Source organism: Burkholderia sp. AU45388, assembly GCF_030481585.1.
In the GTDB taxonomy this organism is placed as follows: Bacteria; Pseudomonadota; Gammaproteobacteria; order Burkholderiales; family Burkholderiaceae; genus Burkholderia; species Burkholderia sola.
Genome location: NZ_JAUJPV010000006.1, coordinates 173,015 through 228,258, shown reverse-complemented (window position 1 = coordinate 228,258; position 55,244 = coordinate 173,015). Strand labels below are relative to the sequence as shown.

Annotated in this window: 55 protein-coding genes and 1 pseudogene (1 of these 56 cut by a window edge); 34 read left to right on the top strand and 22 right to left on the bottom strand. The window is 67.5% G+C overall.

Annotated elements, in window-relative coordinates; all coding sequences use genetic code 11:
• Positions 1–263, top strand: partial view of a GTP cyclohydrolase II gene (ribA, locus tag QZM72_RS14260; RefSeq protein ID WP_089470125.1) — the end only. It extends 388 nt beyond the left edge of the window; only the last 263 of its 651 coding nucleotides appear in the window; its start codon lies off the left edge, out of view; its stop codon occupies positions 261–263.
• A 282-nt stretch (positions 264–545) separates the two neighbouring features.
• On the opposite strand, the gene QZM72_RS14255 is transcribed toward ribA, so the two are convergent.
• A complete protein-coding gene (locus QZM72_RS14255) occupies positions 546–932 on the bottom strand; it encodes a VOC family protein (RefSeq protein ID WP_089470124.1) in 387 nt (128 codons plus the stop codon).
• A 301-nt stretch (positions 933–1,233) separates the two neighbouring features.
• On the opposite strand from QZM72_RS14255, the gene QZM72_RS14250 reads away from it, so the two are divergent.
• Complete coding sequence (locus tag QZM72_RS14250; protein WP_089470123.1) at positions 1,234–1,524, top strand: hypothetical protein; 291 nt, start codon at positions 1,234–1,236, stop codon at positions 1,522–1,524.
• Positions 1,525–1,728: 204 nt separating this feature from the next.
• Here QZM72_RS14250 and QZM72_RS14245 read toward each other — a convergent pair whose 3' ends face one another.
• From QZM72_RS14245 to QZM72_RS14235, 3 genes are all read right to left on the bottom strand, one after another.
• Positions 1,729–2,481: a hypothetical protein gene (locus tag QZM72_RS14245; protein ID WP_179233525.1), complete on the bottom strand. Its 753-nt coding sequence runs from the start codon at positions 2,479–2,481 to the stop codon at positions 1,729–1,731.
• Between the two features lie 51 nt (positions 2,482–2,532).
• Positions 2,533–3,141 (bottom strand): acyl-homoserine-lactone synthase, encoded by a 609-nt coding sequence (locus QZM72_RS14240; protein WP_089470121.1) that lies wholly within the window; start codon positions 3,139–3,141, stop codon positions 2,533–2,535.
• A gap of 210 nt (positions 3,142–3,351) precedes the next feature.
• Entirely contained in the window at positions 3,352–3,795 is a 444-nt protein-coding gene (locus QZM72_RS14235; protein ID WP_089470120.1) for a DUF4902 domain-containing protein, read from the bottom strand.
• 73 nt (positions 3,796–3,868) lie between these two features.
• Between QZM72_RS14235 and QZM72_RS14230 the strand changes: the two genes are divergently transcribed.
• The gene (locus QZM72_RS14230) at positions 3,869–4,588 is read left to right on the top strand and encodes an autoinducer binding domain-containing protein (protein WP_089470119.1); all 720 of its coding nucleotides are present in this window, start codon (positions 3,869–3,871) and stop codon (positions 4,586–4,588) included.
• A gap of 51 nt (positions 4,589–4,639) precedes the next feature.
• Here QZM72_RS14230 and QZM72_RS14225 read toward each other — a convergent pair whose 3' ends face one another.
• Both QZM72_RS14225 and QZM72_RS14220 read right to left on the bottom strand, forming a co-directional pair.
• Positions 4,640–5,347 carry an MgtC/SapB family protein gene (locus QZM72_RS14225; RefSeq protein WP_089470118.1) on the bottom strand — a complete coding sequence of 236 codons (708 nt, stop codon included), beginning with the start codon at positions 5,345–5,347 and terminating at the stop codon, positions 4,640–4,642.
• 303 nt (positions 5,348–5,650) lie between these two features.
• A pseudogene (locus QZM72_RS14220) lies at positions 5,651–6,211 on the bottom strand (TolC family protein); the annotation flags it as partial.
• 255 nt (positions 6,212–6,466) lie between these two features.
• On the opposite strand from QZM72_RS14220, the gene QZM72_RS14215 reads away from it, so the two are divergent.
• The 5 genes from QZM72_RS14215 (at position 6,467) to QZM72_RS14195 (ending at position 10,636) form a co-directional block, all read left to right on the top strand.
• Entirely contained in the window at positions 6,467–7,612 is a 1,146-nt protein-coding gene (locus QZM72_RS14215) for a metallophosphoesterase (RefSeq protein ID WP_089470117.1), read from the top strand.
• 168 nt (positions 7,613–7,780) lie between these two features.
• Positions 7,781–8,380 (top strand): alpha-ketoglutarate-dependent dioxygenase AlkB, encoded by a 600-nt coding sequence (locus tag QZM72_RS14210; protein WP_301738434.1) that lies wholly within the window; start codon positions 7,781–7,783, stop codon positions 8,378–8,380.
• Positions 8,381–8,682: 302 nt separating this feature from the next.
• Entirely contained in the window at positions 8,683–8,889 is a 207-nt protein-coding gene (locus tag QZM72_RS14205; protein WP_034204546.1) for a hypothetical protein, read from the top strand.
• 271 nt (positions 8,890–9,160) lie between these two features.
• Complete coding sequence (locus QZM72_RS14200; RefSeq protein ID WP_301738433.1) at positions 9,161–9,598, top strand: hypothetical protein; 438 nt, start codon at positions 9,161–9,163, stop codon at positions 9,596–9,598.
• 159 nt (positions 9,599–9,757) lie between these two features.
• Positions 9,758–10,636 (top strand): IclR family transcriptional regulator, encoded by an 879-nt coding sequence (locus QZM72_RS14195; RefSeq protein WP_301738432.1) that lies wholly within the window; start codon positions 9,758–9,760, stop codon positions 10,634–10,636.
• A 113-nt stretch (positions 10,637–10,749) separates the two neighbouring features.
• Here the strand turns inward: QZM72_RS14195 and QZM72_RS14190 are convergent, their stop codons facing one another.
• Positions 10,750–11,829, bottom strand: coding sequence for a porin (locus tag QZM72_RS14190; RefSeq protein WP_301738431.1), 1,080 nt, complete (start codon positions 11,827–11,829; stop codon positions 10,750–10,752).
• 444 nt (positions 11,830–12,273) lie between these two features.
• On the opposite strand from QZM72_RS14190, the gene QZM72_RS14185 reads away from it, so the two are divergent.
• From QZM72_RS14185 to QZM72_RS14115, 15 genes are all read left to right on the top strand, one after another.
• The gene (locus QZM72_RS14185; RefSeq protein ID WP_301738430.1) at positions 12,274–12,591 is read left to right on the top strand and encodes a non-heme iron oxygenase ferredoxin subunit; all 318 of its coding nucleotides are present in this window, start codon (positions 12,274–12,276) and stop codon (positions 12,589–12,591) included.
• Between the two features lies 1 nt (position 12,592).
• Positions 12,593–12,904 (top strand): recombinase-like helix-turn-helix domain-containing protein, encoded by a 312-nt coding sequence (locus QZM72_RS14180; protein ID WP_301738429.1) that lies wholly within the window; start codon positions 12,593–12,595, stop codon positions 12,902–12,904.
• A gap of 63 nt (positions 12,905–12,967) precedes the next feature.
• Positions 12,968–14,038, top strand: a complete 1,071-nt coding sequence (locus QZM72_RS14175; protein ID WP_301738428.1) for an aromatic ring-hydroxylating dioxygenase subunit alpha — start codon at positions 12,968–12,970, stop codon at positions 14,036–14,038.
• A complete protein-coding gene (locus QZM72_RS14170) occupies positions 14,031–14,801 on the top strand; it encodes an SDR family oxidoreductase (protein ID WP_301738427.1) in 771 nt (256 codons plus the stop codon). The genes QZM72_RS14175 and QZM72_RS14170 overlap by 8 nt, the downstream gene beginning before the upstream one ends.
• 34 nt (positions 14,802–14,835) lie before the next feature.
• A complete protein-coding gene (locus QZM72_RS14165) occupies positions 14,836–15,363 on the top strand; it encodes a cupin domain-containing protein (RefSeq protein ID WP_301738426.1) in 528 nt (175 codons plus the stop codon).
• Positions 15,364–15,381: 18 nt separating this feature from the next.
• Positions 15,382–16,284 carry an alpha/beta fold hydrolase gene (locus QZM72_RS14160; protein ID WP_301738425.1) on the top strand — a complete coding sequence of 301 codons (903 nt, stop codon included), beginning with the start codon at positions 15,382–15,384 and terminating at the stop codon, positions 16,282–16,284.
• A gap of 79 nt (positions 16,285–16,363) precedes the next feature.
• Positions 16,364–17,221 carry an IclR family transcriptional regulator gene (locus tag QZM72_RS14155; protein WP_301738424.1) on the top strand — a complete coding sequence of 286 codons (858 nt, stop codon included), beginning with the start codon at positions 16,364–16,366 and terminating at the stop codon, positions 17,219–17,221.
• Complete coding sequence (locus QZM72_RS14150; protein WP_301738423.1) at positions 17,218–18,015, top strand: SDR family oxidoreductase; 798 nt, start codon at positions 17,218–17,220, stop codon at positions 18,013–18,015. Before QZM72_RS14155 ends, QZM72_RS14150 begins: the two co-directional genes overlap by 4 nt.
• Complete coding sequence (locus QZM72_RS14145; protein ID WP_301738422.1) at positions 18,008–19,675, top strand: thiamine pyrophosphate-binding protein; 1,668 nt, start codon at positions 18,008–18,010, stop codon at positions 19,673–19,675. The genes QZM72_RS14150 and QZM72_RS14145 overlap by 8 nt, the downstream gene beginning before the upstream one ends.
• Positions 19,668–20,489, top strand: a complete 822-nt coding sequence (locus tag QZM72_RS14140; RefSeq protein WP_301738421.1) for an aspartate dehydrogenase — start codon at positions 19,668–19,670, stop codon at positions 20,487–20,489. Before QZM72_RS14145 ends, QZM72_RS14140 begins: the two co-directional genes overlap by 8 nt.
• Before the next feature lie 72 nt (positions 20,490–20,561).
• The gene (locus QZM72_RS14135) at positions 20,562–22,052 is read left to right on the top strand and encodes an aldehyde dehydrogenase (protein WP_301738420.1); all 1,491 of its coding nucleotides are present in this window, start codon (positions 20,562–20,564) and stop codon (positions 22,050–22,052) included.
• A gap of 18 nt (positions 22,053–22,070) precedes the next feature.
• On the top strand, positions 22,071–23,033 hold the full coding sequence (locus QZM72_RS14130; protein ID WP_301738419.1) for a VOC family protein: 963 nt from the start codon (positions 22,071–22,073) through the stop codon (positions 23,031–23,033).
• Positions 23,030–24,274 (top strand): NAD(P)/FAD-dependent oxidoreductase, encoded by a 1,245-nt coding sequence (locus QZM72_RS14125; protein WP_301738418.1) that lies wholly within the window; start codon positions 23,030–23,032, stop codon positions 24,272–24,274. Before QZM72_RS14130 ends, QZM72_RS14125 begins: the two co-directional genes overlap by 4 nt.
• 37 nt (positions 24,275–24,311) lie before the next feature.
• Positions 24,312–25,712, top strand: a complete 1,401-nt coding sequence (locus tag QZM72_RS14120) for an MFS transporter (RefSeq protein WP_089470103.1) — start codon at positions 24,312–24,314, stop codon at positions 25,710–25,712.
• 168 nt (positions 25,713–25,880) lie between these two features.
• Positions 25,881–26,429 carry a GNAT family N-acetyltransferase gene (locus tag QZM72_RS14115; protein WP_089470102.1) on the top strand — a complete coding sequence of 183 codons (549 nt, stop codon included), beginning with the start codon at positions 25,881–25,883 and terminating at the stop codon, positions 26,427–26,429.
• Between the two features lie 117 nt (positions 26,430–26,546).
• Here QZM72_RS14115 and QZM72_RS14110 read toward each other — a convergent pair whose 3' ends face one another.
• Positions 26,547–27,473 (bottom strand): ADP-ribosylglycohydrolase family protein, encoded by a 927-nt coding sequence (locus QZM72_RS14110; protein ID WP_089470101.1) that lies wholly within the window; start codon positions 27,471–27,473, stop codon positions 26,547–26,549.
• A gap of 218 nt (positions 27,474–27,691) precedes the next feature.
• Between QZM72_RS14110 and QZM72_RS14105 the strand changes: the two genes are divergently transcribed.
• Both QZM72_RS14105 and QZM72_RS14100 read left to right on the top strand, forming a co-directional pair.
• Positions 27,692–28,105 carry a PPC domain-containing DNA-binding protein gene (locus QZM72_RS14105; protein ID WP_089470100.1) on the top strand — a complete coding sequence of 138 codons (414 nt, stop codon included), beginning with the start codon at positions 27,692–27,694 and terminating at the stop codon, positions 28,103–28,105.
• Between the two features lie 72 nt (positions 28,106–28,177).
• On the top strand, positions 28,178–28,690 hold the full coding sequence (locus QZM72_RS14100; RefSeq protein ID WP_089470099.1) for a DUF4274 domain-containing protein: 513 nt from the start codon (positions 28,178–28,180) through the stop codon (positions 28,688–28,690).
• Between the two features lie 115 nt (positions 28,691–28,805).
• Here the strand turns inward: QZM72_RS14100 and acnB are convergent, their stop codons facing one another.
• Positions 28,806–31,391 (bottom strand): bifunctional aconitate hydratase 2/2-methylisocitrate dehydratase, encoded by a 2,586-nt coding sequence (gene acnB, locus QZM72_RS14095; protein WP_089470098.1) that lies wholly within the window; start codon positions 31,389–31,391, stop codon positions 28,806–28,808.
• Between the two features lie 405 nt (positions 31,392–31,796).
• On the opposite strand from acnB, the gene QZM72_RS14090 reads away from it, so the two are divergent.
• The gene (locus tag QZM72_RS14090) at positions 31,797–32,561 is read left to right on the top strand and encodes a BPL-N domain-containing protein (protein ID WP_089470097.1); all 765 of its coding nucleotides are present in this window, start codon (positions 31,797–31,799) and stop codon (positions 32,559–32,561) included.
• Between the two features lie 28 nt (positions 32,562–32,589).
• On the opposite strand, the gene QZM72_RS14085 is transcribed toward QZM72_RS14090, so the two are convergent.
• The 3 genes from QZM72_RS14085 to QZM72_RS14075 form a co-directional block, all read right to left on the bottom strand.
• A complete protein-coding gene (locus QZM72_RS14085; RefSeq protein ID WP_089470096.1) occupies positions 32,590–33,063 on the bottom strand; it encodes a nuclear transport factor 2 family protein in 474 nt (157 codons plus the stop codon).
• 133 nt (positions 33,064–33,196) lie between these two features.
• Positions 33,197–33,445, bottom strand: a complete 249-nt coding sequence (locus tag QZM72_RS14080; RefSeq protein ID WP_059584900.1) for a hypothetical protein — start codon at positions 33,443–33,445, stop codon at positions 33,197–33,199.
• A 476-nt stretch (positions 33,446–33,921) separates the two neighbouring features.
• Positions 33,922–34,356, bottom strand: a complete 435-nt coding sequence (locus QZM72_RS14075) for a universal stress protein (RefSeq protein ID WP_301738446.1) — start codon at positions 34,354–34,356, stop codon at positions 33,922–33,924.
• A 332-nt stretch (positions 34,357–34,688) separates the two neighbouring features.
• On the opposite strand from QZM72_RS14075, the gene QZM72_RS14070 reads away from it, so the two are divergent.
• From QZM72_RS14070 to QZM72_RS14045, 6 genes are all read left to right on the top strand, one after another.
• Positions 34,689–36,173 carry an amidase gene (locus QZM72_RS14070; RefSeq protein WP_089470094.1) on the top strand — a complete coding sequence of 495 codons (1,485 nt, stop codon included), beginning with the start codon at positions 34,689–34,691 and terminating at the stop codon, positions 36,171–36,173.
• A gap of 346 nt (positions 36,174–36,519) precedes the next feature.
• A complete protein-coding gene (locus QZM72_RS14065; RefSeq protein ID WP_089470093.1) occupies positions 36,520–37,206 on the top strand; it encodes a hypothetical protein in 687 nt (228 codons plus the stop codon).
• A 126-nt stretch (positions 37,207–37,332) separates the two neighbouring features.
• Positions 37,333–38,205 carry an arylamine N-acetyltransferase gene (locus QZM72_RS14060; protein ID WP_301738417.1) on the top strand — a complete coding sequence of 291 codons (873 nt, stop codon included), beginning with the start codon at positions 37,333–37,335 and terminating at the stop codon, positions 38,203–38,205.
• A gap of 65 nt (positions 38,206–38,270) precedes the next feature.
• Positions 38,271–38,447: a ribbon-helix-helix protein, CopG family gene (locus QZM72_RS14055; RefSeq protein WP_089470091.1), complete on the top strand. Its 177-nt coding sequence runs from the start codon at positions 38,271–38,273 to the stop codon at positions 38,445–38,447.
• 1 nt (position 38,448) lies between these two features.
• Complete coding sequence (locus QZM72_RS14050; protein ID WP_301738416.1) at positions 38,449–38,799, top strand: glyoxalase/bleomycin resistance/extradiol dioxygenase family protein; 351 nt, start codon at positions 38,449–38,451, stop codon at positions 38,797–38,799.
• A gap of 7 nt (positions 38,800–38,806) precedes the next feature.
• A complete protein-coding gene (locus QZM72_RS14045) occupies positions 38,807–39,670 on the top strand; it encodes a class I SAM-dependent methyltransferase (RefSeq protein ID WP_301738414.1) in 864 nt (287 codons plus the stop codon).
• A 31-nt stretch (positions 39,671–39,701) separates the two neighbouring features.
• Here QZM72_RS14045 and QZM72_RS14040 read toward each other — a convergent pair whose 3' ends face one another.
• The 4 genes from QZM72_RS14040 to QZM72_RS14025 form a co-directional block, all read right to left on the bottom strand.
• Complete coding sequence (locus tag QZM72_RS14040) at positions 39,702–44,543, bottom strand: NAD-glutamate dehydrogenase (RefSeq protein WP_301738413.1); 4,842 nt, start codon at positions 44,541–44,543, stop codon at positions 39,702–39,704.
• Between the two features lie 189 nt (positions 44,544–44,732).
• Positions 44,733–44,921 (bottom strand): 4-oxalocrotonate tautomerase, encoded by a 189-nt coding sequence (locus tag QZM72_RS14035; protein ID WP_059500251.1) that lies wholly within the window; start codon positions 44,919–44,921, stop codon positions 44,733–44,735.
• 65 nt (positions 44,922–44,986) lie between these two features.
• Positions 44,987–45,760 carry a class II aldolase/adducin family protein gene (locus QZM72_RS14030; RefSeq protein WP_301738412.1) on the bottom strand — a complete coding sequence of 258 codons (774 nt, stop codon included), beginning with the start codon at positions 45,758–45,760 and terminating at the stop codon, positions 44,987–44,989.
• Complete coding sequence (locus QZM72_RS14025) at positions 45,738–46,628, bottom strand: urea transporter (RefSeq protein WP_089470085.1); 891 nt, start codon at positions 46,626–46,628, stop codon at positions 45,738–45,740. The genes QZM72_RS14030 and QZM72_RS14025 overlap by 23 nt, the downstream gene beginning before the upstream one ends.
• 273 nt (positions 46,629–46,901) lie before the next feature.
• On the opposite strand from QZM72_RS14025, the gene QZM72_RS14020 reads away from it, so the two are divergent.
• The gene (locus QZM72_RS14020) at positions 46,902–47,456 is read left to right on the top strand and encodes a putative glycolipid-binding domain-containing protein (protein ID WP_089470084.1); all 555 of its coding nucleotides are present in this window, start codon (positions 46,902–46,904) and stop codon (positions 47,454–47,456) included.
• Here the strand turns inward: QZM72_RS14020 and QZM72_RS14015 are convergent.
• The 5 genes from QZM72_RS14015 to QZM72_RS13995 all read right to left on the bottom strand — a co-directional run bounded on the left by QZM72_RS14015 (position 47,417) and on the right by QZM72_RS13995 (position 52,705).
• Entirely contained in the window at positions 47,417–48,355 is a 939-nt protein-coding gene (locus QZM72_RS14015; protein WP_089470083.1) for an alpha/beta fold hydrolase, read from the bottom strand. The genes QZM72_RS14020 and QZM72_RS14015 overlap by 40 nt on opposite strands.
• A 4-nt stretch (positions 48,356–48,359) precedes the next feature.
• Positions 48,360–49,265 carry a metal-dependent hydrolase gene (locus tag QZM72_RS14010; protein ID WP_089470082.1) on the bottom strand — a complete coding sequence of 302 codons (906 nt, stop codon included), beginning with the start codon at positions 49,263–49,265 and terminating at the stop codon, positions 48,360–48,362.
• Positions 49,262–50,185 carry an SDR family oxidoreductase gene (locus tag QZM72_RS14005; protein ID WP_301738411.1) on the bottom strand — a complete coding sequence of 308 codons (924 nt, stop codon included), beginning with the start codon at positions 50,183–50,185 and terminating at the stop codon, positions 49,262–49,264. Before QZM72_RS14005 ends, QZM72_RS14010 begins: the two co-directional genes overlap by 4 nt.
• A 21-nt stretch (positions 50,186–50,206) precedes the next feature.
• Positions 50,207–51,787, bottom strand: a complete 1,581-nt coding sequence (locus QZM72_RS14000; protein ID WP_301738410.1) for an NAD(P)/FAD-dependent oxidoreductase — start codon at positions 51,785–51,787, stop codon at positions 50,207–50,209.
• Between the two features lie 246 nt (positions 51,788–52,033).
• Positions 52,034–52,705, bottom strand: a complete 672-nt coding sequence (locus QZM72_RS13995) for a lysoplasmalogenase (protein ID WP_301738409.1) — start codon at positions 52,703–52,705, stop codon at positions 52,034–52,036.
• 354 nt (positions 52,706–53,059) lie between these two features.
• On the opposite strand from QZM72_RS13995, the gene speB reads away from it, so the two are divergent.
• Positions 53,060–54,028, top strand: a complete 969-nt coding sequence (speB, locus tag QZM72_RS13990; protein ID WP_301738408.1) for an agmatinase — start codon at positions 53,060–53,062, stop codon at positions 54,026–54,028.
• Positions 54,029–54,107: 79 nt separating this feature from the next.
• Here the strand turns inward: speB and QZM72_RS13985 are convergent, their stop codons facing one another.
• Complete coding sequence (locus QZM72_RS13985) at positions 54,108–55,088, bottom strand: sulfonate ABC transporter substrate-binding protein (protein WP_301738407.1); 981 nt, start codon at positions 55,086–55,088, stop codon at positions 54,108–54,110.
• Positions 55,089–55,244 lie beyond the last annotated feature (156 nt).

Here is a 55,244-nt window from a genome sequence, read left to right as displayed (position 1 = left end):
GCGACACCGTCGAGGCGAACCTCGATCTCGGCTTGCCCGACGACGCTCGTGAATACGACTCGGCCGCTGCGATCCTCCGCATCCTCGGTGTGACGTCGGTGCGGCTGATGAGCAACAATCCGAAGAAGTTCGATACGCTCGTGAAGCACGGCATTCCCGTTTGCGAACGCGTGGCGCTCGCGGTGCCCGTGCGCGAGGAAAACGAACGGTATATCCGCACGAAGCAGACGAAGTTCGGGCATTACTTCGAGGAAAACGAGTAACCGGAGCGGGCGCGCGAGCGCCCCGTTTCTCGTCATCTGTTCTTCCGATCGTTGCCGGGACACGCAACGATCGCGATCGCCTTCCCCTCATGTGTTCCAGTGCCGGGCTTGTGATGTCGGCTGTGTTGTGCGCGGCGTCCGCCCACTCCGTACTCGCGGAACGATCACGCCGTCGAATCGAAACCGTATGCCCGACGCTGCCTCGCTCGCAATCGACCGATGCAGGGGCGCGACCGCCACGACGGCCATGCCCGCGCGTAACGGCTCACGCGAACCTGCTCGTCAGCGCCACGTGCCGTTCTGCAACACGATCCGGTAGCCGTCGGCATCCTCGAAGGTCTGGCCTGATATTTCCCAGTATGGATTGAACGACGTCACGGGAATGAAGTCGTGTGCGGTCGCGCGCTCGCAGGCGGATTCCCATTCCGGACGATCGGGCAGGTAGAACACGATCAGATCCTCGGGTGTCGGCGACGGCGCGATCGGATGGTCGGGACAGTGCGTGAACTCGAAGTGATAGTCGAGGCCTTCGCGTCCGAGCATCACGCCGGAAAAGCCGTCGTGATCTTCGAAGCGCGCCAGTACTGACAGCTCGAGGGCGTCGCGATACATGCGCTCGGTGCGGGCAAGGTTGCTGACCGGGCGGGCAATGCGCAGATGGGCGTGCAAGATGGCCTCGGCGGGAAGTGGCGGGCCGCTCAATGATAAGCCGGCCGATCCCGATGCGCGAGGCGAGTGGGCCGCCCTTCGGGGGATACTTGCGGTATCGAACGATATCGATTCGGCCCGGCCCAACGGATCGAATTGTGTCGAGCTTCATCTTGCGAAAGAAAAAACATGACGCTTCTCGATCCAATGTGGGCATGCCGCGTCGCAGCAGCCACTCGTCGGCAAGACATTCGAATTCGTGCGTTGGGCAGCGCCCGTCGCACGACGTGCGCATACGTGCATGCCGGGCCGGAGATGATGCATGGGTAAGCCCGATCTTCGTCGGCCGGTTGCCGGACCTTATCGTCAGTGGCGATGGGTGGCTGGACTGGAGGCCGGTTTCGGGTGGGTGGCAAAGGGGACGTTGGTGCTGGCGGGCCTGGCGATGGTCGCGTTGGCGGCGCTGACGGGCGACGTCGGTGCCCTGACGGACCTGCCGGCGACCAGGAAGGGTTGGTTGTACCTGCTGTTGGCGCTTGTGGCCGCGGTCGCGCTGACATTTGCGGTGTACTACTACTGGCTGCGACCGACTGATATACGTCCAGCGGCCTAGCCAGACGGGGAAGGCGATGCGGCCCCACAAACCGTTCGGGCAATAAAAAAGCCCGCTGCTTGAGCGGGCTGAATCCATGTTTGGAGACATGGAGGAGACAGACGTAAATTTAAGGGAAAACCCGGACCTTTGCAAGCCCTCGTTGCATCCGCACAACGTGCCGCCGCGCAGACCGCTGTGTGGCGGCGCGCGGCACGGCCTCATTCACATGCCGCCGGCCCGCGCATGCGCCGCCAACCCGCCGAACCGCTCTTGCGCGACCGGCAGCGCGTATTTGCTGCGCATTTCCGTCTCGATCCATGCACACGCCTCGCGCGCGCAGTCGGTCAATGCGTGCCGCGTCGCATGTCCGTCGATGTCGTAGACGAAACGCACGCCGACCTCGTCATCGTCAACCTGTCGTTCGAGCTGATTGAGCTGCAGTCGCGGCCCGTGCTGTTGCGACAGCGCGCGCAATTCGTCGAAGTGATATTCGAGCCAGTCCGCGAAGAACAGCGCGTCGCTGTGGCTGGGCAGCCGGAAAGCCGCGCTGCGCGACGGGCGCGCCGCGAATTCGCCAGCCGCCGCATGCGGTTCGCGGTCCGAGGCGACCGGCGCGAGCGGGTGCCGAATCTGCCGGTACGGCTCGCGATCGCGCAAGGCGTGCCACAGCAATTCGTCGCCGGCAGCGCCGGACGGCTGCATCGTCAGGTCGTGCCGGCCATCGCCGGTCGCGGCGATCTCGCGGATCACGAGGCGCAGCGAGCATAGCGGCTCGTCCGCGACCAGCAGGGTTGCCGGGCGCGGCAGCCCGCACACGAGCGGCGCGGCGCCGGCCGCACGAAACACGAGCCCGCGGCGGTCGAGCCGCACGAGCGGCAAGGGCCTGGGAAACGCTGGATAGGCGACCGCGATGCGGGCGCCACTGGCGCTCGTCAGGCCGGGCATCATCGCGCGAAAGACCTGGGACTGGTCCACGTTGGTTCTCCTTCGTTACGATACCGCCCGGACGGAAACGTGCGTTCCGGCTCAGGCGGCGATAGCTTGCCGGGCAGCCTGCCCCGGCTCGATTCCTAGCGCAGCAAACGTTTGCGAGTCGATGTCGATCCAGCATGCGACCACCAGGCGTCCGTCGACCTGCTTCGGTGGGCCTGCGCGGTGCGCGTGTATGCCGATCCGGCGGAACAGCCGCTCCATGCTCGCGAACGTCACGCCGATCAACTGCCGTGCGCCGAGCTGCGCCGCGCACTCGACGACGGCCGCGAGCATCGGGCGCACGGCCCATTCGGCGTTGCCGGGCCCGCCTTCGTCGTCGGTCGCCGCGAATCGGGACAGTTCCCAGACGGCGGCCGATTGCGGCAGCGGCATGTCCTCGGCGACCAGGTCGGCGAACAGCGACTTCAGCAGATACGGGCGCGTCGTCGGCAGCAGGCGCGCGCAGCCGCACATGTCGCCGTCGGCGTTTCGTGCGAACACGTAGACGGTATCGTCGCGATCGAACTGGTCACGCTCGAAACTTTCGTTCGCCGACGGGAGCGCCCAACCCAGCTGTTCGACGAACACGCGGCGCCGATAGCGCCCTAGATCCGCCGCGAGTTCGTGTGGCAACCGCCCTTCCTCGTGAACGAAGGTCTGCATGGATGTCCTCGGATCTGTGCTTTTGTATGCACGCATTACAGCGCGCGGCACGAGGAGCCTGTAACTGGTAACTCTTACAGGGTCACGGCGTAAAGACGCCATTTGCGCGGTGGTAACGGTTTCTTGATCGACGGGATTGAAAACCGGGCCGCTTTTGCTTATAAAGAGCGCCAGTCTTGCAAAATTGTCAGAGGAATGCGCAGCCGGTTGTCACTGGAGCGTGGGACCGGCATGATAGGCGTCGTTGTGCCCGAGGAGGGCCGACGCGACCGCGGCAGGCCAGTCGATGGCGGCGAGCCGCGCGGCGAGTGCGGCGGCGGTGCGGAACATGCCGATGTCGGCGCCCTTGGCGTCGATGGCCATCACGTTGCTGCGGACGTCGCCGCCCGCGATGATGAACGTGCCCGTCGTGCGTTCGAGGTACCAGTCCCAGCCGACCGTCACGTAGGCGACGCCGGCACCCGCTGCGCGATGCCATTCGGTATAGCCGGCGAGGCGGGCGTCGATCGCGTTGTCGCGCAGTTCGGCCAGCAGCGAGGGGTCGAGGCCGCTCGCGACATGGTCGAGCACAAGTGTGGCCAGTGCGCCTTCTGACAGGCGTACGTAGCCGTCCGGGGACGGGCCGGGGACAGGGTGCAGCAAGGGTGAAGTCATGCGCGGAATGTATCAGCCTCAAACGGGTGCTGGAACCTGACAAGTATGACAGCGTGACGTTGTCGGAGAAAGAATGGAACTGCGCTGGCAGGATGCCTACCAACAATTCAGCGCCGCGGAAGACGAGCAGCAGCTCTTCCAGCGGATCGCCGCCTATTCCAGGCGGCTGGGATTCGAATATTGCTGTTACGGCATTCGCGTACCGCTGCCCGTTTCGAAGCCGGCGGTCGCCATCTTCAATACCTATCCGGACGGCTGGATGGCGCACTATCAGGCGCAGAACTATATCGAGATCGACTCGACGGTTCGCGACGGCGCGTTCAGCACCAACATGATCGTCTGGCCGGACGTCGACAACATCGACCCATGTCCGCTGTGGCGGGACGCGCGCGACTTCGGGTTGTCGGTGGGCGTCGCGCAATCGAGCTGGGCGGCGCGCGGCTCGTTCGGCCTGTTGAGCATCGCCCGTCATGCCGACCCGCTGACGCCGGCCGAGATCAACATGCTGACGCTGCAGACGAACTGGCTCGCGAACCTGTCGCATTCGCTGATGAGCCGCTTCATGGTGCCGAAGCTGTCGCCCGCGGCGGGCGTCACGCTGACCGCGCGCGAGCGCGAGGTGCTGTGCTGGACGGCCGAGGGCAAGACCGCTTGCGAAATCGGCCAGATCCTCAGCATCTCGGAGCGGACGGTCAACTTCCACGTGAACAACATCCTCGAGAAGCTCGGCGCGACCAACAAGGTCCAGGCGGTCGTCAAGGCGATTTCGGCCGGCCTCATCGAAGCACCTTGACGCGACGTCGCGCGACGGCGGCGCCGGATGCGGCGGCCGCCGCGCCGCGGCTCACTCCATCAGCGGCTCCGCTTCCTTCGCGGTCCAGCTCACGCTGGAAATGCTTTTCTCCATGCTCATCCGGCTCGCGATCTGCTCGAGCTTCTGCTGATCCTTCGGATGCAGCTTCAGCGTCGCGGTCACCTTCAGCCGGTCGGGCTGCTCGGGCACGTCCTCGCTCGTGAGGCTCTGGAACGACAGCGGCTTCGCATACATCGAATTCGACAGCAGCGTGCGGATGTGCACTTCGTCGGCGGCGAGGCAGATCACGGTGATCTGGTATTCGCGCACGAGATCGGCATTCGACACGGGCGTCGCGTTGATGGCCTGGCTGACGCCGCGCAGCACCGTATTGGTGAGCAGCACGACGCCCGTGCCGGCGAGCGCGGGCACGTAGTGGCCGGAGCCGGCCAGCACGCCGACGGCGGCCGAGCACCACAGCGTCGCGGCGGTATTGATGCCCTGGATCGAGCCCTTGTCGCGCATGATCACGCCGCCGCCGAGAAAGCCGACGCCCGACACGACGTACGCGGCGATCTGCGTGACGCCCGCGACGCCGTTGCCGGTCAGCACGCCGAGCGTGACGAACAGGCACGCGCCGCTCGCGACGAGCGTGATGGTGCGCAGGCCGGCCGTGCGCTGGCGCATCTGCCGCTCGAGGCCGATGGCGACGCCGCAGGCGAACGCGGTGAAAAGACGGAGTGCGAAATCGAAAGTCATGGTTGTCCTGCCGTGCAAGAAGCGCATGCCGGCGCGCGTCGCCTCGGCGCAAGGCCGAACGCGGCGCGACGATAGCCGTCATCGCGCGGTACTGTACCGCGCGAATGCGTCATTCAATGTGAAACGGATGGCGTGCTGCTCGCGGAACGCGAGCCGGGCAGGAGAACTGCGGCGGACAGGCGTTCAGGCGGCAAGCGGCGCACGCAATGGAGTGCTGCAACTGTCCACGATGGTTCCTGAAGGAAGAATGGGCGGCATTCTAGTGGGCGGCGCGCGCCTGCGTCAATCGCCTTGCGGCCAGCGCTACTGCGCCGCGCCGATCGTCCCCGTCGCGAGCGCGAGCGCGGCGGCGGCCGACAACGCGCCGGCATAGCTGTCCACTTCCGCGTTCCGCGCGGCAAGCAACTGGCTTTGCGCGATCGTCGCATCGGTGACCGAGCCGACGCCGGTCCGGTACGCGGTCAGCGCCGCGTCGTAGCTCGTTTGCGCGGCATCGACGAGCGCCTTCGCGGCGTCGTGCGACGCCAGGCTCGTCTGCACCGCGTTCTGCGCGGCGACCACCTGCCGCACGGCTTCCTCCTTGGTCCGCGTGAGGCGCGCGGATGCGCTTTCCGCGTCGTTGCGCGCCTGCATCAGCACGGCCGAGCGCAGGCCGCCGTCGTACAGCGGAATCGTCACGCCGACGAACACGCCGCCGCCGTAGCGGCTGCCGTCCAGGTTGACGGTCGGCGCCTGGTCGCCGATCGCGGGCAGCGCGGAGAGGGACGTGCCGCCCGCATACGACGTCGACGCGGACCGGAAGATCTTCGGCATGAACGCGGCTTCCGCTGCCTTGATCTTCGCGCGATTGGCCTTCTCGAGCGCGCCGCGCGTGAGGTTGTTCGCTTCCGCGATGCGCACGAAAAATTTGACGTCGACGAGAACGAAGCGCATGGACCTGGCGGCGGGACGATGCCCATTGTCGCGTCAAGCCGCACGGCGCTGCACCGCCGACCGCGACCCGTCGTCGCGGCCGGGATCTGTGTACCATCGTGCGTAGGGTGCGACGCGCGGCACCGGCCATCACGGCCCGTGCCGTGCGCGTCGCGGAAGCGCTCGTGCAACGAAGGTGAACGTTCCATGCGAAGTTTCTTTGTCCGGTTCATTGCAATCGGCGTGCTGTTCCATCTGTACGTCGGGATGCGGATCATTCCCGATGCGTTCGCGTCGCCGCTCGCACGCACGATCGCGGCGCTCGTGCTCGCGAGTTTCGTCGTCTTGATTCCGGTCGGCATGTTCTCGCGCCGCTTCGACGAAGGTTGGGCCGCGACGCTGGTCGGCTGGGCCGGCGCGCTCGCGATGGGTTTCTTCTCGTCGCTGCTGGTGCTCACGTTCCTGCGCGAAATCGTGCTGCTCGGCGTGTTCGCGTGGCGGCATCTCGGGCATGACGGCGCATGGAGCCGCGCGGCGCCCGACACGGCGCTCGGCGTGCTGGTGGCCGCGGTGCTCGCGACCGTGATCGGGTTCGTCGGCGCGCGCCGCACCGCCGCGGTCAAGCGCGTGTCGATTCCGGTCGCCGGGCTGCCGGCCGCGCTCGACGGGCTAACGATCGTGCAACTGTCCGACATCCACGTCGGGCCGACGATCAAGCGGCCCTACATCGAACGGATCGTGCGCGCGGTCAATGCGCTCGACGCCGACCTGGTGGTCGTGACGGGCGACGTGGTGGACGGTTCGGTCAAGCGCCTGCGCGAACATACCGCGCCGCTCGGGCAGATGCGCTCGCGGCACGGCACCTTCCTCGTGACGGGCAACCACGAGTACTACGCCGGTGCGCATGCATGGATCGACGAGTTTCGTCGTATCGGGCTGACGGTGCTGCTCAACGAGCACGTGCTGATCGAGCGCGGCGGCGCGCGGGCGGTGCTCGCGGGCGTGACCGATTTCACGGCGGGCGGCTTCGATCCCGCGCATCGCAGCGATCCTGAGCAGGCGCTGGCCGGTGCGCCGCGCGACGTCGGCACGAAGATCCTGCTCGCGCACCAGCCGCGCAGCGCGGCAGCGGCGAACCGCGCGGGCTTCACCGTGCAGTTGTCGGGGCACACGCATGGCGGCCAGTTCCTGCCGTGGCCGCCGTTCGTGCGGTTGCAGCAGCCGGTGATCGGCGGGCTGAACCGCTTCGGCGACATGTGGCTGTATACGAGCCGCGGCACCGGCTATTGGGGGCCGCCGAACCGTTTCGGCGTGCCGTCCGAGATCACGCTGATTCGGCTGACGCGCGGCTAGTCGATGGGTCGGGAGGCGGCCGTCGCGCGACACGAACGCGCATCGCGGTGCACGGCGGCTTCCTTTCGGCCGTTCGGCGGCGAATGACAGCGCATGGCGGCGCGCAGCGCCGTTGGCTAGTATGCAGACATGTCTCGTTCACGCCGTTCCTCGCCCGTTTCTGCCGACATGTCGACGCCCGATCTCTTCGCTGATACGCCCGCGTCCGACGTGGACTGGTACCCGGACTGGCTGGCACCCCCCGACGCCGATCGCGCGCTGGCCGCGCTGATCGGCGAGGTCGCATGGCGGCAGGACACGATCCGCACGCCGCGCGGACGCATTCCGTTGCCGCGGCTCACAGCGTGGCAGGGCGAACCGGATGCCGTGTACGTGTACTCGGGCATCCGCAACGTGCCGGAGCCCTGGACGCCGGCCGTGCTCGGGCTGAAGCAGGCGGTCGAGGCGACCTGCGGCGTGCGTTTCAACAGCGTGCTGCTCAATCGCTATCGCAACGGGCTGGACAGCCTCGGCTGGCACGCGGACAACGAACCCGAACTCGGCGACGCGCCGGTGATCGCGTCGGTGAGCCTCGGCGCGATGCGCGTGTTCGATCTTCGCCATCGCGCGACCGGCGTCACGCATGCGTATCGGCTCGGGCACGGCAGCCTGCTCGTGATGCGCGGACGCACGCAGGCCGAATGGCAGCACCGCGTGCCGAAGGCGCCGGGCGTGCCGGGCGAACGCGTGAACCTGACCTTCCGGCGCGTATCCATGGCGGCCGGGTAGGTCGTGTCCCATTTCTTCGATCCGTGAAAGGCGGATGCAAGCAACCGGTCGCGCGTGCGGCACGTTGCCGCACGAACGCGATGCCGGAGGCGCGACCGGGCGCCGAGGCGCGTCCCATATAGGTTTCAGATAATTCGATCGACCGGCCGGTTTCGATAGGTGAGTGAAACCTCTGATGGTGCGTCGCAACATTCCTTGAATAAACTGTCGAATGACAGAAGTGCGCCGGCTATCGGCGCGACCCTTTCGACATGTCTCCGTGCGTGGCCGACGCAGCGCGCAACGGGGCAGGAGCAAAACGCGTGACCGTACTCGACCCTTCCTTCGCACCCTCGCTGCACGTCTTCGAGCAAGACGGCGGATGGCAATGGGCGCTGACGGTGAAGCGGGCGACCGGCGTCGGCGTGAAAGTCGTGGCGTTCAGCCGCGAAGGTTTTCGCGGCGAAGCCGAGGCATACGCCGCCGGCCAGCTTGCCCGCGCCGAATATGACGCCGCCGTGACGGCCTGACGCCGTCGCGGCAATCCCGCCCGAGGAGCGTCTTCCTCTGTGCCGCCCGTTGCGGGGCGGTGCTTTCCCGATTGTCTTTCATTTTTCGCTGTTCGCTGGTGGCGAGAGGCGGTCTGCCGGCGTCAGGCGGGCATGTCGGCCAATCCGGCATCGCCGAGCGGCAAAAACACGCGCAGGCGTTGATGGTCGGGGTGGCGAACATCGACGAATACGTGTCCGGCGGCGTTTGCTATGACACCGCGGCGTACGTCCGGTATCTGCTGCGCCCGGCGTGCTACTCGATACGATCGGCCAGTTGTGGAAGACGCGCTTCAACTTCGAGACCGGCAATCAATGGGACGGGCGCGCGAGCATTCCGGCGGGCACCGCAGTGGGCTTCGCGCGCGGCGCGGATGTCTTTCACGCCGCGATCGCCGTCGGCGGCACCCGAATCCGCGGGATCAACGGCGGCTTGCTGGGTGCCGGATGGCTGCGTCCGGTCGATCTGACGCGGGTACTGCAGCCGGATCCGGCAGGCAGCTTTGCACACGACCGCACGACCATTCGCGTTTATCTGTCGCGCCTGCAGGCAATCCGGGCGGCGAATCCCACGCTCGGTCCATCGTCGCCCGACCGCGTGCCGCGCACCAGCGCCGCGCGCGGCCGCCGTCCGGCGATTTCCGCATGGCGTCGCGCCGTCCAACGCTGCTATCCTTTCGACCTTGAATGACGCGTCATGGCGGCGTGGCGGCGCATCCTGCATCGCGGCGCCGCGTGCCGGTGCGAGCCTGTCCGCGCACTGAGGTAGCATGACTGAATATCCACGACGATCGATGACCTGTTTCGTGACTGACTTCCTTCCGTCCATGTCCACATGGTCAAGACAACGATGAGCGGTACACCCGATCCGGCGACGCCCGGCGACGACGAGTCGTCGGGCGTCGCTTCGTCCTATCTGGTGCCGGGGCTCGAACGCGGGCTGCGGATTCTCGCCGAATTCTCCGCGCGCGAGCCCGTGCTCGGCGCGCCCGAGCTGTCGAAGCGCATCGGCATTCCGCGCACGACCACGTTCCGCCTGCTGCAGACGCTCGAGGCGCTCGGTTTCCTCGAACGCGTGAACGGCGACCGCTATTTCCGGCTCGGCGTCGGCGTATTGCGGCTCGGCTTCGAATACCTGAATTCGCTCGAACTGACCGATCTCGGCACGCCCGTGCTCGAACGGCTGCGCGATTCGACCGGCCTGTCGACGCACCTGCTGATCCGCGACCAGCGCGACGTGGTGTTCGTCGCGAAGGCGCAAAGCAATGCGTCGATGTTCGGTTCGGTGAAGGTGCACGTCGGCACGCGGCTGCCGGCGCACGCGACCGTGCATGGCCACGTGCTGATGGGCGACCTGACGCGCGATGCGCTGCGGCAGCTCTATCCGGAGAAGAAACTCGAGCAGTTCACCGAGCGCACGCCCGGCACCGTCGACGAACTGTACGAACGCGTACGTCATTACGCACGGCTCGGCTACGCGGTCAGCGAGGCGGCGTTCGAGAGCGGCATTTCGGCCGTGACCGCGCCGGTGCGCGATCATTCGGGCTCGATCGTCGCGGCGATCACCGCGACGGTGCCGCGCTCGGAGATCGGCGACGCCGGCGAGAAGGAGCGGCTCGTCGAAGCCGTGTGCGGCGCGGCGGTCGACCTGTCGCAACGGCTGAACTATCGTCCGCTCGAAAGCGACCCGACGTTCGCGCATGCGCGCCACAAGGTCGCGATGTTCTGACTCTGACGCATGCGCGTCGTATCCGCCGCGGCGCGCGGCATTGCAAACGAAGAGAGCGGCCCGCGGGCCGCTCTTGTCGTTTTCGGGCGCCGAAACCCGGCGCCTGAACGCGCTCAGAACGAGTGATGAATCCCGGTCAGCACGATCACCTGATTCGCGGTGCTCGACACGCCGGCCGTGAAGAACGCGGCCTTTGCGCCGCCCGAGCCGTGCTCGTAAAGCACGTTCGCATACAACTGCGTGCGTTTCGACAACGCGTAGATGTCGCCGAGCTCGACCTGGGTCCAGCGGCGGCCGGCCAGCGTCGTGGTCGCCGCGCCGCCCGCGATCGTGTTGAACGCGCTGCTGCGGTAGTTCACGCCCGCGTCGTAGCTCTGGAACGTGTCCGAAAACCCGTTCGACTGCATTTTCACGCGCGTGTAGAGACCGTGCACGAGGAAGTCGCCGATCTGGTACGACGCGCCCGCGCCGATGTTCTCGACCTTGTTCGCGAGGTAGCCGTTCGCGGTGTTCTGCCCCTGGAACGACGCGATGCCGGTCTGGCCGATCAGGATCGAGCGGTCGTGCTCGTTCGAGTAGACGGCCGACGCCTTGAACGGCCCGTTCGCATAGTTCAGCGCAACGCCGACCGATTTGCCGGTCGAGAAGTTCGTCGTGTTGCCGAGCGCGAGCATGGCCGCGGCCGAGAAACCCGCGAACGTCGGTGAGCGGTACTTGACCGAATTGTTGTACGGTACGTTACCGGTCGCGGCGAGCCCGTCGATGTTGCCCGGATGGAACGCGTACCAGCTCAGCGCAAGGTACGCGGTGCTGAGCGGATCGAGATAGTCGAACGACAGCGGCGTCTGGCGGCCGAGCGTCAGCGTGCCGTAGCGCTCCGAGCCGAGGCCGACGAACGCCGCCCGGTTCCAGATCGTGTTCGCGGTCGCGAACTGGCCGTTGTTCGTATAAAAGCCGTTTTCCAGCTGAAAGATCGCCGACAGCCCGCCGCCGAGATCTTCCTTTCCCTTCAGGCCCCACCGGTCGGGCTGCGTATTGCCCTGGATCATTGCCCACTTCGCGTGGCCGCCGACGTTGTTCACGTACGCGACACCCGCGTCCATGCTGCCGTACAGCGTCACGCTGCTTTGTGCCCACGCACCCGACGCGGCGCCCATTCCGATGACTGCCGCTGCTACCGCATGCTTGACCATTTCGTCTCCTGACTCTCCAACCTGATGAATACGTGTTGTGACGGCCTGCGCGGGGACGGCCGGCCGTCGCGCATGTTCATTGCCGAGTGGGCATTCGTATGTTCCATATAAGGAACAACGTGCCTTTGATGGAATGGAGTATAGAGGCGTCGTGCGTCGGATCAAAAATAATTTTTTCGGGACGGATGGGTGCCGTGTGGATGCCCGGTCATCGCGCGGAACGTCTCGAAAAAGCCGATAAACACCCGTTTCCAAACAAAAAATCACATTCGAGCGGTGAGGTCGTGGTGTTCGCCGCCCTGACGGTCGGTGTTTTCCCTAGGACATGAAGCTTTTTGTTTTACTCGTGGAAGGTCGCTCCTATAATCACCATCCATAAACTGTTGTTCCTGATATGGAACAAATCGGAACAAACCGAGAGTCGATCAGAAGGAAGGGTGCGAGATGTCAGAGCAATGGATTTGCGCCGGTCACGCCGGTGCGCTGTCGGAAGACACGCCGATCGAGTTCAAGCGGACCGACGGCGTGGAAATCGGGATCTACCGCGTCGGCGACGACGTGTATGCGCTCGAGAACGTGTGCCCGCATGCGTATGCGCTGCTGACGCAAGGGTTCGTCGACGAAGGCACGGTGGAATGCCCGCTGCACGAGGCCGTGTTCGACATCAAGACGGGCGAATGCCTGAGGGGCCCGGGCGGGCGTGCGCTGAAGCAGTACGCGGTGCGCCTCGCCGGTGAAGAAATCCAGATCAAGGTGGAGTGACATGAAAGAAGCGACCGTCAATTTCAATCCCTTCCTGAAGCCGTGGGTGGCGCCGCAGCCGAACAACGTCGCCGGCAAGGGGCAGATCGAGATTCCCGGCCAGGTCGAGAACCAGGTCTGGCAGAACCGCAAGGCCGAACCGACGCAGTACGAGAACGACCTCGGCGATGCGCTCGAGCGCGTGTTCGAAGCAGGCGCGACCGAGCTGGACGACGTCGTCGCGGGCCTGAATCGCATCGGCTTCCGCGCGCCGGACGGCACGGTTTGGACACCTGAGCGTTTCCGCGCCGCAATGGCCTCGCTGGCGGAATGAACGCACCGACCGCGCCGCGCGCCTGAGCGCCGACCCGACGACAACCGCATCCGGAGCACACTGATGACGTCCCCCGACCAACACGAAACCCGACACGACCCGGTTCGCGACTATCTCGACCGTGGCATCAAGAACTACTGGTATCCCGTCGCGCCGAGCTGGCAGGTGTCGAACGCGCCCGTCGGCCTCACGCGCCTGTCCGAGCAGATCGTGCTGTGGCGCGATCACGAAGGAAAGGTCCACGCGCTGGAAGATCGCTGCCCGCACCGCGGCGCGCGCCTGTCGCTCGGCTGGAACCTCGGCGGCAACATCGCGTGCTGGTATCACGGCATCGAAGTCGACGGCGGCGGCACGGTCAATCGTGTGCCGGCCGTGTCGAACTGTCCGCTCGAAGGCACGAAGTGCGTGAAGTCGTATCCGGTCGAAGAGAAGGCCGGCGCGATCTTCCTGTGGTTCGGCGACGAAGCGCACGGCAAGCCGGCGCCGCTGAACCTGCCGGAAGAACTGGTCGCAGACGAGTACGCGCACTTCCTGTGCGTGTCGAACTGGAAGTGCAATTACCAGTACGCGATCGACAACGTGATGGACCCGATGCACGGCGCGTATCTCCACGCGACGTCGCACTCGATGGCCGAAGGCGACAAGCAGGCCGACATGCGCGTGCGCAAGACGGACACGGGCCTGATGTTCGAGAAGATCGGCCAGCGCGACGTGAACTTCGACTGGGTCGAACTCGGCGAAACCGGCTGCCTGTGGATGCGCCTCGCGATTCCCTATAAGCAGAAGTTCGGCCCCGGCGGCAACTTCGGGATCATCGGCTTCGCGACGCCGGTCGACGGCGACCACTGTCAGGTCTACTTCTGGCGTACGCGCAAGGTCAGCGGCTGGCAGCGCGACGTGTGGCGCTTCATGTACCGCAACCGCCTCGAAGGCCTGCACTGGGACGTGCTCGAGCAGGATCGCTACGTCCTCGAAAGCCTCGCGCCGCAGGCGCGCGATCACGAATACCTGTACCAGCACGACGTCGGCATCACGCGCGTGCGCCGGATGCTGCGCCAGCGTGCGCAGGAGCATCTGTCCGCGCTCGACGCGCATCGCGCGGCCCACGCCGCTTCGGAGCCCGCGAATGGCTGAGTTCGCTCCGGTCGTGGCGCTGCCCGGTCGCCGCGTGCTCGTCACGGGCGGCGCGCGCGGGCTCGGCGCCGCATTCGTGAAGGCGCTGGTCGAAGCGGGCGCGCAGGTCGCATTCGGCGACGTGCTGATCGAAGAGGGCCGCGCCTTGGCCGCGCAGCTCGCGCAAGCCGGCCACACCGTGCATTGCTTCGCGCTCGATCTCGCCGATCCGGCCAGCATCGACGCATTCGTCGCGCAGGGCGCGGCGGCGCTCGGCGGCATCGACGCGCTGATCAACAACGCGGCGATCACGAACTCGGGCGGCAAGCTGTCGACGGAGCTCGACGTGTCGACGTGGGACGCGGTGATGAACGTGAACGTGCGCGGCGTGTGGCTCGTCAGCAATGCGGCGCTGCCGCACCTCGCGCAATCGGGGCGCGGCGCGATCGTGAACCTCGCATCGGACACCGCGCTGTGGGGCGCGCCGAAGCTGCTCGCCTACGTCGCCAGCAAGGGCGCGGTGATCGCGATGACGCATGCGCAGGCACGCGAGTTCGGCGCGCATGGCGTGACGGTCAACGCGATCGCGCCGGGGCTCACCGAAGTCGAGGCGACGGCCTACGTGCCGGCCGAACGCCACGCGTTCTACCTGCAGGGCCGCGCGCTTGCCCGCGCGCAGGTGCCCGACGACGTGACGGGCCCCGTGCTGTTCCTGCTGTCGGACGGCGCGCGCTTCGTGACGGGTCAACTGCTGCCGGTGAACGGCGGCTTCGTAATGAACTGATTTGAAGTTTTCACTCGGAATGAAGGAGAGGACGATGGCGGACGCCGATTTCGAACGCAAGTCGTGGGACCAGCCGGAAGGCGCAAGCTTCAACGACTGGATGGAAGGGCGCGTCGCGCGCTACGCGACGCGGCGCTACGACTGGGACGCACTGAAGTTCCAGGCCGACTACGACCCGAAGTACCGCCGCGCACAGATGCGCTATGTCGGCACGGGCGGCACGGGCGTCGCGAAGGACGTCAACACGGTGCCGGCCGGCAACTTCACGTTCTCGACGATGGTGATCCCCGCCGGCAACATCGGCCCGAGCCATATCCACATCGACGTCGAGGAAATCTTCTTCGTGCTGCGCGGCAAGATGAAGGTGATCTGCGAGCGCGACGGCGAGACGTGGGAAGCGATCCTCGGCGAGCGCGACCTGATCTCGGTGCCGCCGGGCGTGTATCGGACGGAAATCAACATCGGCGAGGAAGATGCGCTGATGTGCGTGATGCTCGGGTCGTCGAAGCCGATCACGCCGACGTATCCGCCCGATTCGCCGCTCGCGAAGATCAAGCGTTGAGACGGAGCCGGTGAAGCAATGCGTGTCATCGACAAACGCGAACCTGAACGCGACCGCACCGCGGCGTTCGCCGCGCTGCTCGGGCAATTTCCCGAGCAGCGTTGCGAAGCCGGCGCGGCGGGCACGATCGGCTACCGCGCGGCCGGCGTGCAGCGTGCGGGCCGCGCGCTGCCCGTCGTGCTGCTGCACGGGATCGGCTCGGGCGCCGCATCGTGGGTGAGCCAGCTCGACACGCTGGGTGCATCGCGCCGCGTGCTCGCGTGGGATGCGCCCGGTTACGGCGTGTCGACGCCCGTGCACGGCGCGTCGCCGGCCGCCGCCGATTACGCGGCGTCGCTGAACGCGTGGCTCGAGGCACTCGGCATCGAACGCTGCGTGCTGGTCGGGCATTCGCTCGGCGCGATCATCGTGGGCGGGTTGGCGCGCGTGATGCCCGCGCGGATCGCCGGCCTGCTGCTGATCTCGCCCGCGGGCGGCTACGGCAGCGCACCGGCCGACACCCGCGAGTCGCGCCGCGACGCGCGGCTCGCGATGCTCGCGGAACTTGGCCCGGCCGGGCTCGCCGAGCAGCGCAGCGGCAACATGTTGTCCGGTTTCGCGAACGAGGAGGCGCGTGCGTGGGTGCGCTGGAACATGGCGCGCGTCGTGCCGGCCGGCTATGCGCAGGCCACGCACCTGCTCGCGAACGCCGATCTCGCGGCCGATCTCGCCGGTTTCCGTGGTCGCACGGTGGTGGCGGTCGGTGCGTACGACGCGATCACGCCGCCTGCCGCATGCGAGCGGATCGCCGCGGCCGCGCAGGTGGAGCTGCAGGTGATTCCGCAGGCCGGTCACGCGGGCTATGTGGAGCAACCGGCGGTTTATTCGTCGCTGATCGACGGCTTCTGCCGTCAATGCGATCGTCAACGGGGCCTGGAATGAACGACCGTCACGCTTACGTTTGTTCGCTGCGCCCAGAGGGGACGCATGTCTCCCTTCGGGCGGCCCGGCCGGAGGCATCATGAGCGAACCGTTACAACGACAGGACGCGGACAACGCGAAGGCCGAAGCCGGCTACGTGGTGCCGGGCCTCGAACGCGGGCTGCGCATCCTCGCCGAATTCTCGCCGCGCGAGCCCGTGCTCGGCGCGCCCGAACTGTCGAAACGGCTCGGCATTCCGCGCACGACGGTGTTCCGTCTGCTGCAGACGCTCGAATCGCTCGGCTTTCTCGAACGCGCGGACAAGGATCGCAACTACAAGCTCGGCATCGCCGTGCTGCGGCTCGGCTTCGAATACCTGAGCTCGCTGGAATTGACCGACCTCGGGCTGCCGGTGATCGAGAGCCTGCGCGATGCGACCGGCTTCACGACGCATATCGTGATCCGCGACGGCCGCGACGTGGTGTTCGTCGCGAAGGCGCAGAGCCAGTCGCCGGTGTTCAGCTCGATCCGCGTGAACGTCGGCACGCGGCTGCCCGCGCATGCGACGACGCACGGCCACGTACTGATGGGCGACCTGTCGCTGAAAGCGCTGCACGCGCTGTATCCGGAAGGCGCGCTGAACCGGATGACGAGCGCGACGCCGGAGACGGTCGACGCGCTGTACGAAGTGATCCGCGAGGATGCGCAGCGCGGCTACGGTGTCAGCAATTCGTCGTTCGAGCGCGGCATCTCGGTCGTCACGGCGCCGGTGCGCAACGAGACGCGGAAGATCGTCGCGTGCATTACGGTGACGGTGCCGCGTCCGGAGATCGACGCGGCGCTGATCGCGGACGGGCTGATCGACAAGGTGCGGCGCGCGGCGGCGGAATTGTCGCGACGGCTCAATTACCGCTCGGATGACGAGCACACGTTTTTGAAGGCTTTAGGACTCCGATGATCCAGATCGATCTGACCGGGCAAGTGGCGGTGGTGACGGGCGGTTCGTCCGGCATCGGCCTCGCGACGGCCGAACGGTTCCTGCAGGCCGGCGCATCGGTCGCGATCTGCGGCCGCGACAGCGACCGCCTCGCACGCGCCGAAGCGATGCTTCGCGACAAGCACGCAGGCGCACACCTGTTGACCGCATGCTGCGACGTGCTCGACGAAGCGGACGTGACCGCATTCGCGCAAGCGGTGTCCGCGCGTTTCGGCCGCGCCGACATGCTGATCAACAACGCCGGCCAGGGCCGCGTGTCGACCTTCGCCGACACGACCGACGACGCATGGCGCGAGGAACTCGAATTGAAGTACTTCAGCATCATCCGCTCGACGCGCGCATTCGTGCCGCTGCTGCGCGATGCGCCCGCGCCGACGATCACCTGCGTGAACTCGCTGCTCGCGCTGCAGCCCGAGCCGCACATGGTCGCGACGTCGTCGGCGCGGGCCGGCGTGCTGAGCCTCGTGAAGTCGCTCGCGACCGAACTGGCGCCGCAGCGCATCCGCGTGAACTCGATCCTGATCGGCATCGTCGAGTCGGGGCAATGGCGCCGCCGCTACGACACGCAGGCGCAGCCCGGTGAAAGCTGGGAGGCGTGGGCGGGCGCGCTCGCCCGCAAGAAGAACATTCCGCTGAATCGCTTCGGCAAGCCCGACGAGGCGGCCTGGGCGCTTTTTTATCTCGCAACGCATCTGTCGTCCTACACGACGGGCAGCCATATCGACGTTTCTGGAGGCTTTGCACGCCATGTCTGAAAAAACCACGGTCGGCGAGCTGATTGCCGCCTTTCTCGAGCAGTGCGGCGTGAAGACCGCATTCGGTGTCATCTCGATCCACAACATGCCGATCCTCGACGCCATCAACTCGCGCGGCAACATCCGGTATGTCGGTGCACGCGGCGAAGCCGGTGCATTGAACATGGCCGACGGGCTGGCCCGCGTGTCGGGCGGCCTCGGCGTCGCGTTCACGAGCACGGGCACGGCGGCGGGCAATGCAGCCGGCGCGATGGTCGAGGCGCTGACGGCCGGCACCGCGCTACTGCACATCACCGGGCAGATCGAGACGCCGTACCTCGACCAGGATCTCGCGTACATCCACGAAGCGCCCGACCAGTTGTCGATGCTCGACTCGATCTCGAAGGCCGCGTTCCGCGTGCGCACGGTCGAAACCGTGCTGCCGACGATCCGCGAAGCCGTGCGTATCGCGCAGACCGCGCCGACGGGCCCCGTCTCCGTCGAGATTCCGATCGACATCCAGGCGGCCGAAATCGAATGGCCGGAAGACCTCGCGCCCGCCCACGTCGCGGTACGCGAGCACGACAGCGCCCGCGTCGCGAAGCTCGCCGACGCGCTCGCGGCCACGCGCCGCCCGCTGCTGTGGCTCGGCGGCGGCGCGCGCCATGCACGCGACGAAGTCGAACGCCTCGTGAAGCTCGGCTTCGGCGTCGTGACGAGCGTGCAGGGCCGCGGCGTGCTGCCGGAAGATCACCCGGCGACGCTCGGCGCGTTCAACGTGCATGCGTCGGTCGAAGCGTTCTACAAGACCTGCGACGCGCTCGTCGTGGTCGGCTCGCGCCTGCGCGGCAACGAGACGCTGAAATACAAGCTCGCGCTGCCGCAGCCGCTGTTCCGCGTCGATGCCGATGCGCTCGCCGACAACCGCGGCTATCGCAACGCGCTGTTCGTGCATGGCGATTCGAAGCGCGTGCTGGCCGAGCTGGCCGACCGCCTCGAAGGCCGCCTGTCGGTCGATCCGCAATTCGCGGCCGATCTCGCGGCGGCCCGCGAGGACGCGGTGGCCGACGTGGCGAAGGGCCTCGGGCCGTACAGGAAGCTCGTCGACACGCTGCAGGGCGCCGTCGGCCGCGATTACAACTGGGTGCGCGACGTGACGATCTCGAACAGCACGTGGGGCAACCGCCTGCTGAAGCTCTTCGAGCCGCGCGCGGGCGTGCATGCGCTCGGCGGCGGCATCGGCCAGGGCATCCAGATGGGCATCGGCGCGGCGCTGGCCGGTTCGGCGGCGAAGACGGTCTGCCTCGTCGGAGACGGCGGCCTGATGGTCAACGTCGGCGAACTCGTCACGGCCGTGCAGGAAAACGCGAACGTGATGATCGTGCTGATGAACGACCAGTGCTACGGCGTGATCCGCAACATCCAGGATGCGCACTACGGCGGCCGCCGCTGCTTCGTGCAACTGCACCAGCCCGATTTCGCGCAGTTCTGCGCGAGCTTCGGCCTCACGCACTACCGGATCACGTCGCTCGACCAGGCCGAAGCGATCGTGCGCGAAGGGATCGCGAAGGAAGGGCCGGTGATGGTCGAGGTCGACATGCTGTCGGTCGGCTCGTTCGCGTCCGCCTTCGCGGGCCCGCCGGTGAAGAAGGAAGCGCCGACGGAGCGCCAGTATGCATAACCGGCACAAGCGGGCACCCGTCGACGTCGCGATGATCGGCTTCGGCGCGATCGGCGCGGCCGTGTACCGCGCGGTCGAGCACGATGCGTCGCTGCACGTCGCGCACGTGATCGTGCCGGCGCATCAGCGCGACGCGGTGCAGCGCGAGCTCGGCAGTGCGGTGGAGGTCGTGTCGTCGGTCGACGCGCTGGCTCGCCGCCCCGAGTTCGCGCTCGAATGCGCGGGCCACGGCGCGCTCGTCGATCACGTCGTGCCGCTGTTGAAGGCCGGCACCGATTGCGCGGTCGCGTCGATCGGCGCGCTGTCCGATCTCGCGCTGCTCGACGTGCTGTCGCAGGCCGCCGACGAAGGCTGCGCCACCGTGACGCTGCTGTCCGGCGCGATCGGCGGCATCGATGCGCTGGCGTCCGCGCAGCAGGGCGGGCTCGACGAGGTGCTGTACGTGGGCCGCAAGCCGCCGCTCGGCTGGCTCGGCACGCCAGCCGAGGAACTGTGCGATCTGCGCGCGATGACCGCGGAAAAGGTGATCTTCGAAGGCACCGCGCGCGACGCCGCGCGGCTGTATCCGAAGAACGCGAACGTCGCGGCGACGGTCGCGCTCGCGGGCCTCGGCCTCGATGCGACGCACGTGCGCCTGATCGCCGATCCGGCCGTCGAGCGCAACGTGCACCGCATCACCGCGCGCGGCGCATTCGGCGAGATGTCGCTGGAAATGAGCGGCAAGCCGCTGCCCGACAACCCGAAGACATCCGCGCTGACGGCGTACAGCGCGATCCGTGCGTTGCGCAACCGCGCGGCCTGCTGCGTGATCTGACCGGACCATCGAGCGTCCGCCCACGCCACGGCGAGGGCGGACGTGCAGAGACAGATTTGTGGGACTTGTGACATGACTCCTTTCGATACGAGCCTCGTGCCCGACGGCAACATCCTGATCGGCGGCGAGTGGCGGCGCGGTCGTGGCGCGCCTTACGCGAGCCACTATCCGGCCGACCAGTCGCTGAACATGGAAGTGTCGACGGCGAACGCGGAAGACGCGGCCGACGCCGTGGTGGCCGCCGACGCCGCATGGCGTCGCGCCGACTGGGCCGGGCTCAAGCCGCATCAGCGCGCGCAGGTGCTGTACCGGATCGCCGACCTGATCATGCAGCGCCACGAGGCGCTCGCGAACCTGCAGCGCCGCGACAACGGCAAGCCGATCGCCGAGACGCGCGTGCTGGTGGCCAGCGCGGCGAACACGTTTCGCTATTTCGCGGCCTGCCTGGAAACGCTCGACGAAGAACTGACGCCGTCGCGCGGCGACTACCTGACGATGAGCGTGTACGAGCCGATCGGCGTGATCGCGGCGATCACGCCGTGGAATTCGCCGATCGCGTCCGATGCACAGAAACTCGCGCCGGCGCTGGCCGGCGGCAACGCGGTGGTGCTCAAGCCGGCCGAAGTCACGCCGCTCGTGTCGCTCGCGCTGGCGCGCCTTTGCGAGGAAGCCGGCGTGCCGAAGGGCGTGCTGAGCGTGCTGCCGGGCAAGGGCTCGGTGATCGGCGACGTGCTGGTGCGTCATCCGCTGGTGAAGAAGGTGTCGTTCACCGGCGGCACCGAAGTGGGCCGCGGCATCGCGCGCATCGCCGCCGAGAAGCTGATGCCCGTGTCGCTCGAACTCGGCGGCAAGTCGCCGACGATCGTGTTCGACGACGCCGACCTCGATCACGCGGTCAACGGTGTGCTGTACGGGATCTTCAGCTCGTCGGGCGAAGCATGCATCGCCGGTTCGCGGCTGTTCGTGCAGCGCGCGGTGTACGACGCCTTCATGCAGCGGCTGGTGGCCGGCGCACGCAAGCTGCGCGTGGGCGACCCAATGCGACCCGACACGCAGATGGGTCCACTGATCACCGCCAAGCATCGCGAATCGGTCGAACGCTACGTCGCACTCGGGCTGGAAGAAGGCGGCCGCCTGCTGTGCGGCGGCGAGCGGCCGTCGGGCGACGGGCGCGAGAACGGCTTCTTCTATCAGCCGACGATTCTCGAAGGCTTGCAGAACAGCGCACGCATCTGCCAGGAGGAAATCTTCGGGCCGGTGCTGGTCGCGATGCCGTTCGATGACGAAGCATCGCTGATCGCGCAGGCGAACGACAGCGTGTTCGGCCTCGCGGCCGGCATCTGGACGCGCGACTACAAGCGTGCATGGCGCATCGCACGGGCACTGGAGACGGGCACCGTCTGGATCAACACGTACAAGCTGTTCTCGATCTCCACGCCGTTCTCGGGCTGGAAGGAGAGCGGGATGGGCCGCGAGAAGGGGCGTCTGGGCATCCGCGAATACATGCAGCAGAAGAGTCTCTACTGGGGCTTGAACGACGCGCCGCTGCCGTGGGCGAACTGAGCGAAGGGGAATGACGCAATGAGCATCTTGGGAATCGAGCAGATCACGTACGGTGTCGACGACCTCGCAAACTGCCGGCGCTTTTTCGCCGACTGGGGCTTGAAGGAAGTCGCGCACGACGACACGCGTGCGCGTTTCGAAACGATGAACGGCTGCACCGTGCTCGTCGTGAAAGCCGACGATCCGTCGCTGCCGCCCGCGTTCGAAGCGGGCCCGACGCTGCGGGAAGTCACGTGGGGCGTCGCGACGCAGCGCGAACTCGACGCACTGCGCACGAAGCTGGCCGGCCAGCCCGGCTACTACGCGCAGGACGATGCGGTCGGCTGCATCGACCCCAACGGGATGGCGATCCGCATCGAAGTCACGCGCAAGCGCGCGCTCGACATCACGGGCTCGCCGTCGAACGTGTGGGGCCAGACGCTGCGCGTCGACCAGCCGAGCCCGATCTATGCGCGTGCGGAGCCGGTCGAAGTCGGGCACGTCGTGTTCTTCACGAACTGCCTCGACGCGCAGGAAGCCTTCTATCACGAACTGCTCGGCTTCGAGACGTCGGACCGTTATCCGGGCCGCGGCGCGTTCATGCGCTGCGCGCCGCACGGCGGCCATCACGACCTGTTCCTGCTGGCGCTGCCGAACGGAAAACGCGGCCTGAACCACGTCGCGTTCACCGTGCGCGATATCCACGAAGTGTTCGGCGGCGGCATGCACATCGACCGCTGCGGCTGGGAAACGCAACTCGGCCCGGGGCGTCATCCGGTGTCGTCCGCGTACTTCTGGTACTTCCGGAACCCGGCCGGCGCGCTGATCGAATACTACGCGGACGAAGACGTGCTGACGCCCGAATGGCAGCCGCGCGAATTCGAGCCGGGCCCGACCGTGTTCGCCGAATGGGCCGTCGACGGCGGCCTCGACGGCAACACGCGCCGGCAGAAGAACGCGAAGGCGCCGGAAGGCAAGTTCATGACGGAGCGCAAATCATGACCGAAACGAATACGCCCGCGCAGCCCGCGCCGGGCACGGTCGTCGTGATCGGCGGCGGCCAGGCCGCCGGCTGGGTGCTGAAGACGCTGCGCGCGCAAGGCTACACGGGCCGTCTGGTGATGATCGCCGACGAACCGCACCTGCCGTACGAGCGCCCGCCGCTGTCGAAGGCCGTGCTGGCCGGCGACGCCGACATCGAGACCGTGCGCGTCGTGCGCCCCGACGAATTCGACGCGCTGAACGTCGAAGCGTGGCAGCCGGAACGCGCGGCGTCGATCGATCGCGCACGTCGCTTGGTGAAAACCGAGCGCGGTCGCGCGATCGAATACGACCGGCTCGTGATCGCAACCGGCGGCACGTCGCGCCGCTTGCCCGATGCGCTCGTCCACACGCCGAACCTGCACTACCTGCGCACGCTCGACGAAGCGGCCGCGCTCGGCGAGAAGCTGCGCGCGAGCCGGCGCGTGCTCGTGATCGGCGGCGGCTGGATCGGCCTCGAAGTCGCGGCGACCGCGCGCAAGCTCGGCGTCGACGCGGTGGTCGTCGAAGGCGCGCCGCGCCTGTGCGGCCGCTCGGTGCCGCGGGTCGTGTCCGACTTCCTGCTCGACCTGCATCGTTCGAACGGTGTCGACGTGCGACTCGGCGCGGCACTTGAATCGCTCGATGCGCAGCCCGGCGACGCATCGAAGGTGCGCGCGACGCTCGCCGACGGCACGACGATCGACGCCGATTTCGCGGTGGCCGGCATCGGCCTCGCGCTGAACGCGTCGCTCGCGAGCGATGCGGGGCTCGCGGTCGACGACGGCATCGTCGTCGACGAATACGGTGCGACGAGCGACCCGTCGATCTTCGCGTGCGGCGACGTCGCGAACCATCACAACGGCTGGCTGAAACGCCGCGTGCGGCTCGAATCGTGGGCCAACGCGCAGAACCAGGCGATCGCGGCGGCGAAGGCCGTGCTCGGCGTGCGTGCACCGTACGCGGAGATTCCGTGGTTCTGGTCCGATCAGTACGACGTGAACCTGCAGATCCTCGGCGATCTGCCGGCCGATGCGCAGCTCGTCGTGCGCGGCGATCTTGCCGCGCGTCGTGCGACGCTGTTTTTTGTGGGCGACGGGCATGTGAGAGGTGTCATCGCCGTGAACAACGCGCGTGAGCTGAAGCTCGCGCGCAAGTGGATGAACCAGGGCCGGGCAGTGGATACGGCGGCCCTGGCGGACACGACCCAAGCGCTTGCCTGACCGGCCCGCCCGGAAAGAGACCCAGGAGACACCCCGCATGAGCACTTTCGACAACGTCGTGGCCGGCAGGGCCACGATGGAAGCTGCCGCCTCCACGCCCGGCGCGATCATCGCGCGGCTCGAGCGGCTTCCGGCCAATGCGATGCAGATCCGCGCGCGCGTGCTGATCGGCACCGCGACGTTCTTCGACGGCTTCGACGTGATCACGATCGCGGCGACGCTGCCGCTGCTGATTCACAAGTGGGGGTTGTCGCCGACGCAGATCGGCATGCTGATCGCGTCCGGCGCGATCGGCCAACTGATCGGCGCGTTCCTGTTTCCCGCGCTCGCGGAAAAGCATGGCCGCGTGAAAGCGATCGCGTGGAGCTCGGCCGTGATCGGCATCACGAGCATCGCATGCGGCTTCGCGCCGACGTTCGAGATCTTCGTGTTGCTGCGGATTCTGCAGGGAATCGGGCTCGGCGGCGAGTTGCCGGTCGCCGCGACGTACATCAACGAGATCACGCGCGCGCATGGCCGAGGCCGTTTCGTGCTGTTGTACGAGATCGTGTTTCCGATCGGCCTGCTGGTGTCGATGGCGCTCGGCGCGTGGCTCGTGCCGCGCTTCGGCTGGGAGATCATGTACTTCGTCGGCGGGCTGCCGCTGATCCTGTCGCTCGTGCTCACGCGCCTCGTGCCCGAATCGCCGCGCTGGCTCGCGTCGCGCGGGCGCCTCGCGGAAGCCGGGCGCGCGGTCGGCGTGTTCGAAGGGTCGGTACGCGGCGAGCTGCCGCCGGTCACGCACGCGGCTGCGTTCGACGAGATGGTGCGCCAGCATCCGAGGCGCCGGATGAGCGATCTGTTCCGCGCCGCGTATCGCAAGCGCACGCTCGCGGTGGCGACGCTGTGGGCAACCTGCGGGTTCATCCAGTACGGGTTGTCGACGTGGCTGCCGACGATCTACAAGAACTTCTATCACGCGCCGCTGCAACTCGCGCTGAACCTCGCCGTGATCGGCTCGGTAATGGGCGTGCTCGGGTCGCTGGCCTCCGCGCTGCTGGTCGACAAGCTCGGCCGCAAGCCGGTGATCGTGTGGTCGTTCGTGCTGTGCGCGCTGTCGCTGGCGCTCGCGGGTATTTATCACGCGTCGTCGGTGTACGTGGTCGCGGTCTTCTGTTCGCTGTCGCTCGGGTTGATGGCGTCGGGGTTCATTACCGCGTACGTCTACACGCCGGAGCAGTATCCGACGAGCATCCGCGCGGCGGGCTGCGGGCTCGGCAGCGCGTGGCTGAAGATCGCGTCGTTCGTCGCGCCCATGGTCGTGCCGCATGCGATCATCGGCGGGAACCTCGCGCCGGCGTTCTATCTGATCGGCGTGGTGCCGCTGATCGCCGCGCTGACCGTGCATTTCGTCGGGATCGAGACGAAAGGGAAGGTGCTGGAGGCGCTCGAGGCGTAAGCGCGCCGCCGGTAACGGATGAGGTGCTCGGGCCCGGGGCGATGCGCCCCGGGCTTTTTATTTCGCGGTGGTTCGGTCGTTTCATGTCGAGCGTTGCGAACGGGCGCCATGGCTGCCGCACGGCTTACGTGCTCTAATTCACGGTCCCCATTTTTTCAGACCGCCGCCATGCCCCTGTTCGAACCCGTCACGCTGAATACCTCCCGCCTCGTGCTGCGGCCGCTTCGCGACGCCGACGCACCGGCCTTCTTCGAGATCTGGTCCGATGCGGAAGCGATGCGCTATTTCTCGTTCTCGCCGATGACGGAAATCGAGCAGGCCGAGGCGCGCGTCGCGCGCAACGTGCAGACGTCCGCGAGCGGGGAGAGCCTGACCTGCGTGCTCGAACTGCGGGAAACCGGCGAGGCGCTCGGCGAGTGCGTGCTGTTCCATGCGAATGCGCAATGCCGGCGCGCCGAGATCGGCTTCAGCCTGCGGCGCGCGTTCTGGCGCGGCGGGTATATGCGCGAAGCGGCGTCGGCCGTGCTCGAGCATGCATTCGGCACGTTGCGGCTGAACCGGCTCGAGGCCGATATCGATCCGCGCAACGTCGCGTCGGCGCGGCTGCTCGAACGGCTGGGTTTCGTGCGGGAAGGGCTGCTGCGCGAACGCTGGATCGTCGGCGACGAAGTGTCGGACAGCGCGCTGTACGGGTTGCTGGCAAGCGATCGCGGCTGATGCTGCCGCGGTGGTCTGTTTTCCGACCGGGACGAGCGCGCACGCGCTGACGCAATCGCGCGGCGCAACCGGATTCGGCCAGCCCGCTTCGATTCAACGGCCGGCCGGTGGTTGCATTCACAGCTTCGCGAGCCAGCCCTCGACCTTGTCTTTCCCGCGCAGCGCTGCAATCCATCGCTCGGGCAACGCCTGTTCGCCGTACAGCGCGCCGGCGAGGCCGCCCGCGATGGCCGCCGTCGTATCCGTGTCGTTGCCGAGCGCGATCGCGCGCTTCACGCAGTCCTCGTAGCTGCCCGTCGACAGCAGACAATGGATCGCCGACCAGAAGCTGTCGACCACATAGCCGGATCCTTGCGGCGCGTCGAAGCGGCCGTCGAGCACGGTCTTCAGTTCGATTTCGTCGGCCGTGCCTTCGTGGCGCGCGAGCAGTTCGTCCTCGGCTGCGCGCACCGCATCGGGCGCGGGCCGGCCATCGACGATCCCCAGCGCCGTCAGGCAATAGAGCGCGCAGCAAAGCTGCGAACGTACGTGGCCATGCGTGACGACGCTCTGCTTGTGTGCGAGCCGGATCGCGTCGTCGCGCGACGCGGCGACCATCACGACGGGGAAGCAGCGCATCAGCGAACCGTTGCCGTTGTCGCGCTCGTCGCGGGGCCCGGCCACTGCGGGCGCGGCGCCGGCCGCCAGCGCATGGAACGCGCGTTGCGTCTGCAGGCCGACGTCGAACACGCGGCCGTCCGGCGTGAATGCACCGCGCTGAAACCAGTCCAGCAGGTTGCCGGCGAACGTATCGAGATTCAGGTCGTGCTCGTGCAGCAGTGCGTCGAGCAGCGCGAGCGCCTGCGCACCGTCGTCGCTCCAGGTGCCGGGCGGCACGCCGTCGTGCGCGCGTGCGAAGCCCGGCGGCGCAATCATGTCGATCGCGGCAGGCGGCGGGATCGAAGCGGCGTCGTGGAATTCGTACGGCACGCCGAGCGCGTCGCCGATCAGCAGGCCAAGCAGGCCGCCGCGCAGGCGGGATCGTCGGTTCGGAATGACTGTCATCGGAGAGGGTTCGGGTCGGGAGGGCTTGCGTCGCGAAATACCGTGCAGACTAGACCAATCGCGTCCGCATGCCTAGCCGATGGCGTTGCGGCCGGAGAGAAATCATGCGAGTGCGCCGAGAAGAGGCGGGGCGGTGTTCGTCAGGGTCGGCGACTTGCCGGATGCCGCCCCCGAACGTACCCTTGGTCGAATCGACAGTCCGTCCGCAGGAATCGACCATGCATGCCCATCCTTTGCGCCTTTCTCCCGGCGACGATCTGCGCGGCGCCATCGAGGCAGCGCTACACCAGCTTGAAGCGCCTGCGGCCTTCGTGATCCAGGGCATCGGCAGCCTGAGCGTCGCGCAGTTGCGCTTCGCCGGCGTCGATCGGCCGACCGAGCTGCGCGGAGACCTCGAAATCCTGACGCTGGCCGGCTCCGTATCGCCGGACGGCGCACACCTTCATATGTCGATCTCCGATGCAGCCGGCCGCGTGACGGGCGGCCACGTCGCGAGCGGCTGCGTGGTGCGCACGACGGCCGAGATCCTGCTCGCGCTGCTGCCCGCGCATCGCTTCTCGCGCGAGCCGGATGCGGGCACTGGCTTCAACGAACTGGTGATCCGTCGCGTGTCGGGTGGCGACCCGGCATAAAGGGGCAGCGGCGCTAGAATCGCCGGTCATCGAAGACTTTCCCGTTACCGCTCATTCCGCCAAGCGCAATCCATGGACGATACCGAAATCGAACAGCAAGCGTGGGACATCGTCCGGGCCTGGCTCGAAGGCGCGACGCCCGAGCAGTGGCACCGGTTCGCCGCACGCTCCAATTACGACGGCAACGGCCGCGCGTTGCGCTGGCTGCTGGACAACCGCAACGTCGATCGCGCGACCGCATTGCTGATCTACTGGAATCTCGGCGCCGCGTGGTTTGTGCAGTATGCGAGCGAAAGCGATCTGGGCGACGCGTCGTATCAACTCGATACGTTTCGGCTGCTGCGCGACATCGAGCAACGTTACGCAGACGGCTATTACGCCAATCACGGCATCTGGTTCGATCCGCACGACTTCGATGGCGCGGGGCCGAACGATTATCCGGACGTACCGGTCGCGCGGCCCGTGCCGGCACTGATGCTGCAGCCGACCGACGGGCGCGAGTACGTCGATCTCGACGAAGCCGACGGGTATGACGAAGGCTTGCCGTTCGACGTGGTCGAGCGGCTGCACGCGCTGTACGACTGACCCCGCGGGCGCGTCCGGTCGCTGACGCACAAAAAAAAGGCGCCGCGGCCTTTCAGCCCGCGACGCCTTTCAGTGCGCTGCGACGTCGACCACCCGCCGCCGCCCGACTGCGTGCTTACAGCTGCACGGTGTCGGCCACTTCCTTGAAGTCCTCGATCTGGTCGAAGTTCATGTACTGGTAGATCTTGTCGCCGTTGGCGGTGAGCACGCCCATGTCGGCCATGTACTCTTCCTTGGTCGGGATCTTGCCCAGACGCGAGCAGATCGCGGCCAGTTCAGCGGAACCGAGGTACACGTTCGTGTTCTTGCCGAGGCGGTTCGGGAAGTTGCGGGTCGACGTCGACATGACCGTCGCGCCTTCGCGCACCTGGGCCTGGTTACCCATGCACAGCGAGCAGCCCGGCATTTCGGTGCGCGCGCCGGCCGTGCCGAACACGCCGTAGTGACCTTCTTCCGTCAACTGCTTCTGGTCCATCTTGGTCGGCGGCGCGACCCACAGCTTGACCGGGATGTCGCGCTTGCCTTCGAGCAGCTTCGACGCCGCACGGAAGTGGCCGATGTTGGTCATGCACGAGCCGATGAACACTTCGTCGATCTTGGCACCCGCGACGTCGGACAGCGTCTTCACGTCGTCCGGGTCGTTCGGGCAGGCGACGATCGGCTCGTGGATGTCGGCGAGGTCGATCTCGATGACGGCCGCGTATTCGGCGTCGGCATCCGGCGACAGCAGTTGCGGGTCGGCCAGCCACTGTTCCATCGCCGCGATACGGCGCTGCAGGCTGCGCGGATCCTGGTAGCCCTGCGCGATCATCCACTTGAGCAGCGTGACGTTGCTGTTCAGGTATTCGATGATCGGTTCCTTGTTCAGGTGCACCGTGCAACCGGCCGCCGAGCGCTCGGCGGACGCATCGGACAGCTCGAACGCTTGCTCGACCTTCAGGTCGGGCAGGCCTTCGATTTCGAGGATGCGGCCCGAGAAGATGTTCTTCTTGCCTTGCTTGGCGACCGTCAGCATGCCTTGCTTGATCGCGTACAGCGGAATCGCGTTGACGAGGTCACGCAGCGTGACGCCCGGCTGCATCTTGCCCTTGAAGCGGACCAGCACCGATTCCGGCATGTCCAGCGGCATCGTGCCGGTGGCGGCCGCGAACGCGACCAGGCCCGAACCCGCCGGGAAGCTGATGCCGATCGGGAAGCGCGTGTGCGAATCGCCGCCGGTGCCGACGGTGTCGGGCAGCAGCATGCGGTTCAGCCACGAGTGGATCACGCCGTCGCCCGGGCGCAGCGCGATGCCGCCGCGCGTGCTGATGAAGTTCGGCAGCGTCTGGTGCGTCTTCACGTCGACCGGTTTCGGATAGGCGGCGGTGTGGCAGAACGACTGCATCACGAGGTCGGCCGAGAAGCCGAGGCAGGCCAGATCCTTCAGTTCGTCGCGGGTCATCGGGCCCGTGGTGTCCTGCGAGCCGACCGAGGTCATCTTCGGTTCGCAGTACGTGCCCGGGCGCACGCCCTGGCCTTCCGGCAGGCCGCACGCGCGGCCGACCATCTTCTGCGCGAGCGAGAAGCCCTTGCCGCTGTCGGCCGGCTGGTGCGGCAGGCGGAACAGCGTCGACGGCGCGAGGCCGAGCGCTTCACGCGCCTTCGCGGTCAGGCCGCGGCCGATGATCAGCGGAATGCGGCCGCCGGCGCGCACTTCGTCGAACAGCACGTCGGACTTGACCTGGAATTCGGCGATGACCTTGCCGTCCTTCAGCGCCTTGCCTTCGTACGGGCGCAGTTCGACCACGTCGCCCATGTTCATCTGCGACACGTCGAGCTCGATCGGCAGCGCGCCGGCGTCTTCCATCGTGTTGTAGAAGATCGGGGCGATCTTGCCGCCGAGGCACACGCCGCCGAAACGCTTGTTCGGGACGAACGGGATGTCTTCGCCGGTGAACCACAGCACCGAGTTGGTGGCCGACTTGCGCGAGGAGCCGGTGCCGACCACGTCGCCGACGTAGGCGACCAGGTGCCCCTTTTCCTTCAGCGATTCGATGAACTTGACCGGGCCGCGCTTGCCGTCTTCTTCCGGCGTGATGCCCGGGCGCGCGTTCTTCAGCATCGCCAGCGCGTGCATCGGGATGTCCGGGCGGGTGGTGGCGTCCGGCGCCGGCGACAGATCGTCGGTGTTGGTTTCGCCCGTCACCTTGAACACGGTGATGGTCAGGCTTTGCGGCACTTCCGGACGGCTCGTGAACCATTCGGCGTCGGCCCAGCTCTGCAGCACGGCCTTCGCATGCGCGTTGCCCTGGTCGGCGAGTTCCTTCACGTCATGGAACTGGTCGAACATCAGCAGGGTTTTCTTCAGCGCGTCGGCGGCGACCGCGGCGACGGCTTCGTCGGACAGCAGCTCGATCAGCGGCTGGATGTTGTAGCCGCCGAGCATCGTGCCGAGCAGCTCGGTCGCGCGTTCGCGTGAGATCAGCGGGCAGGCCGTCTCGCCCTTCGCGACGGCGGCCAGGAAGCCGGCCTTCACGCGGGCGGCTTCGTCGACGCCGGCGGGCACGCGATGGGTGATCAGCTCGAGCAGCGTCTGCTCTTCGCCGGCAGGCGGGTTCGTCAGCAATTCGACCAGTTCGGCGGTCTGCTGAGCCGTCAGCGGCAGGGGAGGAATACCGAGCGCGGCGCGGGCGGCCACGTGAGCACGAAAGTTTTCAAGCATGGGGAGACCTGCTGATATTGCGTTTGAGGGGAAGGCCTTGCCGGCACTCCGGGGCTATTCCAGGCACTGCTTTGAGCGGGATTCTAATCTCAATGGTCTGGAACGTCAAATGTCTTATGTCTTATATAAGACTTGGTGAGGCGAAAGACGGGCGGCGCGGCTGCATGGCGGGGCGGCCTTGTCGGGCGGGGGCGGCGGGCGGGTGCGCGGTGTCGGTTGAGGTCGCCGGTGGCGCACATATCTGCACAAGGCCGCAGGAAACGGCACACACCGGGCGCGTTCGGGCCGCTACGCTTGCCGTCACGCAGCTTGCAATCGGGTGCCGGAACGTGAGGCGGAAGTCGTCGCGCGCCGGTCGATTCGGCCCGGGCGGTAGCGATTCCCTTGACTCCGGCGATCCGCGACATGCACTCCAGAGACGCGATTTTCCTGATGGCGGCGCTCGTTGCGTCGCCGGCCGTTCACGCGGCCACGCCCGGCGACGAAGCGCGGGAGGCGGCGAGCCGGCCGGTCGCGCTGGTCTATCGCGGTCCTGCCGCGTGCGACGGGTGCGCCGAAACCATCGCCAGACGCCTGCGGGAATCGGATCAGCGGTTCCGGGTGGTCTACGTGGGGCCGGCGGAAAAACTCAAGATCACGCCCGCGGCGCTCGCCGGTGCGGCGCTCTACGTGCAGCCCGGCGGCGGGCAGGACATTCCCGGCGCGGCAGCCGGCATCGGCCGAAATGAAATGCGGGCCGTGCGGCGATACGTCGCGAACGGCGGCCGATACCTCGGGCTGTGCATGGGCGCCTACCTGGCCGGCGCGCAGGGTTTCGCGCTGGTTGCCGGCGATATCGACGGCGAGGTCGACCGGCCGGGCTCGACGCTTCACGGCATTGCCGACACGGTGACGCCGGTCGTCTGGCGCGGGAAAAAGCGCTGGATCTACTTTCAGGACGGCGCGAGGCTCCCGGTCGCGCCGATCGGCTCCGGCTGGACCGTGCTGGCGATCTACCCGAACAAGGACATCGCGGCCGCCACGTATCGCTACGGCAAAGGGCGCGTCGGCCTCGCCGGCCCGCATCCGGAGGCCGATGAAAGCTGGTATCGCCAGAATGGCCTCGAGAATCCGGACGGCGTGGCGCCGGACATGGCCTACGACCTGATCAACGCGACGATGAAGCCGTAGCGGAGGGGCCGCGGCGGGCGCGGTTCATTTATTTCCGTTTGGCGCGATACGCGTCGAGATTTTTCCGTGCCTGCGCGCGGATCGCGCGCTGCATGAACGGCGTCCAGCCGAGCAACGCGCCTTTCATCCCGAGCGCCTGACGTGCCCAGCGCCACAGGTCGAAATGGTCGCGATGCTCGACGATGCGTCCGTCGCGAAACCGGAAGCGCGCATCGATCCGATTGACCACCATCCGTCCGGTCGCGGCGAACCGGTATTGCGCGCGCCATGTCGCGCGGCCGGCCTGGTCGTCCGCGGCGACTTCGCCGAACGTCAGCGAGAACTCCTGCGCCCGCGCGACCAGCATCCGCCACATGTCGCGCGCCAGTTCGCCGCGCAGCTCGCCGAATGCGGGATCGCTGAACACGATGTCGTCGGCATAGCACGCGAGCATCGCGTCGATGTCGCGCTGCTGGAAGGCCGTGTAGAAGCGCTGGATCAACGCGGTGTTCGGATCAGTCATTTTGGGCGTAAAGGAGGGAGAGGGACGGTGACGTCCGTCGAAACATCGATCGGGAAAGTGCGGCAGACAGCGCGAACCGGCGCCCGCGCTTGCCGCGTCGGGCGCAGCCGGCTTGCCGCCGGGATGATACGCGTCAGCGGGCCGCCATCGCAACGTCCTGACTGCTGCGTCCCGTCACCAGGCAGCCCGACATGAAGGCCTCGCTCTGGCTGCCGGCGGCGGCTTCGCCGAAGCCGCGACCGAGCGCGTCGGCCTTCACCTGCGCGGCGCCCTGCTCGCACGCGAGCGGGCTGGCGTCGCGGCCCTGTGCGTGCAGGATCGCGCGATCGCCGATGAGATAGGCCAACAGGGCAAAAACAGCGATATGGACGGCTCGTCTCATGGTTCGTCTCCTCGTTGCTCAAGCGTAACGCGGACACGTTCGACGAAGCACTTGGGGCTTCCCCCGGTAAACGTCTGCTGAAAGCGGTGGCGGCAGGGCGATCCTGTCCTGTTTTTCCGTCGCCGCTGCCCGGCGGGCGGGCAATGCGCGGTAGTTTGACGAATGTCAGGGTACGAGCGGGCGGCGGCGGTCGCGCGGCCGTTCAAGGCGATAGCATGCATGCATGATTTGACGGAGCGCGATGCAAGGTCAACGCGTCAGGTCCGGCAAGCACGCAGGTGTTGAATATCGCTGTCGAAATAGTGAGGAATCCAAATGTTGAACGTCTCTTCCGTCCTGATCAGCCTTGCCCCGATGTGGGCGATCCTGCTGCTGGCTTCCTCGGCGGCCGCCTATTTCGTGTTCTGGCGCAAGGTCATCAAATGAGCGCCGCGTGACCGCGTGCGCACGATGCGCACGCGTGACGCGCTTTTCCGTCATTGCACCGCCGTCACCGGCACGTTCGAAATTTGCACCAGCCGGGCCATCACGCTGCGCCGAAACACCGACATCAGCGCGTGCAGCGGATCGCGTCTCGGCGCGGCCACGACGATCTCGTCGCAGCCGGCCTCGGCCGCTGCGGCCGCGATCGTATCGGCCACCGGGCCGACCTTCATCACGACGCTGAATTTCACGTCCGCATCGCGCAGGATCCGCTCGGCCATCGCGAGATCGTCGGTCGCGAATTGCGTCTCGATCGCGCGCAGCCGCGACAGCGGGTGATAGGCCTCGAGCCGCGTCGATTCCAGCGGCGCCTGCACATTGATCAGCACGACCTCCGACGCGCAGCGCTCGCGATACAGGAATGCCGCGTGACGAACCGCCTGAAGCGAGCGGGGCGAATGGCCGACCGGAACCAGCAGCTTGAGCATGGACGATGAACCCGGAAACGAAGTGCTTCCAGCGTAGCGGGCGGCCGGACGAAGCGATCTAAAGAGATCGGTTGGCTGCATAAAAATGTCGTTAACGCGCGCGGTCCCGTGACGCACCGATTAAAAATATAAGAAATTTAAGTTTATGCGCATAAACGGCAGGGAGCGGCGGCGCCGGCCCCCCCGGTCGCCAGCGGCATCGCGATTCAGTCGAATCCGCAATGAATTGCGCCGCGAAATATCGGAGGTTGTCCGGATCGCGTCGCGTAGAGTAGAGCGGCGGCCGCCGCCGGGCGGCGCGCCACCCGATACCGCTTCCCAGGAGACCTCGCATGCCGCACGGCGCCCCGCAGTTTCTCGCTCCCGCTTCCATTTCCGTCGATCCGATCGTGCGCCTGTCGGCCGGTGAGCTTGCGTCGGCGATCCGCAGCAAGGCGGTTTCGTGCGTCGAGACGATGCGTGCGTATCTCGACCATATCGAGCGCGTGAACGGCGCGATCAACGCGATCGTCGCGCTGCGCGACCGCGATGCGCTGCTGGCGGAAGCCGCGGAAAAGGATGCGGAGCTGGCGCGCGGCGGCTATCGCGGCTGGCTGCACGGGATCCCGCAGGCACCGAAGGATCTGGCGATGACGAAGGGGCTGCGCACGACCTACGGCTCGCCGATCTTCCGTGAGAACGTGCCGCAGGCCGATTCCGTCGGTGTCGCGCGCATGCGCGCGGCCGGCGCGATCTTCATCGGCAAGACGAATACGCCGGAGTTCGGGCTCGGTTCGCACACGTTCAATGAGGTCTACGGCGCGACGCGCAACCCGTACGACCCGACGAAGAGCGCGGGCGGCAGCAGCGGCGGCACGGCGGCGGCGCTCGCGTCGCGGATGCTGCCGGTGGCGGACGGCAGCGATTTCGGCGGGTCGCTGCGCAATCCGGCGGCGTTCTGCAATATCTACGGCTTCCGTCCGTCGCAGGGCCGCGTGCCGCGCTGGCCGGGCGTCGACGTGTTCATGCAGCAGCTCGGCATCGAAGGGCCGATGGGCCGCACCGTCGGCGACGTCGCGCAACTGCTCGCGATCCAGGCCGGCTACGACCGCAACGATCCGCTGTCGCTCGCGGAAGATCCGGCCGTGTTCGCGCAGCCGCTCGACGCGAACCTGCGCGCCAAGCGCATCGCGTGGGTCGGCGACTGGAACGGCTATCTCGCGACCGAGGCCGGCGTGCTCGCGCAGTGCGAGCGCGGGCTGGCGACGCTGCGCGAGATCGGCTGCGACGTCGATGCGGCGCTGCCGGCCTTCGCGCCCGACCGGATCTGGCGTCTGTGGCTCACGCACCGGCACTTGCTGTCGGGCGGCGGGCTGCTCGCGCACTATCGCGACCCGGCGCGCCGCGCGCTGCTGAAGCCCGAGGCGATCTACGAGGTCGAAGGCCTGCTCGCGATGCCGGGCGCGGCGGTGTTCGACGCGAGCGTCGAACGGACCGCGTGGCATCAGGCGGTGCTGAGCTTCTTCGACCGTTACGACTTCATCGCGGCGCCGACCGCGCAGGTGTTCCCGTTCGACGTCGACCAGCGCTGGCCGAAGGAGATCGCGGGCCGCGCGATGGATACCTACCACCGCTGGATGGAAACGGTCGTACCGTGGACGCTGGCCGGCTGCCCGGTGATGAACGTGCCGGTCGGCTTCAACGACGCGGGGTTGCCGATGGGGATGCAGCTGATCGGGCGTCCGCGCGCCGATCTCGCCGTGCTGCAGCTTGCGCGCGGTTATGAGCAGGCGGCCGATTGGGTCGGCGAGCGGTTGCCGGCGTGGATGGCAGCGTAACGGCGCTGCCGGCACGCGGGCCGTAGCGGCGCGGTGACGAAGCGCCGGCGACGCGTTGCCGGTTTTGCTTTGCATCGCCCGACGCGACACGCGCCTCTGACGGTGTTTCGTCGCGCCGCCTGCGCACACCGGAGCCAGCGTCCATTGACGCAACCGGAGAAAGAATGCCGGCACGCGCGCGACATCGCACCGCAAACGCGGACGAATCGGCGCGACGACGTTCGTTGGTCCCGGAATTGCAAGCGGCGGCGCGCGGCGATTTCGTTTCGATGTGTTTCAGTCGTTGCGGCGCCGCGCGACGCGCTTCGACAATATCGCCTCGACCATTCGGGCACGAGGGAAACACATGAAGCACATTCGCGCGACGGGCCGGTATCTGGCCTCGGCAGGCATCGCGTTCGGCATCCTGGTGAGCGGCGCCGCACATGCACAGCTCGACCTGCAGTCGATCGGCGCGTCGTTGCTCGGCGGCGGCCAACAGCAGGCGGCGCCGGCGCAGGGCGGTGTCGCGCAGTTGCTGCAGGCCTATGTCGGTGCGAACCAGCAGGTGCTGAACGGCCAGTCGTCGCTCGCATCGGCGATGGGGCTGACGGGGGCGGCCGGGCAGGCGCGGCAGGCCGCGAGCCAGTTGTCCGGCGGCGATGTGCTGTCGCCCGCCACGCTGTCGCAGATGGGCGGCGCGCAGCAATCGGTGTCGCAGGCGCTCGGCCAGGCGTTCGCGAGCGGCGGCGCCACGCACGGCCCGATCGACAAGCAGGCGTTCAGCAACGGCCTCGCCTCGCTCGGGCAGGGGCTCACGCAGTATTCGCAACTGCAGTCGGGGCTCGGCAATCTCGGTTCGACGAGCGCGGCGTCGCTGCTGCAGTCGGGCCTGAATCCGCAGAACATGCAGGCCGCGACGTATATCGCGCAAAGCGCGCCGGGCCAGTTGCAGTCGCTTGCCGCGACGCTCAGCCAGGCCGTGCAGTTCGCGACGAGCCAGGGCATTTCGGTGCCGTCGGTCGCGTCGTCCGCGCTGAAGCTGCTGCCGTGACGTAGCGCGACGGCGGGTGCGATGCGTGGCCGGCATCGCGCACGCCGGCTCCGGACGATCGTCCCGCACAACATGGGGATTTCGCGCGATGCTATCGTGACGGGTCCCTTTTATCGGTGCCGGTTCATGACTGACTCGTTCGACCTCTCGCGCTATTTCTCCCGCATCGGCTACGACGGCCCGGCCGAGCCGACGCTCGACGTGTTGCGCCGGCTGCATCTGCTGCACCCGCAGGCGATTCCGTTCGAAAACCTCAATCCGCTGACCGGCGCGGGTGTCGCGCTCGACCTGCCCGCGATCGTCGACAAGGTGATCGAACGCCACCGCGGCGGCTACTGCTTCGAACTCAACAAGCTGTTCTATACCGCGCTCACGACGATCGGTTTCAACGTGACGCCGCTGATCGCGCGCGTGCGCTGGATGCGGCCGCCCGAGATCGTCACCGCGCAGACGCACATGCTGCTGCGCATCGACCTCGACGGCGCGGCGTGGCTCGCGGATATCGGCTTCGGCAGCGCGACGCTGACCGCGCCGCTGCGCTTCGCGCCGGGCGAGCGGCAACCGACGCCGCACGGCGCGTTTCGCGTGATCGATGCGCCGGTCGACGGCGAATTCGACATGCAGTTCGAGATTCCCGACGGCTGGCACACGACCTACCGCTTCTCGCTGAAGCCGGCCGAATGGATCGATTACGACGCGGCGAACTGGTTCACGTCGACCTATCCCGAATCGATTTTCGTGAATGACCTGATCGCGTGCCGCGTGCTGCCCGACGGCCGCGCGGCGCTGCTCAATACCGTGCTGACGCTGCGCGACGCGGCGGGGGCCGGGCGCACGGTCACGTTCGAGAATGCCGCCGACTGGGCCGCGTGCCTGCGCGACACGATCGGCATCAACACGGCGGGATTCGATCTCGACACGCTGTTCTCGCGGCTCGCGGCTCGCGGCGCGAACAGCGCGGTAACGCGGACGGACACCCCCGACGGCGGCCCGCCGTGACCGAGTCGGCCGCCTCCTTCATTGCCGCATTTGACTTTTACTAGTTTGCTAGCATACTAGTCTCCATGACCGACGAAGAAGTGAAGCAATTCAACGTGTACCTGCCGCTCGGCCTGATCCGGCAGGTCAAGCATCGCGCGATCGAAACGGAGCAATCGCTGTCCGCGCTGGTGGCCGACGCATTGCGCGCGTATCTGGCCGCGCCGCCGCCCGGCGCGGAACCGTCCAACAAGGAGGCGTGACATGTCATCCGAGCGTATCGAAGCCGTGTACCTGACGACGCACAACTGGGGCAAGTCGGCGAAGTTCTTCCAGGCGCTGGGCTTCAAGCTGGAATTCGAAACCGATCACCACTCGGGCCAGCTGCGCAGCGGCGACGGCCCGTTCCTGTTCATCGCCGAAGTGCCGCCGAGCGAAAAGCCCGACATGCAGGTCGTGATCAAGGTGGCCGACGAGCAGGCGGTGCAGCCGCAGCCGATCGTCGAGGTCGTCACGCCGTTCGAGGACACCCACTGGGGCACGCGCGACATGACCGTGCGCGATCCGGACGGCCGGGTGTGGCGCCTGCAGGCGCCGGGCAAGCAGCACGCGTGAGGTCGCCATGACGGATACCCGCGAAGACGACGCGCCCGACAGCACGGCCGCGCGCGTCGCGCTCTGGCGCGCGCTGCACGTCGAGCTCGATGCACCGCCGCATGTGCTCGCCGACGAAATCGGGCTGCAACTGCTCGCGCCGGCACCCGGCTGGCAGCAGCGCGGCGACATGGATCCTCAGTTCACGCGGCCGTTTCGCGCGTCGATCGTCGCGCGGGCGCGTTTCATCGAGGATCTCGTTATCGAGCAGGCCGCGCGCGGCGTGAGCCAGTACGTGATCCTCGGCGCGGGGCTCGACAGCTTCGTGCAGCGCCGGCCGGACATGGCGTCGCGCGTGACCGTGTTCGAAGTCGACCCGCCGGCGCCGCAGCGCTGGAAGCAGCGCCGCCTGGCCGAGCTCGGCTTCGGCGTGCCCGACTGGCTGCGTTTCGTGCCGGTCGATTTCGAGGCAAGGCAGTCGTGGCGCGACGCGCTCGTCGGCGCGGGCTTCGATGCGGGCCGGCCGGCGGTCGTGGTGTCCACCGGCGTCAGCATGTACCTGACGCGCGAAGCGAATGCGGCCGCGTTGCGCGAAGTCGCGTCGCTCGCGCCAGGTTCGACGTTCGCGATGACGTTCCTGTGGCCGCTGGAGAATGCGGATCCGGACGTGCGCCCGGGGCTGGAAATGGCCGCGAAGGGCGCGCGCGCGAGCGGCACGCCGTTCATCAGCTTCTTCGTGCCGGACGAGATCCAGGCGCTTGCCCTGGAGGCCGGCTTCGCGCAGGCCGAACACGTGTCGGCCGCCGAGCTGACGCGTCGTTATTTCGCCGATCGCACGGACGGCCTGCGGCCGCCGAACCGCGCGGAAGAATTACTCGTCGCGACAGTCTGACCCGTCGCCTTCGTCATGCGCGTCACGTGCGTCACGCGCGTTCGAGCACGGCCATTTCCCGCACGACCACGAGCAGCACCGCGAGGCTCGCGCCGCCGGATGCGCGCAGGTCCGCGAGCAGGTGCTCGTAGCGCGCGAGCGCGGCCTCGCGGCGCACGCGCCACGCGCCGACGATCGTGTCCGGCGTGGTCGAATCCGGCGATTCCGCGAGCGCGCTCGTCGCGAGCGTGCGCTTGAGCCGCGCAATTTCCGCGAGCGCGGCGGCGCGCGCGAGCATGTCCCAGTGCGTCGGCGTCGGCAGGTTCGCCGCGCGTTCGCCGATCCATCCGTAATTGAGCAGCATGCCGAGCGAGAAATAGACGCCCGCAACGAGTTCGAGACTGCGGTTGCAGGTCGCCGCCACTTCGGCGATGTCGAGCAGCGCGGCCGAGATGTCGCCGCTCGCGACACGTACCGCGAGCGCGCTGTCGACCCCGGCGTCGACGAGCACGCGCTGCCGCTCGGACAGCGCTTCCAGATCGTCGGCCGGCAGCAGCGACGGCAGTTGCGGCGCGATGCGCTGCACCGCGTCGCGGCAGCGCGCGATCAATCCGGCGACACCGCCGTCGGCCACCGCGCCGGACTGCAGATGCCGCAGGAACCACAGCGCCGCGCGCTCCAGCAGCCGCGCGACGTCGACGAACATGCGCGCCTGCACGTCGTCGGCGACGCGGTTGTCGAGCGCGTCGATATCGCGCCACACCGCATCGAGGTCGAACACGTCGCGCGCCATGATGCACGCGCGCACGATGTCGCCGGGCTTCGCGTCGGTTTCCTCCATCAGCCGGTGCACGAATGCGCAGCCGACGCGGTTCACGAGCGCGTTGGTGAGGTGCGTCGCGAGAATCTCGCGGCGCAGCGGATGGCGGCGCATCGGCTCGCTGAAGCGCTGTTGCAGCGGCTTCGGGAAGTAGTCGACGAGCATCGCGGCCACCAGCGGATCCTCCGGCACGTCGGATTCGAGCAGCGCGTCGTAGAGCCACATCTTGCTGTACGCGAGCAGGACCGCGCGTTCCGGCGACGTGAGGCCGAGCTTCGCGGCCTGCCGCTCGGCGACTTCGTCGTCGGTCGGCAGGAATTCGATCACGCGGTTCAGGCGGCCCGCGCGCTCGAGCCAGCGCATCAGGCGCGCCTCGGCGTCTAGCAATTCGACCGCATAGCGGCCGGCGATCGACAGCGCCTGCGTCTGGTAGTAGTTGTCGCGCAGCACGAGCAGCCCGACTTCGTCGGTCATCTCGGCGAGCAGCGCGTTGCGCTGCTTCTCGGTCATCTCGCCGTCGGACACGACGAGCCCGAGCAGGATCTTGATGTTGACTTCGTGATCCGAACAATCGACGCCGGCCGAGTTGTCGATCGCGTCGGTGTTGATCCGGCCGCCGCGCTGCGCGAACTCGATGCGGCCGAACTGCGTGCAGCCGAGATTGCCGCCTTCGCCGACGACCTTGCAGCGCAGGTCCGCGCCGTTCACGCGCACCGCGTCGTTCGCGCGGTCGCCGACCTGCGCATGGGTTTCGCGCGCGGCCTTCACGTAGGTGCCGATGCCGCCGTTGTACAGCAGGTCGACCGGCGCCTGCAGGATCGCGCGGATCAGCTCGGTCGGCGGCAGCGCGTGCGCGTCGATGCCGAGCGCGGCCTGCACGGCAGGGGACAGCGGGATCGTCTTCGCGGTGCGCGGATACACGCCGCCGCCGGGCGAGATCACCGACGTATCGTAGTCGGCCCAGCTCGAGCGTTCGAGCGCGAACATGCGCTGGCGCTCCGCGAAGCTCGTTGCCGGGTCGGGGTTCGGGTCGAGGAACACGTGCCGGTGATCGAACGCGGCGACGAGCCGGATATGCGGCGACAGCAGCATCCCGTTGCCGAACACGTCGCCCGACATGTCGCCGACGCCGACCACGGTGAAGTCGGTCGCCTGCGTGTCGACGCCCATCTCGCGGAAGTGCCGCTTCACCGATTCCCACGCGCCGCGCGCGGTGATCGCCATCTTCTTGTGGTCGTAGCCGACCGAGCCGCCGGACGCGAACGCGTCGTCGAGCCAGAAACCGTATTCGTGCGAGATCGCGTTCGCATAGTCGGAGAAGGTGGCCGTGCCCTTGTCGGCGGCGACGACGAGATACGGATCGTCGGGGTCGTGGCGCACCACGTCGCGCGGCGGCACGATCGCGTTGCCGGCGAGGTTGTCGGTGAGGTCGAGCAGCCCGCGCAGGAACGTCTGATAGCACGCGATGCCTTCGCGCATCCACGCTTCGCGATCGCTCGGCGGCGGCGGGTTCTTCACGACGAAGCCGCCTTTCGAGCCGACCGGCACGATCACGACGTTCTTCACCATCTGCGCCTTCATCAGCCCGAGCACCTCGGTGCGAAAATCCTCGCGTCGATCCGACCAGCGCAGGCCGCCGCGCGCGACGCGCCCGCCGCGCAGGTGCACGCCCTCGACCCGCGGCGAATACACCCAGATCTCGAACATCGGCTTCGGTTCGGGCAGGCCCGGTACCTTCGCCGGGTTGAACTTGAACGACAGGTACGGCTTCGATTCGCCGTTCGCGTCGGCGAGGAAGTAGTTCGTGCGTTCGGTCGCGTTGATCACGCCGAGGAACTGGCGCAGGATGCGATCCTCGTCGAGGTTCGGCACCTGGTCGAGCGCGCCTTCGATCGCCTTCAGCAGCCGTTCGGCCTGCACGTCGCGCGTGTCGCCGATGCGCGGGTCGAAGCGCAGCACGAACAGTTCGACGAGTTGCCGCGCGATCGCCGGATTGCCGGTCAGCGCGCGTTCGATATACGCGTCGCTGAAGGTCGAGCCGACCTGCCGCAGATATTTCGCATACGCGCGCAGGATCGTCACTTCGCGTGCGCTGAGGTGCGCGCGCAGCACGAGGCGGTTGAAGTCGTCGTTCTCGATCCGGCCGCTCCAGATCCGGTCGAACGCATCCTCGAACAGGCTCTTCACGCGCTCGATGTCGAATTCGGTATCGTCGGCGAGCTCGAGGCCGAAATCGTGTACCCACGCATGCGTGGCATCCTGCGTCTGGATCCGGTACGGCCGCTCCTCGTCGACGCGCACGCCGAGATGTTCGAGCATCGGCAGGCTGCGCGACAGCGCGATCGGGTCGCCCGCGCGATACACCTTGAAGCGGAACGCGCGCGGCTCGGCCTCGATCGGCCGGTACAGGTTCATCGCGAGCTGGCCCGAATCCTTCACGCGCTCGATCAGCTCGATGTCGCGCACGGCCGTGCGCGCCGGATAGTCGTCGCGATAGCCGGCCGGGAACGACTCCGCATAGCGCTGCAGCAGACGGTTGCCTTGTTCTTCGCCGAATGCGTCGAGCAGCGCGTCGGCGAGATCGTCCTGCCAGCGGCGCGTGACCTGCACGAGCCGCGTTTCGAGTTCGCGTGTGTCGACGTCGGGCATCGTGCCCGGCTCCGCATGCACGACGAAGTGAATGCGGGCGAGCGCCGATTCCGACAGCAGCGGCGTGAATTCCACGTTCACGCCGTTGTACGCGTCGACCAGCAGCTTCGCGATGCGGCGGCGCAGGTCGGTGTTGTACTTGTCGCGCGGCACGAACACGAGGCACGACACGAAGCGGTCGAACCGGTCGCGCCGCACGAACAGCCGCGTGCGCTGGTGTTCCTGCAGGCGCAGGATGCCGAGCGCGATGTCGTAGAGCTGGTCTTCGTCGGCCTGGAACAGTTCGTCGCGCGGATAGGTTTCGAGCACCGTCACGAGCGATTTGCCGAGATGCCCCTTCGGCAAAAAGCCCGCGCGCCGCACGATGTTCGCGCACTTGCGGCGCACGATCGGAATCTCGGTGTACGAACCGAAATAGGCGGTCGACGTGTAGAGCCCGATGAAGCGGCGTTCGCCGGTGACCTTGCCGTCGGCGCCGACGAGCTTCACGCCGACGTAATCGAGGTAGCCGGGCCGGTGCACCGTCGCGCGCGAATTCGCCTTGGTCACGAAGATCGGCCATTGGCCGGTGATGATGTCGGCGGCGGCGGGCGGCAACGGCGTCACGTCGGCTGCGCCGGACGTGCGCAGCGATTCGCGCAGAATCCCGAGGCCCGAGCCCTCGATGCCGCGCAGGCCGAAGCCCGTGCCGTCCGACACGAGCGCGTAGTCGCGCTGGCCGAGGAACGTGAAGTGATCGGCGGCCATCCATTCGAGGAACGCGCGCGCCTCGATGTCCTCCGCCGTCGATTCGCGCGCCTTCATCTCCTTGATCGTCGCGCGGGCGATGTCGACGATCTTCGGCCAGTCCTCGACCGACGCGCGTACGTCGCCGAGCACGCGCGCGATGTCCTCGCGCAGCGTGTCGAGCAGCGCGGCGTCGCCGCAGCGGTCGACTTCGAAATGGATGAACGACGCGAGTTGCGAATGGCCGTCGCCGGAGGTCGCGCCGCCCGCGTCGACGCGCTCGATGCCGCCGCCGGCGCCGCGCCAGATGCGGAACACCGGATGCAGCGCCGAATGCAGCGCGAGCCCGAGACGGTTGATGGCCATCGTCACCGAGTCGACCAGGAACGGCATGTCGTCGTTGACGATCTCGATCACCGTGTGGTCGGAATGCCAGCCGTGCTGTTCGAGGATCGGGTTGTACACGCGCAGGCGTTCGCTGCCGGGCACGAATTTCTGGGCGGTCTGCCAGTGCGCCATCGCGGCGCCGTACAGGTCGGCGATGCCGCGGCTCTGCAGATCGTCGGCATCGACGAAATCGTAGTAATGGCGCAGGAAGGGTTCGACGGTCCGGAACGTGGCGTCGGGCAGGCGGGCGCGCGCGAATTCGACGACATCGGCGAGCAGGTGTGCGACGACTTCCTCGTTCTTCGCTTCCATGGCGGTCTCCGTCGGGTGGCCATTGGCTGCTGCGTCTGTCCGGCATTATGCGCCGATTGCGTGACAAAGCGATGTGCGGGCGCACAAGGGCGCAGGGCGGAGAAACCCGCATGCAGCGCCGCTCGCGCGCGCCGCGATGCAGGGTTCAGCGCAGGGCGGACGGCGCCGACGCGACGCTGCCGTCGGCGCTCAGCGCTCGTCGCTCCACAGCTTGCCGGCGGTTGCCCAGTTCTCTTTCTTCACGTCGGTGAGGATGATGTCGACCGAGCCCGGCGTGCAGCCGAGCGTCTCGCACGTGACGCGCGTGATTGCTTCGACGAATGCGCGCTTCTGCTCCACGGTGCGGCCTTCGAAAAGCTGGATGTTGAAAGTCGGCATGACATAGGCTCCGGTTGGGATTGAACGATTGACGATGAACGATTCGGTCGGGTGCGCAAGCGCAGTCAGTCGCGATACGACGGATCGATCCGGTCGAGCCGGCGCAGCAGCGCCGGCCATTCCAGTTCGCCTTCGACCGCGCCGCCGTCGCGCAACTGTTCGGCGGTGCGCTCCGCGATGGCCGGCGCCGGCAGCACGAGCGGTCCGCCGCCTGCTTGCGCGCGCACCTGGATATCGCACGCCTTGATCAGCGTATCCATCAGCACGTACGCTTCGGCGACGGTCCGGCCGACCGTCAGCGTGCCGTGGTTGCGCAGCAGCATCGCGGATTTCGCGCCGAGGCTCGCGGTCAGCCGCGCGCCTTCGGCCGGCGAGAACGCGAGCGCTTCGTAGTCGTGGTACGCGAGATCGCCATGAAAGCGCAGCGCGTGCTGCGATGCCGGCAACAGCCCGTCGCGCTGGATCGACACGGCGATGCCGGCCGTATTGTGCAGGTGCATCACGCAGACGGCGTCGGCGCGCGCGGCGTGCACGGCCGCATGCAGCGCGAAGCCGGTCGCGTTGACCGCATGCTCGCTGTCGCCGATCCGGTTGCCGGCCACGTCGATCTTCACGAGGTTCGATGCGCGAACCTCGTCGAACGTGAGGCCGAACGGGTTGATCAGGAAGTGGCCGGGTTCGCCGGGCACGGTCGCGGACAAATGCGTGTAGATCAGGTCGTCCCAGCCGTTCAGCGCGACGAGCCGATATGCGGCGGCGAGGTCGACGCGCAGCCTGCGTTCGGCGTCGGAGATCGGGCCGCCGGGCTTCACGGCATCAGGACGGTGTGCGAATGACATCGGGTTCTCCGAGGGTGAGGCGGCGCGCGACGGTGATGGTCACCCACGTCGCGAGCGCGAACGGTGCCGTGAACACGGGGAAGCCCGCGCGCATCGCGAGCCACTGGATCAGCGCGGCGAGTGCGGCGGCCGCGAACGCCGCACGCGGCCCGCGCGCCATCAGTGCGAGCGCGGCGAGCGCGCCGTTGAAACCGAGCAGGCCGTCGGCGAACGACGCGTCGCTCGCGCCGAGCGCGACCAGCAGCACGGTCGACACGATCGCGCCGCCCAGCGCGAATGCGGCCGCGCGGCGCGACGCGAGGGCGAGGCCGGCGACGACCAGCGCGCCGGCCCATGCGCCTTGCGCGAAGGTGGTCTGAGCGATGCCCGACAGCAGCGCGTCGGTTGCGCCAGCGAGCGTCGGCACCGGTGCGGCGGTCGCACCGTCCGCATGCTGCACCGCGACAAACGGCAGCCACAGCGCGGTGACGGCCAGGCACGGGCTCGAATACGGGCACTGGCGCCAGCGCGCGAGCGACGTCCGCATCGCGCGTTGCACGAGCGCCGCGCCGATCGCGACCAGCGGCACCAGCGCGACCGCGACGAGTGGACTGGGCGCGAACGATACGGCGATCAGCGCGGCCAGCGCGCCGTTGAAACCGTGCAACCCCTGTTCGACGTCGCGGCGTTCGGCGCCCGTCAGCACGGCCGTCATGCTGGCGGCGGCCGAGCCGACCAGCGCCGCGCAGGCGAGCCGCAGGTCGTTCAGCGCCAGCGCGGCGAGCAGCAGCGCACCGGTGAGCGCATTCGCCTGCAGCACGATCTGCCCGATGCCGCGCAGCAGCATGCGCAGGTCGATCGACGGCGAGGCGGGACGGGCGGTAGGCATGATGGCGGCGGGATGGGATGAGCCGCGAGCATAGGACACAATCCGGTGCACCGAAATAGGGAATCCTGGATAGTCAGGATTTGGGGCTGGGTTGCCGAGGGGGTGATCCATGCGCGTTGGCTTCACGGCTCCAGCGACCGGGCTACCGTACGAGTGGCCGGACCTGGCCGACGAACACGACTGATGCGAGTTGGACTCGATCGACGGCGGCATTCCGGATAGCGACGATTTATGTGACGATGCCCCGACGCGGGATACCAAGGAGGTGGAACGATGCGCGAACTACGTTGGTCGTCGCTCGAAGGCGACGGGGTCGAACATCTGACGTTCGACCGGAGCGGCGGCGCGATCGTCGTCGAAAGCGCCGTGGTCGGTCAGCGGTACGGCCGTGCGTACGGGCTCGCGTACCGGGTCGAGTGCGATCCGCAGTGGCGGGTGAAGTACGCGGTGCTCAAGGTGATGGGCGGCGGCACGCTCGAACTGCACGGCGACGGAGCCGGGCACTGGCGCGACGGTTCAGGGCGGGAGCTGCACGAGCTGGATGGCTGCATCGACATCGACATCGCCGCGACGCCGTTCACGAATTCGCTGCCGATCGGCCGCCTGGGGCTCGCGCGCGGAGAGCGGCGACCGATCGACGTCGCGTACATCTCGACGCCGGATCTGAAGGTCACGCCGGTCAAGCAGGCGTACGCGTGCATCGAACCCGGCCGCCGCTATCGCTACGAAGGCATCTTCCGGAATTTCACCGCGGAGATGGACATCGACGACGACGGGCTCGTGATCGACTACGAAACGCTGTTCAAGCGCCTGCCGCCGCTGCGCTGAACCGCGGCTTCCGTTCGCGCGGCCGGTGCGGTCGCCGATGCCTCGGCGACCGCGGGTCTTTCATGCGCGGCCGCGAACCGGTCGATCCGCGACGCGATCAGGTCCGGATGGCGCAGCACGATCCAGTGCGTGCCGTCGATTTCCTCGCGCACGTGCTCGCCGAGCCAGCGGTCGAGGTCGACCGACATCTCGGGCGTCACGTAGCGGTCGCGCACCGGCACGAGGATCTGCACCGGCGCCTGTGCGTACCGCTCACGCGGCTTGCGGGCCCGTGCAAGGAAGTTCGCACGGTACATCTGCATCCCGTTCAGCGCGTTCTTCAGTTGCACGGGATCGCGCTCGGCGCGCACGCGTTCGGTGAGCTGCAGCCAGTGCGGCCACAGCGCGGCGCCGCCGAGCCGCCACACCAGGGACGGCACGACCGGCAGATGGAAGAACGCGATGTACCAGGATTTCAGGCTCTGCCTGAGCCGCATCTTCGCGCGGAACACGTGATCGAGGCACGGGCCGGAGATCGACGTGTACGACGCGATGCGGCCGCGGAACGCGGGGTCGGTCACGGCCTCCCAGCACTGGATCGAGCCCCAGTCGTGGCCGACCAGGTGGAACGGCCGGCCGCCGCAGGTCGCGTCGGCCACCGCCTTCAGGTCGCCGGCGAGCCGCTCCAGCGTGTAGTCGGCGCGGCGGCGCGGCGCATCGGATGCACCGGCGCCGCGCACGTCGTACGCGATCACGCGGTAGCGCTTCGCGAGCCGCGCGCGGATCGGCGCCCACACGGCCGCCGAGTCCGGGTAGCCATGCACGAGGATCAGCGGCGGCGCGCGACGCGACCCGCTGACGTAGACGGCGAGTTTCACGTCGCCGGACCGGACGGTCAGCATCTCGTGAGCGCGTGCCATCGCGTCATGCCTGCGCAACCGAATGCAGCGGCACGCGGCGCGGGGCGGCTTGCGCCGCATAGCGCGCGTTGGTCGCGTCGATGTTCTCGAGCAGCGTGTCGAGTTCCTGCAGGTACTGATGGTTGTCGTGATCCCACGGGTGGAAGCCCGGGCGGAAGTAGTCGAGCCATTCGCGCGCGATGCTCGGGAACACGCCGGTCCGCGGGCTGTACAGATACTTCACGAGGCGCCACATGCCGCCGAACCGGCCATGCTTGCGACGGTGCGACAGCATCAGCCGCACGTGGAAGTCGAACACGATCGTCCAGAACATCATGGTCGTCAGCAGCATCGTGCCGGTGCGCAGCAGGTAGCTGCCGAGGCCGGGCTTCATCACGACGTTCCATACGTCGTACGACACCGCCTTGTGCTCGGTTTCCTCCATCGCGTGCCACATCCACATCTGCTGGTAGCCTTCGACCGAGCCGTCGATCCGGTGCTCGTGGCCCGACAGCAACTGGTTCGCGAGGATCGCCGTATAGTGTTCGAGCGCGATCGTGATCGCGAGCTGCATCGAATGCGGCAGCGTCTTCTTGAAGAAGCCGAGGATCGTCCACAACCGCTTGTCGAGCTTGTGCGCGGGCAGCCCGGACGCCTGCAGCAGGTCGTTGTATTCGATGTGCTCGCGCGTGTGCATCGCTTCCTGCCCGATGAAGCCGATCACCTGCTTCTTCAGCTCGGGATCCTCGATCCGGTCGCGGTAGTTGCGCACCGAATCCATGAAGAAGCGTTCGCCGGCCGGGAACAGCAGCGACAGCGCATTCATGAAGTGCGTGACCGGCACGCCCTGCACATGCCAGTCCTTCGCGCGTTCGGGTGGCAGCGCGAAACGGATGTCGCGCCGTACGGGCATCATGTTCGGTGTCGTCATGATTGTTCTCCCTGATTGCCTGCGTTGTTGTAGGTGGCATGCACCGGTGCCGGCGTGCCGCGTGCGGCACGGCGGGCCTTCGCGGCCTCGCGGCGCGTCGCGAGCACGACGAGCGCCTGGTACGCGGCCGGCAGGATGCGCGCCATCCAGTCCGCGCCCTTCGCGTCGCGGCCGATCAGCACGCGGCGCTTGTTCTTGCGCACGCCGGCGAGGATCGTGCGTGCGGCGTCGTCGGCGGTCGTGATGAAGAACTTCTCGAAGCTGTCCTTGCCTTGCTGTTCGCTCTCGACGATGAAGCCGACCATGTTCTTCGCGACGCGGCTCGACTGCGCGATGTTCGTGCGGATGCCGCCCGGATGCACGCAGGTGGCCGACACGCCGCACTTCATCATGTCGAGTTCCTGGCGTAGCGATTCGGTGAAGCCGCGCACCGCGAACTTGGTCGCGTTGTAGCCGCTCATGCCCGGCTGCGCGAAGATCCCGAAGATGCTCGACGTGTTGATCACGTGGCCGTCGCCCGATGCCTTCAGGTGCGGCAGGAACGCTTTCGTGCCGTGCACGACGCCCCAGAAGTTGATGTTCACGATCCACTCGAGATCGCTGTAGTCCATTCCTTCGATCGTGCTCGACAGCGCGACGCCCGCGTTGTTGAAGATCAGGTTGACCTTGCCGTGCACCTTCGCGGTGTCGTCGGCCCACGCGAACATCGCGTCGCGATCGCCGACGTCGAGCACGCGCGTCGACACGCGCACGTTCGGCGCGATCGCACGGACGATCCGTTCGGTTTCGGCGAGGCCGACGCCGTTCTTGTCGGCGAGCGACACGTGGCAGCCGGCCTGCGCGAGCTGGATCGAAAGCGCGCGGCCCATGCCCGAGCCGGCACCCGTGATCGCGGCGACCTTGTTGGTGAAATCTCTCATGTCGATGGCTCCTTGTCTGGCTCAGGCCGCTTCGGCGGACGTGGAAGCGGAAGCGGCCGGCGCGGCGGCGGGCCGCGCGGTCGTGTCGTGCGGCGCGCGATACGCGTGGTAATCGGCGATCGAGAACTGCGCCGTGGCCTGGCGGAAGCGCCACGTGAAGCCTGGCCACAGTGTCGTGTTCTTGCCGGTGCGCGGGTCGAGGTACCAGCTCTTGCAGCCGCCCGTCGACCAGATCGCCTTCTTGAGCTTGCCCTGCAGGTCGTCGTTGTACTGCGCCTCGACGAGCGGGCGCACCTCGATCGCCTCCGCGCGCTCGCGGCGCATTGCCTGCAGCGCGCCGAGGATGTATTCGATCTGCGACTCGATCATGAACACCATCGAATTGTGGCCGAGGCCCGTGTTCGGGCCGACGATCATGAAGAAGTTCGGGTAGCCGGGCAGCGTCGTGCCGAGGTAGGCGTGCGCGCCGTCGCGCCACGCATCGACGATGTCGAGACCGCCGCGGCCGATGATCGCGCCGCGCGGATACGGGTCGGCCACCTGGAAGCCGGTGCCGTAGATCAGGCAGTCGACTTCATGGCGCTTGCCGTCGGTCGTCACGACCGCGTCGGCTTCGATGCGATCGATGCCGGTCGTGATCACGTCGACGTTCTTGCGCGACAGCGCGGGGTAGTAGTCGTTCGAGATCAGCACGCGCTTGCAGCCGAGCGTGTAGTTCGGCGTGACGGTCTTGCGCAGTTCCGGATCGGGAATCTGCTTGCGGATGTGGCGCAGCGCGAGCTTCTGCACGTTCTTCATCAGCGACGGATGGATCGCGAAGCCGAGCACGCGCGATTCGAGCATCCAGTAGATGCCGCTGCGCACGATCTTCTGCGTGAACGGCAGCGTGCGGAACAACCATTTCTCGACACCGGTCAGGTTGCGGTCGGGCTTCGGCATGATCCACGGCGGCGTGCGCTGGAACAGCGCGAGCGTCTTCACGCGCGGGGCGATCTGCGGCACGAACTGGATCGCGCTCGCGCCGGTGCCGATCACCGCGACGCGCTTGCCTTCGAGCGGGTAGTCGTGATCCCACTGCTGCGAATGGAACGCGCGGCCCTTGAAGGTTTCCACGCCGGGAATCGCCGGCAGCGCGGCGCGCGACAGCCCGCCCATTCCGGACACCAGCACGCGCGCCGACAGCCGCTTGCCGTTCGCGAACGTGAGGCGCCAGCGTTGCGCGGCTTCGTCGTACTCGGCGCGCTGCAGCTCGTGATTCAGCCGCAGGTGCGGGCCGACGCCGAAGCGCTGCACGCAGTCTTCCAGATACGCGCGGATCTCCGGCTGCGGCGCGAACATGCGCGTCCAGCGCGGGTTCGGCGCGAACGAGAAGGAATAGACGTGCGATTGCACGTCGCATGCACACCCGGGGTAATGATTGTCGCGCCACGTGCCGCCGACCGACGCCGCCTTCTCGAGGACGACGAAGTCGGTCACGCCGGTTTGTTTCAGGCGGATCGCCATCCCGAGGCCGGCGAAGCCGGTGCCGATGATGGCGATGTCGATGGTTTCATCCAGGCCGTCATGGCCGGGCGGACCGAAAGGCAACGTGCGAGCATTCATCCGGGTGTCTCCGATCTGGCTCATTTTTTAATGTTACATTGGTTGATGTAACGATAGTGGGTGAACCCGAAAACCGCAAGAGGCTAGAGGCGACGCTCTAAGGGCCGAAAGCCACGCGGGGAAAGGCTGCGCGGGGTTTGGAACGGCCCCGTTTCCGCAATGCGGAATGCGCGGAAAGGGCCGTCGGCAGGGCGAGAGGAAGAAAAGGCGGGACCGCGAGCGGGCGGTGGCCTGTTTGAAACGGTATCAGGGACGGGTCGGCTGGCCGACTGCCTCATGGAAAACCCCCGCCACGATCGTGACCTGCGCGAGCGCATAGAGGCCCCAGATCGGGTAGTCGATGCCTGGAAAACCGCCGAGGAACCGGCCGACGCCGATCAGTGTGTCGGAGCCGACGAAGATCAGGCTGCCGATCGCGACCAGCGGGCCGTGCGTGCGTGCGGCGAGCGCGAAACTCGCCATCGCGCACAGCACGAGCATATAGACGGCGACCGGCGCCAGCAGCGCGCCGAGGTGCGGGAAGAACGCCACGTACAACGCCGGCGCGGCGATCCACAGCCCGACGAGCGCAACGATGCGCCAGCCATGCGGCCGCGCGCGCCACCGGAAGAAGATCGCGCAGTAACACAGGTGCGTGAGCAGGAACGCGCCGAGGCCGAACACGAACGACGGCGGCCACTCGGGCAGTGCGAGCAGCACGTCGCCGAGCACGGCGGTCGCGAGCGCCGCGCACAGCCACGCGCGTTCGCGCGGCGCGCCGCAGGTGCTGCCTGCCGCGAGCAGCAGGATGCCCATCACGGCTTTCGCGGCGGCCTGGCCCGGATAGGGCGCGGCGGCGAGCGACAGGCCGTACAGCAGCGCCGCGGCGATGGCGAGCGGCCAGAGCCGGCGGTAGGTGGCGGGAAGCGTGGCGATCAAGGCGGGTGTCTCCGGTTTGTTGTTGTCTGCGGTGGACGGCGCGCCGTCGACAGCGCGGCTGCCGGCCATTATCCGGAAGGACGGGCGTGCGAAAACCGGCGAATCCTTCTAGGAAACGACGGCGACCGGCGGCGATGCCGCTACCGGACTTTTTTCGCGCGTTGCCCCGGCTGAACCGGGGCAACGGTTCCGATTCGGCTTGCTACGATCGCCGCGGTATTGCCGTTGTCGATGTCCCGCCTCGCTCCGCGACCGGATGCGCGAGCCGGTACATGCCCGATGAATCCCGCCGTGCCTGGCCCGCGCACTCAGTCGAAGCGGGGCGGCGCGGTCACCACGAAAACAGGTCCGACCATGACCGAACTTCTCCACGGCGACGGCGCGATCCGTCGCACCGCGCCGTACGGTTCCTCGATCGAAAACACCTATGCGGGCGTGCTGTCGTTCATGCGCCGCAATTACTCGCGCACACTCGACGGCGTCGACGTCGCGATCTCCGGCGTGCCGCTCGATCTCGCGACGACCTATCGCTCCGGGGCGCGGCTCGGGCCGGCCGCGATTCGCGCGGCGAGCGTGCAGCTCGCGGAGCTCAATCCGTATCCGTGGGGCTTCGATCCGTTCGACGATCTCGCGGCCATCGATTACGGCGACTGCTGGTTCGACGCGCACAATCCGCTGTCGATCAAGCCGGCGATCGTCGAGCATGCGCGCACGATCCTGCGCTCCGGCGCGAAGATGCTGACGCTCGGCGGCGACCACTACATCACTTATCCGCTGCTGGTCGCGCACGCGGAGCGCTACGGCAAGCCGCTGTCGCTGATCCATTTCGACGCGCACTGCGATACGTGGGCCGATGACGATCCGGACAGCCTCAATCACGGGACGATGTTCTACAAGGCGGTGAAGGAAGGGCTGATCGATCCCGCGACGTCGGTGCAGGTCGGCATCCGCACGTGGAACGACGACTTTCTCGGGATCGAGCGGCTCGATGCCGCGTGGGTGCATGACCATGGCTCGCGAGCGGCGGTGGAGCGGATCGTCGAGATCGTCGGCGCGCGGCCTGCGTATCTGACGTTCGATATCGATTGCCTGGATCCGGCGTTTGCGCCGGGGACGGGGACGCCGGTCGCGGGCGGATTATCGTCGGCGCAGGCGCTGGCGATCGTGCGGGCGCTCGGGGCGGTGAATCTGGTCGGGGCGGATGTGGTGGAGGTGGCGCCCGCGTACGATCACGCGGACATCACGGCGATCGCCGCCGCGCATGTGGCTTGCGATCTGCTGTGCCTGTGGCGGCAGAAGAAGGTGGCGGAAGCGTTGCGTTGAGCGCGTGCGGCGCGGGACACGAAAGCGGCCGGCGGGGCGACGCGCCCGGCCGGCCTGCTGATGGATGAGGCCGTGAGCGTTACTTCGCCGCCAGCGCACTCGCCACGTTTTTGTCGACCCATGCGTTCTCGGCCACGTTCAGCTTCCGCGGAATCAGCTTCGCCGCGTAAAACGCATCGGCAACACCCTGCTGCGCGGCGACGATGCGTTCGTCGATCGGCACCGCACCGAACGGCACCCGCTTGATCCACGTCTCGACGAGCGCCTCGGGCAACCCGACCTTCGGTGCAAGCAGCGCGGCCGTGTCGGCCGGATGCCCGTTGACCCACTGGCCCGTTTCGCGCGCCTGTTTCAGGATCGCGCCGACCACGTCGGGATGCTGTTGCGCGAAACGCCGCGTTGCCTCGTAGAAGTTGTTGGTCGCCGCGAGCCCCGTGTAGTCGGATAGCGTGCGCACCTTCAGCGCGTTCTGCGCGGCCGCGTAGTACGGATCCCACACGGCCCACGCATCGACATTGCCGCTTTCGAACGCGGCGCGCGCGTCGGCCGGCGCGAGATACACCGGATGAATTTCGTCATAGCGCACGCCGGCTTTCTTCAACGCCTCGAGCAGCAGGTAGTTCGCGCTCGAGCCTTTCTGCAGCGCGACCTTCTTGCCGCGCAGGCCGGCCACCGTCCGGATCGGCGAATCGCCCTTCACGAACACGGCTTCGTCATGCGGCGCCGGCGGTTCCGCGCCGACATAGACGAACTGCACGCCGGCCGCCTGCGCGAACACGGGCGGCGGCGCGCCGGTGTAGCCGAAGTCGATGCTGTTCGCGTTCAGCGCTTCGAGCAGTTGCGGGCCGGCCGGGAACTCGAACCATTGAACGTCATAGCCGAGCGGCTTGAGTCGCGCTTCGAGCGCGCCCTGCGCCTTGATGATCGACAGCAGGCCGGCCTTTTGATAGCCGATGCGCACGATCCTGTCGGCGCCGCCTTGCGCGAATGCCGACGCGGCGGACAGGGCGACGAGCGAGACGGCGGCGGCGCGAGTGATCCAGCGGGTGAAACGAATCATCGAATGAACTCCATGCGAGACATCTTCGGGGAGCGGCCGGCGCCGCTCGGTTGGAAGAATCGTCGCATGGGCGATAGCGGCCGCAAACGAAGCATTGCCGATATGGATATGACGGCGGCGGCCCTATGCTTTGGCATCGTGGCCTGCCGGGGCGGA

Bases quoted from the DNA above. Each gene is read 5' to 3' on its own strand.
- QZM72_RS14250 (WP_089470123.1), top strand. From the start codon at position 1,234: ATGGGTAAGCCCGATCTTCGTCGGCCGGTTGCCGGACCTTATCGTCAG.
- QZM72_RS14240 (WP_089470121.1), bottom strand. From the start codon at position 3,141: ATGCAGACCTTCGTTCACGAGGAAGGGCGGTTGCCACACGAACTCGCG.
- QZM72_RS14235 (WP_089470120.1), bottom strand. From the start codon at position 3,795: ATGACTTCACCCTTGCTGCACCCTGTCCCCGGCCCGTCCCCGGACGGC.
- QZM72_RS14230 (WP_089470119.1), top strand. From the start codon at position 3,869: ATGGAACTGCGCTGGCAGGATGCCTACCAACAATTCAGCGCCGCGGAA.
- QZM72_RS14225 (WP_089470118.1), bottom strand. From the start codon at position 5,347: ATGACTTTCGATTTCGCACTCCGTCTTTTCACCGCGTTCGCCTGCGGC.
- QZM72_RS14215 (WP_089470117.1), top strand. From the start codon at position 6,467: ATGCGAAGTTTCTTTGTCCGGTTCATTGCAATCGGCGTGCTGTTCCAT.
- QZM72_RS14210 (WP_301738434.1), top strand. From the start codon at position 7,781: ATGTCGACGCCCGATCTCTTCGCTGATACGCCCGCGTCCGACGTGGAC.
- QZM72_RS14195 (WP_301738432.1), top strand. From the start codon at position 9,758: ATGAGCGGTACACCCGATCCGGCGACGCCCGGCGACGACGAGTCGTCG.
- QZM72_RS14190 (WP_301738431.1), bottom strand. From the start codon at position 11,829: ATGGTCAAGCATGCGGTAGCAGCGGCAGTCATCGGAATGGGCGCCGCG.
- QZM72_RS14185 (WP_301738430.1), top strand. From the start codon at position 12,274: ATGTCAGAGCAATGGATTTGCGCCGGTCACGCCGGTGCGCTGTCGGAA.
- QZM72_RS14180 (WP_301738429.1), top strand. From the start codon at position 12,593: ATGAAAGAAGCGACCGTCAATTTCAATCCCTTCCTGAAGCCGTGGGTG.
- QZM72_RS14175 (WP_301738428.1), top strand. From the start codon at position 12,968: ATGACGTCCCCCGACCAACACGAAACCCGACACGACCCGGTTCGCGAC.
- QZM72_RS14170 (WP_301738427.1), top strand. From the start codon at position 14,031: ATGGCTGAGTTCGCTCCGGTCGTGGCGCTGCCCGGTCGCCGCGTGCTC.
- QZM72_RS14165 (WP_301738426.1), top strand. From the start codon at position 14,836: ATGGCGGACGCCGATTTCGAACGCAAGTCGTGGGACCAGCCGGAAGGC.
- QZM72_RS14160 (WP_301738425.1), top strand. From the start codon at position 15,382: ATGCGTGTCATCGACAAACGCGAACCTGAACGCGACCGCACCGCGGCG.
- QZM72_RS14155 (WP_301738424.1), top strand. From the start codon at position 16,364: ATGAGCGAACCGTTACAACGACAGGACGCGGACAACGCGAAGGCCGAA.
- QZM72_RS14150 (WP_301738423.1), top strand. From the start codon at position 17,218: ATGATCCAGATCGATCTGACCGGGCAAGTGGCGGTGGTGACGGGCGGT.
- QZM72_RS14145 (WP_301738422.1), top strand. From the start codon at position 18,008: ATGTCTGAAAAAACCACGGTCGGCGAGCTGATTGCCGCCTTTCTCGAG.
- QZM72_RS14140 (WP_301738421.1), top strand. From the start codon at position 19,668: ATGCATAACCGGCACAAGCGGGCACCCGTCGACGTCGCGATGATCGGC.
- QZM72_RS14135 (WP_301738420.1), top strand. From the start codon at position 20,562: ATGACTCCTTTCGATACGAGCCTCGTGCCCGACGGCAACATCCTGATC.
- QZM72_RS14130 (WP_301738419.1), top strand. From the start codon at position 22,071: ATGAGCATCTTGGGAATCGAGCAGATCACGTACGGTGTCGACGACCTC.
- QZM72_RS14125 (WP_301738418.1), top strand. From the start codon at position 23,030: ATGACCGAAACGAATACGCCCGCGCAGCCCGCGCCGGGCACGGTCGTC.
- QZM72_RS14120 (WP_089470103.1), top strand. From the start codon at position 24,312: ATGAGCACTTTCGACAACGTCGTGGCCGGCAGGGCCACGATGGAAGCT.
- QZM72_RS14115 (WP_089470102.1), top strand. From the start codon at position 25,881: ATGCCCCTGTTCGAACCCGTCACGCTGAATACCTCCCGCCTCGTGCTG.
- QZM72_RS14110 (WP_089470101.1), bottom strand. From the start codon at position 27,473: ATGACAGTCATTCCGAACCGACGATCCCGCCTGCGCGGCGGCCTGCTT.
- QZM72_RS14105 (WP_089470100.1), top strand. From the start codon at position 27,692: ATGCATGCCCATCCTTTGCGCCTTTCTCCCGGCGACGATCTGCGCGGC.
- QZM72_RS14100 (WP_089470099.1), top strand. From the start codon at position 28,178: ATGGACGATACCGAAATCGAACAGCAAGCGTGGGACATCGTCCGGGCC.
- acnB (WP_089470098.1), bottom strand. From the start codon at position 31,391: ATGCTTGAAAACTTTCGTGCTCACGTGGCCGCCCGCGCCGCGCTCGGT.
- QZM72_RS14090 (WP_089470097.1), top strand. From the start codon at position 31,797: ATGCACTCCAGAGACGCGATTTTCCTGATGGCGGCGCTCGTTGCGTCG.
- QZM72_RS14085 (WP_089470096.1), bottom strand. From the start codon at position 33,063: ATGACTGATCCGAACACCGCGTTGATCCAGCGCTTCTACACGGCCTTC.
- QZM72_RS14080 (WP_059584900.1), bottom strand. From the start codon at position 33,445: ATGAGACGAGCCGTCCATATCGCTGTTTTTGCCCTGTTGGCCTATCTC.
- QZM72_RS14075 (WP_301738446.1), bottom strand. From the start codon at position 34,356: ATGCTCAAGCTGCTGGTTCCGGTCGGCCATTCGCCCCGCTCGCTTCAG.
- QZM72_RS14070 (WP_089470094.1), top strand. From the start codon at position 34,689: ATGCCGCACGGCGCCCCGCAGTTTCTCGCTCCCGCTTCCATTTCCGTC.
- QZM72_RS14065 (WP_089470093.1), top strand. From the start codon at position 36,520: ATGAAGCACATTCGCGCGACGGGCCGGTATCTGGCCTCGGCAGGCATC.
- QZM72_RS14060 (WP_301738417.1), top strand. From the start codon at position 37,333: ATGACTGACTCGTTCGACCTCTCGCGCTATTTCTCCCGCATCGGCTAC.
- QZM72_RS14055 (WP_089470091.1), top strand. From the start codon at position 38,271: ATGACCGACGAAGAAGTGAAGCAATTCAACGTGTACCTGCCGCTCGGC.
- QZM72_RS14050 (WP_301738416.1), top strand. From the start codon at position 38,449: ATGTCATCCGAGCGTATCGAAGCCGTGTACCTGACGACGCACAACTGG.
- QZM72_RS14045 (WP_301738414.1), top strand. From the start codon at position 38,807: ATGACGGATACCCGCGAAGACGACGCGCCCGACAGCACGGCCGCGCGC.
- QZM72_RS14040 (WP_301738413.1), bottom strand. From the start codon at position 44,543: ATGGAAGCGAAGAACGAGGAAGTCGTCGCACACCTGCTCGCCGATGTC.
- QZM72_RS14035 (WP_059500251.1), bottom strand. From the start codon at position 44,921: ATGCCGACTTTCAACATCCAGCTTTTCGAAGGCCGCACCGTGGAGCAG.
- QZM72_RS14030 (WP_301738412.1), bottom strand. From the start codon at position 45,760: ATGTCATTCGCACACCGTCCTGATGCCGTGAAGCCCGGCGGCCCGATC.
- QZM72_RS14025 (WP_089470085.1), bottom strand. From the start codon at position 46,628: ATGCCTACCGCCCGTCCCGCCTCGCCGTCGATCGACCTGCGCATGCTG.
- QZM72_RS14020 (WP_089470084.1), top strand. From the start codon at position 46,902: ATGCGCGAACTACGTTGGTCGTCGCTCGAAGGCGACGGGGTCGAACAT.
- QZM72_RS14015 (WP_089470083.1), bottom strand. From the start codon at position 48,355: ATGGCACGCGCTCACGAGATGCTGACCGTCCGGTCCGGCGACGTGAAA.
- QZM72_RS14010 (WP_089470082.1), bottom strand. From the start codon at position 49,265: ATGACGACACCGAACATGATGCCCGTACGGCGCGACATCCGTTTCGCG.
- QZM72_RS14005 (WP_301738411.1), bottom strand. From the start codon at position 50,185: ATGAGAGATTTCACCAACAAGGTCGCCGCGATCACGGGTGCCGGCTCG.
- QZM72_RS14000 (WP_301738410.1), bottom strand. From the start codon at position 51,787: ATGAATGCTCGCACGTTGCCTTTCGGTCCGCCCGGCCATGACGGCCTG.
- speB (WP_301738408.1), top strand. From the start codon at position 53,060: ATGACCGAACTTCTCCACGGCGACGGCGCGATCCGTCGCACCGCGCCG.
- QZM72_RS13985 (WP_301738407.1), bottom strand. From the start codon at position 55,088: ATGATTCGTTTCACCCGCTGGATCACTCGCGCCGCCGCCGTCTCGCTC.